This is a genomic window from Geomonas propionica, assembly GCF_016458235.1.
GTDB lineage: Bacteria > Desulfobacterota > Desulfuromonadia > Geobacterales > Geobacteraceae > Geomonas > Geomonas propionica.
The window spans coordinates 288,358-346,028 of the sequence record NZ_JAEMHK010000003.1 but is presented as its reverse complement, the minus strand read 5'-3'; the positions used below and the strand labels follow the sequence as shown (position 1 = coordinate 346,028).

At 57.4% G+C, this 57,671-nt stretch carries 52 protein-coding genes and 1 tRNA gene (1 of these 53 running past the window's edge); 26 read left to right on the top strand and 27 right to left on the bottom strand.

Annotated features, from left to right (window positions below; translation table 11 throughout):
* Positions 1-53 precede the first annotated feature (53 nt).
* The 7 genes from JFN90_RS06215 (at position 54) to JFN90_RS06185 (ending at position 6,688) form a co-directional block, all read left to right on the top strand.
* Positions 54-824: a DNA/RNA non-specific endonuclease gene (locus tag JFN90_RS06215; protein ID WP_199394231.1), complete on the top strand. Its 771-nt coding sequence runs from the start codon at positions 54-56 to the stop codon at positions 822-824.
* Positions 825-966: 142 nt separating this feature from the next.
* Positions 967-1,221 carry a hypothetical protein gene (locus tag JFN90_RS06210; protein ID WP_199394230.1) on the top strand — a complete coding sequence of 85 codons (255 nt, stop codon included), beginning with the start codon at positions 967-969 and terminating at the stop codon, positions 1,219-1,221.
* Between the two features lie 28 nt (positions 1,222-1,249).
* On the top strand, positions 1,250-1,486 hold the full coding sequence (locus JFN90_RS06205; protein ID WP_199394229.1) for a YheU family protein: 237 nt from the start codon (positions 1,250-1,252) through the stop codon (positions 1,484-1,486).
* A 40-nt stretch (positions 1,487-1,526) separates the two neighbouring features.
* Positions 1,527-2,087, top strand: coding sequence for a cysteine hydrolase family protein (locus JFN90_RS06200; protein WP_199394228.1), 561 nt, complete (start codon positions 1,527-1,529; stop codon positions 2,085-2,087).
* A gap of 149 nt (positions 2,088-2,236) precedes the next feature.
* On the top strand, positions 2,237-3,874 hold the full coding sequence (locus tag JFN90_RS06195) for an ADP-ribosylglycohydrolase family protein (protein ID WP_199394227.1): 1,638 nt from the start codon (positions 2,237-2,239) through the stop codon (positions 3,872-3,874).
* Between the two features lie 162 nt (positions 3,875-4,036).
* Complete coding sequence (locus JFN90_RS06190; RefSeq protein ID WP_199394226.1) at positions 4,037-5,725, top strand: AIPR family protein; 1,689 nt, start codon at positions 4,037-4,039, stop codon at positions 5,723-5,725.
* A 243-nt stretch (positions 5,726-5,968) separates the two neighbouring features.
* Positions 5,969-6,688: a hypothetical protein gene (locus JFN90_RS06185; RefSeq protein ID WP_199394225.1), complete on the top strand. Its 720-nt coding sequence runs from the start codon at positions 5,969-5,971 to the stop codon at positions 6,686-6,688.
* On the opposite strand, the gene JFN90_RS06180 is transcribed toward JFN90_RS06185, so the two are convergent.
* Complete coding sequence (locus JFN90_RS06180; protein ID WP_199394224.1) at positions 6,678-8,534, bottom strand: ATP-binding protein; 1,857 nt, start codon at positions 8,532-8,534, stop codon at positions 6,678-6,680. The genes JFN90_RS06185 and JFN90_RS06180 overlap by 11 nt on opposite strands.
* 121 nt (positions 8,535-8,655) lie before the next feature.
* Here JFN90_RS06180 and JFN90_RS06175 point away from each other — a divergent pair, with 121 nt between their 5' ends.
* On the top strand, positions 8,656-9,009 hold the full coding sequence (locus JFN90_RS06175) for a hypothetical protein (RefSeq protein ID WP_199394223.1): 354 nt from the start codon (positions 8,656-8,658) through the stop codon (positions 9,007-9,009).
* A gap of 104 nt (positions 9,010-9,113) precedes the next feature.
* Here the strand turns inward: JFN90_RS06175 and JFN90_RS06170 are convergent, their stop codons facing one another.
* Entirely contained in the window at positions 9,114-10,685 is a 1,572-nt protein-coding gene (locus tag JFN90_RS06170) for a recombinase family protein (protein WP_199394222.1), read from the bottom strand.
* 386 nt (positions 10,686-11,071) lie between these two features.
* Between JFN90_RS06170 and JFN90_RS06165 the strand changes: the two genes are divergently transcribed.
* On the top strand, positions 11,072-11,740 hold the full coding sequence (locus JFN90_RS06165; RefSeq protein ID WP_199394221.1) for a response regulator transcription factor: 669 nt from the start codon (positions 11,072-11,074) through the stop codon (positions 11,738-11,740).
* A 100-nt stretch (positions 11,741-11,840) separates the two neighbouring features.
* Here the strand turns inward: JFN90_RS06165 and JFN90_RS06160 are convergent, their stop codons facing one another.
* Complete coding sequence (locus JFN90_RS06160) at positions 11,841-13,361, bottom strand: DUF2779 domain-containing protein (RefSeq protein ID WP_199394220.1); 1,521 nt, start codon at positions 13,359-13,361, stop codon at positions 11,841-11,843.
* Between the two features lie 48 nt (positions 13,362-13,409).
* Positions 13,410-14,288 carry a hypothetical protein gene (locus tag JFN90_RS06155; RefSeq protein ID WP_199394219.1) on the bottom strand — a complete coding sequence of 293 codons (879 nt, stop codon included), beginning with the start codon at positions 14,286-14,288 and terminating at the stop codon, positions 13,410-13,412.
* A 195-nt stretch (positions 14,289-14,483) separates the two neighbouring features.
* On the opposite strand from JFN90_RS06155, the gene JFN90_RS06150 reads away from it, so the two are divergent.
* Positions 14,484-15,497, top strand: a complete 1,014-nt coding sequence (locus tag JFN90_RS06150) for a helix-turn-helix transcriptional regulator (RefSeq protein WP_199394218.1) — start codon at positions 14,484-14,486, stop codon at positions 15,495-15,497.
* 183 nt (positions 15,498-15,680) lie between these two features.
* A complete protein-coding gene (locus JFN90_RS06145) occupies positions 15,681-16,178 on the top strand; it encodes a hypothetical protein (protein WP_199394217.1) in 498 nt (165 codons plus the stop codon).
* A gap of 233 nt (positions 16,179-16,411) precedes the next feature.
* Here JFN90_RS06145 and JFN90_RS06140 read toward each other — a convergent pair whose 3' ends face one another.
* The 3 genes from JFN90_RS06140 to JFN90_RS06130 form a co-directional block, all read right to left on the bottom strand.
* Positions 16,412-16,921: a hypothetical protein gene (locus JFN90_RS06140; protein WP_199394216.1), complete on the bottom strand. Its 510-nt coding sequence runs from the start codon at positions 16,919-16,921 to the stop codon at positions 16,412-16,414.
* A 283-nt stretch (positions 16,922-17,204) separates the two neighbouring features.
* The gene (locus JFN90_RS06135) at positions 17,205-17,768 is read right to left on the bottom strand and encodes a hypothetical protein (RefSeq protein ID WP_199394215.1); all 564 of its coding nucleotides are present in this window, start codon (positions 17,766-17,768) and stop codon (positions 17,205-17,207) included.
* Between the two features lie 462 nt (positions 17,769-18,230).
* A complete protein-coding gene (locus JFN90_RS06130; protein WP_199394214.1) occupies positions 18,231-20,153 on the bottom strand; it encodes a hybrid sensor histidine kinase/response regulator in 1,923 nt (640 codons plus the stop codon).
* Between the two features lie 642 nt (positions 20,154-20,795).
* On the opposite strand from JFN90_RS06130, the gene JFN90_RS06125 reads away from it, so the two are divergent.
* Entirely contained in the window at positions 20,796-22,145 is a 1,350-nt protein-coding gene (locus JFN90_RS06125; RefSeq protein WP_199394213.1) for a tyrosine-type recombinase/integrase, read from the top strand.
* 44 nt (positions 22,146-22,189) lie between these two features.
* On the opposite strand, the gene JFN90_RS06120 is transcribed toward JFN90_RS06125, so the two are convergent.
* Together JFN90_RS06120 and JFN90_RS06115 are read right to left on the bottom strand one after the other, a co-directional pair.
* A complete protein-coding gene (locus JFN90_RS06120) occupies positions 22,190-22,438 on the bottom strand; it encodes a helix-turn-helix domain-containing protein (protein ID WP_199394212.1) in 249 nt (82 codons plus the stop codon).
* Positions 22,439-22,597: 159 nt separating this feature from the next.
* Positions 22,598-24,049 (bottom strand): Fic family protein, encoded by a 1,452-nt coding sequence (locus tag JFN90_RS06115; RefSeq protein ID WP_328755378.1) that lies wholly within the window; start codon positions 24,047-24,049, stop codon positions 22,598-22,600.
* A 946-nt stretch (positions 24,050-24,995) separates the two neighbouring features.
* Between JFN90_RS06115 and JFN90_RS06110 the strand changes: the two genes are divergently transcribed.
* The 9 genes from JFN90_RS06110 (at position 24,996) to JFN90_RS06070 (ending at position 32,503) form a co-directional block, all read left to right on the top strand.
* Complete coding sequence (locus tag JFN90_RS06110) at positions 24,996-25,577, top strand: TetR/AcrR family transcriptional regulator (RefSeq protein WP_199394210.1); 582 nt, start codon at positions 24,996-24,998, stop codon at positions 25,575-25,577.
* 228 nt (positions 25,578-25,805) lie between these two features.
* Complete coding sequence (locus tag JFN90_RS06105) at positions 25,806-26,258, top strand: CGGC domain-containing protein (protein WP_199394209.1); 453 nt, start codon at positions 25,806-25,808, stop codon at positions 26,256-26,258.
* Between the two features lie 128 nt (positions 26,259-26,386).
* Positions 26,387-27,439 carry an NADH:flavin oxidoreductase gene (locus JFN90_RS06100; RefSeq protein ID WP_199394208.1) on the top strand — a complete coding sequence of 351 codons (1,053 nt, stop codon included), beginning with the start codon at positions 26,387-26,389 and terminating at the stop codon, positions 27,437-27,439.
* Between the two features lie 110 nt (positions 27,440-27,549).
* The gene (locus JFN90_RS06095; protein WP_199394207.1) at positions 27,550-28,575 is read left to right on the top strand and encodes an MBL fold metallo-hydrolase; all 1,026 of its coding nucleotides are present in this window, start codon (positions 27,550-27,552) and stop codon (positions 28,573-28,575) included.
* Positions 28,576-28,583: 8 nt separating this feature from the next.
* A complete protein-coding gene (locus JFN90_RS06090) occupies positions 28,584-29,477 on the top strand; it encodes an alpha/beta hydrolase (RefSeq protein ID WP_199394206.1) in 894 nt (297 codons plus the stop codon).
* A 48-nt stretch (positions 29,478-29,525) separates the two neighbouring features.
* Positions 29,526-29,936, top strand: coding sequence for a hypothetical protein (locus tag JFN90_RS06085; RefSeq protein ID WP_199394205.1), 411 nt, complete (start codon positions 29,526-29,528; stop codon positions 29,934-29,936).
* 212 nt (positions 29,937-30,148) lie between these two features.
* Positions 30,149-30,673: a hypothetical protein gene (locus tag JFN90_RS06080; RefSeq protein WP_199394204.1), complete on the top strand. Its 525-nt coding sequence runs from the start codon at positions 30,149-30,151 to the stop codon at positions 30,671-30,673.
* Between the two features lie 65 nt (positions 30,674-30,738).
* Positions 30,739-31,152, top strand: coding sequence for a tautomerase family protein (locus JFN90_RS06075; RefSeq protein ID WP_199394203.1), 414 nt, complete (start codon positions 30,739-30,741; stop codon positions 31,150-31,152).
* A gap of 979 nt (positions 31,153-32,131) precedes the next feature.
* Positions 32,132-32,503 carry a TraK family protein gene (locus JFN90_RS06070; protein WP_199394202.1) on the top strand — a complete coding sequence of 124 codons (372 nt, stop codon included), beginning with the start codon at positions 32,132-32,134 and terminating at the stop codon, positions 32,501-32,503.
* A gap of 145 nt (positions 32,504-32,648) precedes the next feature.
* On the opposite strand, the gene JFN90_RS06065 is transcribed toward JFN90_RS06070, so the two are convergent.
* From JFN90_RS06065 to miaB, 8 genes are all read right to left on the bottom strand, one after another.
* A tRNA-Gly gene (locus tag JFN90_RS06065) sits at positions 32,649-32,723 on the bottom strand.
* A gap of 72 nt (positions 32,724-32,795) precedes the next feature.
* Positions 32,796-33,089 (bottom strand): flagellar biosynthesis anti-sigma factor FlgM, encoded by a 294-nt coding sequence (gene flgM, locus JFN90_RS06060; RefSeq protein WP_199394201.1) that lies wholly within the window; start codon positions 33,087-33,089, stop codon positions 32,796-32,798.
* Between the two features lie 78 nt (positions 33,090-33,167).
* The gene (locus JFN90_RS06055; protein ID WP_199394200.1) at positions 33,168-33,830 is read right to left on the bottom strand and encodes an HAD family hydrolase; all 663 of its coding nucleotides are present in this window, start codon (positions 33,828-33,830) and stop codon (positions 33,168-33,170) included.
* A gap of 212 nt (positions 33,831-34,042) precedes the next feature.
* Complete coding sequence (gene guaA, locus JFN90_RS06050) at positions 34,043-35,593, bottom strand: glutamine-hydrolyzing GMP synthase (RefSeq protein WP_199394199.1); 1,551 nt, start codon at positions 35,591-35,593, stop codon at positions 34,043-34,045.
* 118 nt (positions 35,594-35,711) lie between these two features.
* Positions 35,712-37,181: an IMP dehydrogenase gene (guaB, locus tag JFN90_RS06045; RefSeq protein ID WP_199394198.1), complete on the bottom strand. Its 1,470-nt coding sequence runs from the start codon at positions 37,179-37,181 to the stop codon at positions 35,712-35,714.
* Positions 37,182-37,377: 196 nt separating this feature from the next.
* Positions 37,378-38,448, bottom strand: a complete 1,071-nt coding sequence (locus JFN90_RS06040) for a M42 family metallopeptidase (protein WP_199394197.1) — start codon at positions 38,446-38,448, stop codon at positions 37,378-37,380.
* A 190-nt stretch (positions 38,449-38,638) separates the two neighbouring features.
* Positions 38,639-39,178 carry a bifunctional nuclease family protein gene (locus JFN90_RS06035; protein ID WP_199394196.1) on the bottom strand — a complete coding sequence of 180 codons (540 nt, stop codon included), beginning with the start codon at positions 39,176-39,178 and terminating at the stop codon, positions 38,639-38,641.
* The gene (gene miaB / locus JFN90_RS06030) at positions 39,171-40,496 is read right to left on the bottom strand and encodes a tRNA (N6-isopentenyl adenosine(37)-C2)-methylthiotransferase MiaB (RefSeq protein WP_199394195.1); all 1,326 of its coding nucleotides are present in this window, start codon (positions 40,494-40,496) and stop codon (positions 39,171-39,173) included. The genes JFN90_RS06035 and miaB overlap by 8 nt, the downstream gene beginning before the upstream one ends.
* Before the next feature lie 454 nt (positions 40,497-40,950).
* On the opposite strand from miaB, the gene JFN90_RS06025 reads away from it, so the two are divergent.
* The 4 genes from JFN90_RS06025 to JFN90_RS06010 all read left to right on the top strand — a co-directional run bounded on the left by JFN90_RS06025 (position 40,951) and on the right by JFN90_RS06010 (position 46,341).
* Entirely contained in the window at positions 40,951-42,690 is a 1,740-nt protein-coding gene (locus JFN90_RS06025) for a DUF3373 domain-containing protein (protein WP_199394194.1), read from the top strand.
* Between the two features lie 77 nt (positions 42,691-42,767).
* A complete protein-coding gene (locus tag JFN90_RS06020) occupies positions 42,768-43,097 on the top strand; it encodes a hypothetical protein (protein WP_199394193.1) in 330 nt (109 codons plus the stop codon).
* A 144-nt stretch (positions 43,098-43,241) separates the two neighbouring features.
* Positions 43,242-44,696 (top strand): tetrathionate reductase family octaheme c-type cytochrome, encoded by a 1,455-nt coding sequence (locus tag JFN90_RS06015; protein WP_199394192.1) that lies wholly within the window; start codon positions 43,242-43,244, stop codon positions 44,694-44,696.
* 253 nt (positions 44,697-44,949) lie between these two features.
* Positions 44,950-46,341, top strand: coding sequence for a cytochrome C (locus JFN90_RS06010; protein ID WP_199394191.1), 1,392 nt, complete (start codon positions 44,950-44,952; stop codon positions 46,339-46,341).
* A gap of 263 nt (positions 46,342-46,604) precedes the next feature.
* Here JFN90_RS06010 and JFN90_RS06005 read toward each other — a convergent pair whose 3' ends face one another.
* The gene (locus JFN90_RS06005) at positions 46,605-47,234 is read right to left on the bottom strand and encodes a class I SAM-dependent DNA methyltransferase (protein WP_199394190.1); all 630 of its coding nucleotides are present in this window, start codon (positions 47,232-47,234) and stop codon (positions 46,605-46,607) included.
* Between the two features lie 316 nt (positions 47,235-47,550).
* On the opposite strand from JFN90_RS06005, the gene rpsT reads away from it, so the two are divergent.
* A complete protein-coding gene (gene rpsT, locus JFN90_RS06000) occupies positions 47,551-47,814 on the top strand; it encodes a 30S ribosomal protein S20 (protein WP_199394189.1) in 264 nt (87 codons plus the stop codon).
* Between the two features lie 116 nt (positions 47,815-47,930).
* Here the strand turns inward: rpsT and holA are convergent, their stop codons facing one another.
* From holA to JFN90_RS05955, 9 genes are all read right to left on the bottom strand, one after another.
* Positions 47,931-48,920, bottom strand: a complete 990-nt coding sequence (gene holA / locus JFN90_RS05995) for a DNA polymerase III subunit delta (protein ID WP_199394188.1) — start codon at positions 48,918-48,920, stop codon at positions 47,931-47,933.
* Between the two features lie 79 nt (positions 48,921-48,999).
* On the bottom strand, positions 49,000-49,524 hold the full coding sequence (lptE, locus tag JFN90_RS05990; protein WP_199394187.1) for an LPS assembly lipoprotein LptE: 525 nt from the start codon (positions 49,522-49,524) through the stop codon (positions 49,000-49,002).
* Between the two features lie 18 nt (positions 49,525-49,542).
* Entirely contained in the window at positions 49,543-52,017 is a 2,475-nt protein-coding gene (gene leuS, locus JFN90_RS05985; RefSeq protein WP_199394186.1) for a leucine--tRNA ligase, read from the bottom strand.
* A 272-nt stretch (positions 52,018-52,289) separates the two neighbouring features.
* On the bottom strand, positions 52,290-52,667 hold the full coding sequence (locus JFN90_RS05980; protein WP_199394185.1) for a response regulator: 378 nt from the start codon (positions 52,665-52,667) through the stop codon (positions 52,290-52,292).
* A gap of 28 nt (positions 52,668-52,695) precedes the next feature.
* Positions 52,696-53,514: a GAF domain-containing protein gene (locus tag JFN90_RS05975; RefSeq protein ID WP_199394184.1), complete on the bottom strand. Its 819-nt coding sequence runs from the start codon at positions 53,512-53,514 to the stop codon at positions 52,696-52,698.
* Positions 53,515-53,541: 27 nt separating this feature from the next.
* Positions 53,542-54,609, bottom strand: a complete 1,068-nt coding sequence (locus JFN90_RS05970; protein WP_199394183.1) for a protein-glutamate methylesterase/protein-glutamine glutaminase — start codon at positions 54,607-54,609, stop codon at positions 53,542-53,544.
* Positions 54,606-55,475 carry a CheR family methyltransferase gene (locus JFN90_RS05965; protein ID WP_199394182.1) on the bottom strand — a complete coding sequence of 290 codons (870 nt, stop codon included), beginning with the start codon at positions 55,473-55,475 and terminating at the stop codon, positions 54,606-54,608. The genes JFN90_RS05970 and JFN90_RS05965 overlap by 4 nt, the downstream gene beginning before the upstream one ends.
* Positions 55,475-57,463, bottom strand: coding sequence for a HEAT repeat domain-containing protein (locus tag JFN90_RS05960; protein WP_328755388.1), 1,989 nt, complete (start codon positions 57,461-57,463; stop codon positions 55,475-55,477). The genes JFN90_RS05965 and JFN90_RS05960 overlap by 1 nt, the downstream gene beginning before the upstream one ends.
* A 31-nt stretch (positions 57,464-57,494) precedes the next feature.
* A protein-coding gene (locus JFN90_RS05955) for a response regulator (protein ID WP_199394180.1) crosses the window boundary here: on the bottom strand, positions 57,495-57,671 show its 3' portion. 951 nt of this gene lie beyond the right edge of the window; only the last 177 of its 1,128 coding nucleotides appear in the window; its start codon lies beyond the right edge, outside the window — the gene reads right to left on this strand; it ends in the stop codon at positions 57,495-57,497.

Here is a 57,671-nt window from a genome sequence, read left to right as displayed (position 1 = left end):
TAAAGTCAAATTCCAGTAAATTCGGTGCACCGAACTATCAGGAATTGAGGCATATGAAATCATTCGTTGCTATTGTCGTAGGGACCTTTATTGCTGCTCAAACATGGGCAGCTGACACCGCCTGTCCTGAGCATTTTGCTGCGGGCCGTCCCCCTCTCGTAATCAACGCAAAGCTGGCTGCTAAGACCAAGGAACTCTGCAACAGCGGCTATGGGGCCCTCCATTCCGGGATTACGAAGACCCCCCTCTACTCGGCTGAGCACCTCACGCAAGAACGGTTGGTTCAGGGGAAGGGGCTGCGGAGGCAGAGCGAGTTCCATCCCGACGACCGGCTCCCGAGTTCCGACCGAGCGGAGCTACGCGACTATGCAAGGAGCGGATACGACCGCGGCCACGTGGCTCCCTCCGGGGATATGTTCGACCTCACGTCTCAGGAGGAGTCCTTCAGCCTGGCGAACATGATCCCCCAGGAACCGTCGGTGAACCGGGGAGTGTGGGAGAGGATCGAGAGTGGAGTTAGGCGAATGGCACGGGGGCGGGGTGAGCTCTACATCGTGACGGGACCGATCTTCCAGGGGGAAAAGCTGCAACGGATCGGGGGGAGGGTTATAGTCCCCACAGCCGTCTTCAAAGCTATCTATGATCCCGGGAGGCAGGAGGCCGGAGCATACATAGTTGACAACGAGCCCGGCGCTTCCGCCAAAGTGATCAGCGTTACTGAGCTGAAGGGTGTCACCGGCCTCGACGTTTTTCCTGGGGTTAATCCCCGCATTAAAGACAAGGCCATGCGGCTCCCCATGCCGAAACCACGGAAACAGCGCTAGAATTGAGATGCTGCGCCTGATCGCGTCGCTCTGATTGCGTTATGCCGGGAGCGCTTCCGTCGTCGCACTACGTGCGCCTCCGTTGGCGCCCCCGGCATCCTTACCAGTTCGTCGCGCCCGGCGCAGCCTCACTGGAGGAACCTTGAAGAAAGCAGCATTTCACCCCTTCGCTAACGAGTCGGAGAGCCTCCAGATCGGAGAGTTCACCATCGAAAACCGCCAGGATCGGGTGAGCCTGTACGGCTCGATCGACCTCTGGCGGGATAAGGGCGGCCTCCGGGCGGCTCAAGAGCTAAAAACGCTCCTCGACTCTATCGTGGAGGTATTGGAGCAGGAAAGCCTGCCGGACAAGGTGGAGCTGGTCAAAGGCGACACCGTTTCCAACCCCTTCGAGTGATGGCCCGCGCGAGAAGGAGGCTATTCGGATGAAGGATATGGACGAGTCCACCGGGATGGTAGAGGTGCCCTGGGATCGCCTCAATCCCGATACCCTGCGTAATGTTGTCTCTGAGTTCGTTACGCGGGATTGGGAGGAGATCGGCCTATGTAGCTATACCCTAGACGAGAAGATCGAGCAGGTCCTCACCCAATTGAAGACCCGAAGAGCTGCTCTGGTCTACGACCCGCTGTCCAACACCTGTAACATTATCCCCACGGTATAGTGGGGTTCATCAACACCTTCCAGCCACACAGGACGAAACCATGAAGACGGCTCTGCTCATCATCGATATCCAGAATGACTACTTTCCCGGCGGAAAAATGGAGCTGGTCGGCAGCGTTGAAGCTGCTGCAGCGACCACCCGGCTCCTGGCCGCCTTCCGAAAGGAAGGGTGGCCAGTTTTCCACGTGCAGCACCTCTCCACCAATCCCGGCGCCACGTTCTTTCTGCCGGAAACCCAGGGCTGTGAGATTTACCCCGGCGTTGCTCCCCTGCCAGGAGAGCCGGTGGTCACGAAGCACTTCCCGAGCAGCTTCCGGGACACGACCTTGGAGCAAGATCTCCGTGCCGCCGAGGTAGGCACTCTCCTGGTCTGCGGCATGATGAGCCATATGTGCGTGGACACCACAGTCCGCGCTGCTTTCGACCTCGGATTCTCCTGTATCGTCACCCATGACGCCTGCGCCACCAGGGAGTTGGCCTTCAACGGGGTGACCGTCCCCGCGGCCCAGGTCCATGCTTCCTATATGGCGGCACTCGGCTCCATCTTCGCCAAAGTCCTCGGTGTGGACCAAATTATGGAGAATATGGCAGCGACAACTTAGCGAGGGAATCCCCTTCTTCAGGTCCCACCGCACCCCACCTCCTGTTCTCCCGATTACTCAAAGCCCTCCGACAGGGGCTAACAGTTGACATTTTCTGTCGCTGCGAGATGTTATCCTGTGCGGGTTAGTATCCCTCCCGGAGGATCAATATGATCAAGACCAGCGAATCTCACCCTCTCCAGATAGGCACTCTCCAACTACCGTACACCGATGCAAAGATAGGTTTGACATTTTGTCCCGGCAAGAAGGGCCCCGGCCTGAACTCAGTTCGGTGGGAGCGCAGCCTGGAGAAGGACTTATCAACCATCATCAGTTGGGGGGCCACAGCTCTCGTCACCTTGGTTGAAGACCACGAGTTCGGCGAGCTTCAAGTACCGGAATTCAAAGAATTCATTGCAGCTTCAGGTCTTGAGTGGTTTCACATCCCCATTGTGGACGGCAGTATCCCTGACCATCGGTTCCACAGTGCCATGCAGGAGTGTCACTGCCGCATTCTGGAGTTGCTGTGCGAAGGGGCACGTATCGTGATCCACTGTCGTGGGGGGCTGGGAAGGACCGGGCTGTTCGCGGCCATGCTGTTGATAGACTTTGGCATTGAGCCTGAGAAGGCCATCGCCCAGGTAAGAGCTGCGCGTCCCGGCGCGATTGAAACATCAGCACAAGAGCGCTACGTCCATACCTACTTCAGCCACAACCATCGCAGAAATTTAAACCACTATTTAGGTTGCCTGCTCGGAGGTGCGGCAGGAGATGCGCTCGGAGCCGCAGTCGAATTCTCTTCATTTGCCGAAATCAGGCAGAAATACGGCGCAACGGGAATCCAATGCTACGATACGGCGTATGGCAGAACGGGGGCGATCACAGACGACACCCAGATGACGCTCTTCACGGCTGAGGGACTATTACGAGCATGTTGCCGGGCAAACGAGAAAGGAATCGGCCCCTCGTTCCCCTCTATGGTCCACCAAGCCTACCGGCGCTGGCTCAAGACACAGCAGAATCTGTATCACCCGGTCGATGGTAACGGTTGGCTGATCAACTGCAGCGAGCTCTATAGTCGCCGGGCTCCTGGCGGGACTTGTATTACAGCCTTGCTGGACGATCGGGTTCGGCTCCGCTCAGACGAAGTGCGGCACAACACGAGTAAGGGATGTGGGGCCGTGATGCGAGCCGCCCCCATAGGCTTATTTGTTCAATCCCCCTACCTTTGCCGCTTCTGGGGTGCGGAACAGCGAAACAAGGAGGCTTTTGAGATCGGGCAGTCTACCGGTTATTTGACCCACGGTCACCCGAGTGGATATTTGCCAGCGGGGTTCTTGGCATTGCTTATCGGGCGCATCATCGATGGGGACAACCTGGACACGGCGCTGGACGCTTGCTGCAAGGTCTTAGCAGGTGCCCCCGGGGCTGACGAGACGCTCGCAGCCGTGAGCCAAGCGAGGGAGCTGGCTATGGAGCCGGGGCATGTAACCGGCCCGGAAGCGGTAGAAACACTCGGGGACGGATGGGTAGGCGAAGAAGCATTAGCCATCTCAATATATTGTGCCCTCATCGCAAAAGAGGACTTTACCCATGGTATCCAGCTGGCTGTCAATCACGGTGGAGACAGTGACAGCACAGGGGCCATAACCGGCAATATCCTCGGAGCCCTCCTCGGAGTGAACCACATTTCTCAGCAGTGGCTGGATGAGTTGGAACTCAGAGAGGTCCTGAAAAAGGTAGCTAAAGACCTCTTCATCGGGTTCAGCCCCCGAAAGCAGTGGTGGGACTCCTATCCAGGGTTCTGACCCCCTTGTCGTATTTCCGCCCCCGTCCAAATAGTGGAAGATTAAAGATCGTGGAGAACTGGCCGATGAATATAGAGTTGCTCAGGCTTAGCTTGCCTTAGAAGACCCCATTCATCTGAAAAACCGAGGTACGTAGTTAAGCGCCTATACAGGAGGAGCACTATGCCATTTCCGCAGATCTTCGAGGACTGGATTGCCTACCGGGTAGATGACGGTTGTACCAGGATATTCAGGGCAGATTCTGGAGACGTTGCACCTCACCGCATCACCCTGGAGGGGGGCTACTTACGCCTTTACGTCTGGGCCCCTGAGGCTTACTTGCCCCTTGACACCCTTGGCGAACTCAATAGTTTTATCACGGCGATTGTTGACTGCGATAAGGGGGGAGGAGCGCTGGTGAAGTCGGTCCTTGGGGCTTTAGATGCAGAGGTAAGGGAGCCTACAGATCCGGACGACGAGATTCAGGAGGGGGATGAAAGGCCGAGGATTACCCTGGAAATTGTTTCTCCTCTTCAGCTGGATCGAAAAAAGAGAGCAGCCATGGAGGACGGGATACAAGAGCAACTGACCCTCCTCGCTGGCAAGAACCTTGTGACCGTAGTGAACTATCATTGGGTTGATGCCGTTCAGGAAGATTTCAAACCCATCAGATGCAAAGTGCATTCTCCAGAGGTATACACCACCAGCGAATCCGAGGTTACCTGTTCGCTGAAGTTTGTAGTTGTTAAATTCGGGGATCTGTACCACGACCTGACCAGAAGAGCCGGAGAGGCGCTTTACGCATCGAATGTGCGCGGCTTCCTTGGCAGTTCCATTACCAATAAGAGGTTACGATCTGCCTATCAAAAGATTATCGAGGGTGGAGAGTCCTCCCAAGACTTTGAGCTTTTCCCGTTCAAAAACAATGGTATCACTATAAGTTGCACGGGCATCGGAGTTCAGAACAACCAAATTTTGGTTAAATGCCCTCAGGTAGTTAATGGGCAACAGACCATCAGGACATGGGAAAAGGTTTATAATCAACACACCGAATACAACAAGCCCCTCTTGGAAAAAATACCAGTAGTGGTTAAATTTGTGCAGCTACCTAATGAATCATTGGTCCGCCAAGTGGCTTTTGCTAACAATCGCCAGAACCCAGTTTCAGCTGATATTTTAAGGTCCAATGAACCAGTTTTAGTCAGAATCGAATTTAGGTGGAATGATTGCATTGCCAGCACAGGGCTGCCTCGTTTTTTTAGAAAAGCTGACGGTGGCAACAAGTTTGTTACCCCAAAAAAGTTATTTCAAATCAATTACTATATGAGGCATGGTAAGCGCGTGTCGCAGAGGGAGATAGATAATTTTTTTGATGACGATATAACCTTCCAAACTTTTTTCTCTAAAATAGAGGCTAAAATTCTTGGGCAGGCTGGTTACGTCATAAAGCTGGCTCAACTCATAGAGTTCTACAACTTTATTACCGTAAACAATAAAAACACAAATCCGGAAAGAAAAGTGGTCATCAACACAGCATTTGGTTTAGATGGACGCGAGAAAACAGTTAAACATCCATTTTTTGCAGTAGGGAAACCCGGTTGGAACCTTTGTGTTAGCCTGTTCCTGCAAACTATTTTCAAAGAAATCACGCTTGAAGAGGACCTGCAAGGGCATGCCGAGCGAGCAAAGCAAAGATTAAATGGGCTGGCGAACCAAATCAGAGAAGAATTAATTAGTTTTTCTGAAGCCCCCGAGTTTAGCGAGGAATACGATAAGCCCCAGGATAAACATCCCGATATTTGGGATGAATGGTTTAACCGAGGCGATCGGTACAGACAATATCTGGGGCATCAACCAAAGGGGATCATTTAGGCCCTCAAGCCCTTCTAGCGGAGGTGCACCCAAACCAATCAGACGAGAACCGGCTCCCCCCTTTGAGTGCCGGTTCTCGTCCCTTGGAGAGGGTTGGCATGCAGGCCCGCCCCACGTTGATCCTTTAACTCACACATCAATGCCTAATCCCTCCTCCCTCACCTTGCCAGGCGTCAACTTCTGACGCCTACGTGGTGTAAGTATCATCACAGCTTAGCCCCCAACACACCCTTTGGAGGGACTATGAAAGGGAAAACGTGCCCTAACCGTCACCCCCGTGTCTCCTTTCCTGTCGTCGTGCCAGACAGGCTCGACCTGATGCCGGACCGAACCCAATTTCTGATAAGCAGATCACTACTAGCCAGCAAATGGCGCTCCCTGGAAGAGGCCACCAATGCTTTCATCCCGCCGGGGTGTGGCATCACCCACACTCCGGTCTTCTCGCTGAACCCGCTCATAGAGAGCTTCGAGGGGGTATCCGTCCTCCCGTCTCTGGAGATTACCGCTTCCTTTGTCGGAGGCCTGCTCGACGGGCACCTCAGGTTTCGTACCGTGGTCGAAGGGAAAGAGGAGGACATGCTCAGCGCCCTCCAGGTTACCCCCACGATGGCAGGCTTTATCGAGGCAATCTACCTGACCTACCACCTTCGGACCAAATGCGCCTTCTGGCACGGATTTTACGGCCGTAACTACACCCTGCTGCCTAACTATTTCCTGCTGCGCCGTCTCCAAAGCCCTTCTTACGACCCGCAGGAGTTTGGGCTGCAATACTTCAAGGGCAAGGTAGACCGGCCGGTCGGCATCCGGGTAGCTAAGCGCCAAGGGAAGTATTATGTCAGCTGCATGGCAATCTACGCCTTCGGCAACATCGTGGACATGACGGTCCGGGTGGCCGACGAACGCATCACAGCGCTATGGCCCCCCGAAACCATCTATAATTCCGGGGCTCGGGTCATGTACTGAGGCCGCGCTGGGCCGCAAACCCTATCCGTCCAGCGGTGCCGGCACGCTTCATCCTGGCGGCAAGCTCCTCCCTAGCCAGCAGAGTCAGAGTACCAACATCTATGCTGGCATCACCACGGTATGCCAGAAGCCGCACAGCACGCTCCACCACCAAGCGAATCTCCCCTCCGGTCAATCCCAGATCCGCCAACTGGTCAAGATCGACATCGTGAGCTAGGCGGTCCAGCGGCAGGTGCTCCTTCCATAGGGCCATGCGTAGAGAGCGGTCCGGGGCGGGAAGTTCCAGCTTATAGGTGAACCGACGGCTAAAGGCTTCGTCCAATAGGTCGCGCCGGTTCGTGGTTGCCACGAGAATGCCAGTAAATCGCTCTAGCCCCTCCAGGAAGAGATTCTGCATATTGTTGTTCATGCGATCCACCGCGCTGGTACCGGCACCGCGGCCTCCCAAGAGCTGGTCGGCTTCGTTAAAGAGGAGGACCGGGGCGCTCCCAAACTCCCGCTGCAGCATGGCGTAGTCATCAAATATCCGGCGCACCTGCTGCTCGCTCTCCCCGACCCAACAGCTGAGCACACGGGAGGCATCCACCTTCAACAACGGGCGTTCCAAGCGGCTCGCCAGGTACTGAGCCGTCAGCGTCTTGCCTGTTCCCGGAGGCCCGTACAGGAGCAGCGTGCTGCCGGTCGGGGCGCCCCATGCTGTTGGCAGGGAGGCCTGCCACGCTTTCCTGACCTCCAGCCCTTTCGGCGATTCGCCGAACACAACAGACTGCAGGGCTTCCAATACGGGGCCCGGCAGATACAGAGCCTCTTGCCGTATCTTGGGCTCCTCCAAGTCGAAGAAGGTTCCCTGCTTTACGCGTCGCCTCAGGTTCTGCAGGTTTTTCTTTCCTGTGTGCCGGCCAAGAAGGGCCGTGGCCCCCGCCTGGGTCAACTGCACCGTTTCGCCAAAGGTCCCCTGCGTCGACTCCACCAGCCGTTGGGTAAGCAAGGGGCTCTTCTCCCCGAACAGGTGTTTACGAACCCGCTGGCGGCACACCCTGCCGCGGGCAAACAGGCGTGCCACTTGATAGGTGTCATTGAAGTCGTAGCTTAGGTCCCCCTCCCTCTGCCCCAATAGCCCCATCAGGGTTAAGTGTTGTAATGGGCTCAGACGGAGTTTGGGTCCCGCTTTGGCTGCCGGGAGTTGGCAAGAAGAAACCTCAACTCTTTGAACGCAACGACGGTACCACCCGACTGGTTGATATGTCTCCAGGTTGACATCGGGATCGTTGATCACCAGATGCTCACTGTTTCCCCCATCGAAACCCTTCAGGTAGGAGAAGATGGCGTCCAGGTAGGCGTCATTAGAGGAGAACCCGGCGACCGTGGTTTCCGCATTGCCCATCTCCCGATGGAAGGTATCCCCGAAGTCAACGTTGGCTTGCAACCAACAAAAGGGAGGACTGTCAGTAAAGGAACCGCCAGTATTCCTGAGCCTCACCCAGCCCAATTCCTGCAATTCCTCCAGCGCCTTGAGATAAACCACCGTGAGTTCCGGGTCGTAAACCAGCCGGTCTACGATCTCGTACCCCTCGACGTACGGGTCCTTAGCCACCTTCGCTTTGAAAAGATAGGCGAGTGCCCCGATGGCAGGGTAAGAGGCACGCTTGAGGCAGGCAGGCCGCCCACGGAGCGAGCCGATCACCCCCTTGAGCAGGGCAGTTTCGTCATCATAGGTGAGCACGAGCGCGCGCCTGCCCCTACCAGACCTGGCGCGCGCTCTGATTTCCCTCTGTTCATCATCATGCTCTTCCTTAGCTTGCTGGTGACGAGTGGCGACACACATTAAATAGTTGCCGAGTTCCATGGGCTTCCCTCCTTCGCCTCCGGTGATGTTGTAGTCATGATTGTAGAGGCGGATCGCGTCAAAAAATGACGCACATCCGCGATACCTTCTATTCATCCATCACACTCACAGGAGGTACGATATGGCACGAACAGCTGATGAAATGGCAGGCATTCTGCAGCGTCTCTACAGGAAGGAGTTCGAAGGAGATTACAGGGCAGCGTTCCAGCTCACATGGGATCAGTTCCGCGGGATGGCGGGGGCTGCCAAATTGGAGGTCGATTACCTGAATGAGGTCAACGAGGTCTTACTGGGGAAGGGATTCGCCCTGCTCACCTTCAACAACAGCTTTATCGTTGCTAAGGACGGAGACTTCGACAGTACCAGGCAGCTGCCAGCCCGCCTGGCCGAGCGCTACCGGGGAGAGGATGAGGATGCAGACATCGGAGTACCTGACGATGATGAGGATGAAGTTGACTTCGAGACCGAGGAATAGCTAAAGGCTGTCCGCCCCCTATCCCGGATTAAGGGATAGGGGCCCTCCTCCCACACCCAGTTTGCAGAACGCTTTCGGGCTGAGCTAACATACCGTTTTAGCTGTTATATACTGATTGAGGTGTCGGATATGTATTCGTAACCTGAAACATATTTATCATATTCGATTGAAAGGCTTGGCCCCATCTTGAATTTAACGTTTATCAAATTGTGCGAAATAATGATAGTATCGCACATTGATCTGAGTAACTTATTGATAACCTCCCGATTTATGTAGTCTACAGAAATGTGTTCCGTGAAGTCGTGTATGTAGGCCTTCATTTGTTTAAGTGCTTGATCACTGTGCAGTGAATTTAAACGCACCAGTTCCTTATGGCAATTATCAATAGTGGTCTCAAGTGCCTGCAAATCCATATTTAAACTCATTGTACTCTGATAACTTTCTAACTCTAATCCATTTTTTAAGCTGTTAAGCAGTTTGTTTTGTCGCACCGTGGCGCGTCTAAGCTTTTCTTTAAGATGTGAGACGCTAAGTCTGGTTTTATTGATCACCGGATTGATAAACGGGAATTCCAATATTGCATTTGCGAATTCTGACACAAATACGGTTTCTAGCCGGCCATAGGGAATATTATTAGTGGTGCAACCTTGTTGGTATTGTGCATTGGTGCAGATGATATAATCCCAACGTGGACCCTTTTTGAGGTACATCATCCGCCCATTGCATTGAGGACATCTTCCAACCATTGAAAAGATATTTTTCAATGCTGCGGAGTTGCAGTATCTTGTTTTGTATTGGCGCCGCCTGGCTTGCACCTTTTCATAGAGTTCTTCGGATATAACAGGGGGGTAATAGTTTTTGATGCCTTCCAGTGGAACCCGTTGACTCTTACCATTACCATGGCCCATTACATGTGGAGTCAAAGTACCAATTACTGCGGCATTTCCCAATATCCTACTGACGTAATGTTCTCGCCAGATCGATTTCTCGCCTTTCTTGAACGTCCAGGTACGTACCTTGTCTTCGCGTAACATGCGTGCAATGGTCAAATACCCCTTCCCGCTCAGGTACTCGTTATATATTCTATTCACTATGGCAGCCCGTTCTGGTATTGCCTCAAACTGTTGAGTTTTCTTGTTATACTTTAACCAACCTGGACCTACTGTTGTCAATGTTTGTGTTGATGCATTATTTCGTTTATTTTCCCACATTGACTTAAGTCGTTTGGATTTCATTTCTGATTCTTCATTTGCTCTGATCAAAATAACAATCGCTTCAATCAATAAAAAAGGTGATTTATTTACAGACTCAGCAGAATAAACTCTTCTATCAGCCAGTGTTACAATAGTTACGCCTTCTAATATTATCTGTGTAAAAATGTTCTGAGCTGGCAAAATGACATCTCGGCTTATTCTGTCCAGAGATTCGACTAAGAGGTAGCTACCACTTTCGACCTCCTTGCGTCTTATCGCTTCCATAAACTGGCCAAGTTTACCAATTTCTACATTTGCGCCTCTGAACGCTGATACGCCAAAATCACTGTAAGTTAGCTTGTCGTCAAGTTCCAACCCATGCGTTGCTGCATATTCTTCAGCCTGCTGGGACTGCCTGCGTTTGCTGTCCCCTTTTGCCTGATCAGGAGTGCTAAACCTCATATAACTATAGGCTTTTGGCATAAGTACCTCCGCGAGTGGGATACATAATGGGCAGGGTAAGGTTAGAGGCAGCAGATTTTAGCTGATTGACCAGTATATCACGTCCGGAATATCCTGATTTTGCCGTAAATCGAACCTGAAATTTGCCCCCGTATCGGCGTCGAAAGTTGACGCCACGAGACAAGTACGAGACGTCCTCCGCCTTGTCTGGGCCTACAGCCAGAGCCGGGCTTCCGTATCAAAGTGCTGCGGCGCCAGCAAGACCACAGTCACCGACACCGTCAGGCGCGCGAACTCCGTGTGGTCAGAAAAAAAATGGCCTACAGGCGTCATTAACATTGACAAATCTTTGCACAGGGGTGTATGTTTTGCATTAATTTTATCAAATTGTCCACACGGGAGGTAAGTTGAAAACATTACTTATCAGCGGAGATACAAAATTACAAAAAATTGTCGAAAACCACTTTGCGGAGGTCCATCATGTGAAGGACAAGGAAGCGGGGATCAGGGCAATCGAAAAATGTAAATTTGACATGGTACTATTGGACTTGGCCGTATCGAGGCAATCCTGCTTGGACCTCATGAACATCATACGGGGCCATGACCAGTCTTTACCGATCATGGCATTAACAGAAGATGACTCGGTTCAAGAAATAATCAATATTCTTAATTCAGGAGCCGACAATTGCGTATCGAGACCATTTGAACCTAAGGTTTTGGTGGCTAAAATAAAGGCAATGCTGCGCAGGGCTCAAACAGTAAGAGGGGCGGATTTGATGTATGGGCCTATTCGTATCGATCCTGTCAAACACAAAGCATGGCGTGATAATAAAAAAATCGATCTAACACAAATAGAATACAAGTTATTGCTATTTTTTGTTGAAAATGCAGAAAATATTGTCTCTAGAGCTCACATATCTAGCAGTGTTTGGGAACATGAACTAGATAGCTTTACAAACATTATTGATGTTTATGTTAACTATCTAAGGAAAAAAATTGATAAAGGTGCGGACAAAAAATTAATACACACCTTGAGAGGTGTTGGCTATATCTTTAGTTTGAGTGAACCACAATAATATCAGAGGGTGATGAGTCTGGACACACTTTATAATAACGTAATCAAGTTGCTACACCCCAGTGGATGGGGAACCGGGACTGAAGTTTCCCCTGGCCGGGTCAGGAGGCAAGCTGGTATAGCTTGTCGAGAATCCGCACCATGGCAAGGGTGTCGAGCTTGCAGTATTCCAGGAGGGCTCCCCGAACGGCTGCAAGCTCCTCCGGTTTGTCCTTTACAGCACACATCACATGGTATGCCTCCATGGCCGCTCCCCCGTTGGCTATCTCCAGGCCCGAATAGGATAGGTCGGGGACCAGCGCGGGAAGCACGTTCTTGATCGAATAACCTCCCTTCATCTCCCACTTGTAGCAAGCCCGTGTTCTGAATGGAACCATCAGGTCCTGCATGTTCGCAACAATCCTGTTCACCCGCGCCCGATGCCCCTTGTAACGCCCAGCCAGATCCTTCAGCACCCGGGTTTCGAAAGCACTATTGTAAGCCAGGACGCAGGAGCCGTCGGGAATGGCCGCCAAGAGACTTTTCAGGAGCGCTTTGCGTGGGTCCTCGCCAGGCACGGCCAGAAACTCGACATGGTGAATCTTTCCTCCCCTCCTCTTCTGGTAGTGCAGCGAATACTGGAAAGGGATCTGCTGGTACGGACTAGTGCCGTCAAAGGGAGGAACCGCACTCATGAAGGTTTCGAAGTCGAGGAAGTACAATGGGTAGCTGAGCTGATTGAGAAACGCCCTGATCGCCTTCCTGTCGACGTGATCCTCTTGGCGCAGAGTCGCCTGCACCTGCTGTTTTTGCTTTCCTTTGAGCAGATCGAGCGGGATGTCGGCCTGGCTGACAATCCCCTGGTAGTACAGCGCGAACTGGTCCACCCCTTTCCCCCTCAAGTCGAATACGGAGTCTTCGGGGATATGGCCCCAGCAGTGCCCCTGGAAGTCGCACTCGTACGGGTCGAAGCAGTGGGGGCCGATATCTATTGATGGCGCCTTTTTCTGAGCCAAGGCAGCCCGCATCTTCTCTGTAGAGCTCCGGACCTCTGCCTGCAGGCCCTTCACTTCCTTGGTGACGTTTTGGCAAGTCAAAAGGCTTCCCAGGTCGACATCGCCCTCGCGCACGTACTCGGTATTGACATGAACAACATAGGCCTTGCCGAGGGGGACGCCCGCGCCAGCCAGAACGAAGTACTGGAGCGCCGAGTCCAGGATATAAACGTCTTTGACGGAAGTTCCGGCCTTGACCTCGTAGAGCTCCCACCCCTTTACCCTCTTACGCAGCAGGTCCACCTTGACGAAAATGCCATCGTGCTGGAAAGCCGCCTCGTAGATGACCTTCGCCCCCCCTTCCATCGCCTCTTTAGTGCGCCGGAGTTGGTCCTCCAGCGGCACCCTCTCCCCGTCCTCCTCGAAGGGGATCAGAAGCCCACCGGGAAACAGGTCGCGGGCCAGTTCGCCGATCATGTTGCCACCGGCAAACCTCGCTGTGGTCTCGGGGGACTCCTCATCCTTCAACTCGGGCTTGAACTTATGCAGCCACAGAGACTTATGACACTGACAGCCTCTGACAAAAAGAGTCTTGCTAAGAGCCACCGTGTGCGATCCCCTCTGCCCTGCTTCTTTCTTCTTTGCCATTTCCTCTCCCCTTCCCCCGCTACCGGCCCCTGTTGCTCACGATAAACCTTAAAGCGCCGCTCTGCTCCCCAATTCTTCCTCAATCCACTCCTGCATAACCATGTAGGGGTCTTGGTCGTCCATAAAAGAATTCATGCTCGCTACGATGAGAAGTTCCCTCAGTTGTTCGACGGTGAACCCGCGCTTGAGGTGGATGTAGTAAAAAAGCGTGCTCCGGAACCGGGGCAGTTCATACAAGAGACCCTCGAACCCTTTCAAGTCATACCAGAGAAGCGCCGCTTCCCGCTGGAGCCAGAGGTCATCCCCTGCAAAGGATGGAACTCCGAAAGGGCTGCTTTCCGCAATTGATCGGAGCAGGGGGGCTTCTGCAGGAAACCTGCTGACAAGCAGGAGACTGAAGTTCAATGCCCTGAGCAAAACGTCAAAGCGATCGCGTTCCGACCTGGTTATATCCTCGATAGGGTCCAGGACTCCCGTCTTCTCAAACCGATCGTGGAGGTCGTTTTTTTCCAGGGCGTTTCCCAGCAGCCACCAATTTCTATACTGCTCCAGCAGGGTGCGGCAGGCTGGCAGCAAGGAAGGCTTCTGCAACTGCCGCGCCTGCCCGGCATCAAGGTAGGTCTCGGGAAGGTACAGGAACTCAAAGCATTCCCATCCTGTCCCCCGCGCATCCTGGAGATACCGCCCCCGTATGCGTTCGCTACAGACCGCTTGAACAATACTCCTTACCTGCTTTCGACGCAGCAGTTCCTGGTACAAGGGAGAGTCACCCCCCTCGCACACCAGAATCTCCTGAAGACGCATCACTCCATACTCGGGCGGGCATTCGGCAAACAGATCGATCCCTCTCCGCCTGGCGCTGCGCGTAACCTTCAGGAGGCCTTGCGAGAAGTCGCTCACCTCTCGTAGATAGAACATTCTGCCCAATGAATCCTCGCCGACTCTGGCAGGATAACGACCGTTCCTAGACTTGGCTAGGATTTCCAGGGGAATGTTTTCAAGACACCAACCACACATAGCACCTCCAGAAAGTATATTCATTGTGTGGTATTGTTTCGCATGGTTGCGTCAGTTCCTGACGCAACCTGTATTTAAGGTGTCGACAGCACAAGGGAGGGAGTTATGAAGACCATGTACCGCCGCATGCAGATCCTCAGTATGATCCCCCGCAGCGGCACCATAACTACCCAGCAGATCGAAGAGAGGCTGGGTGCCCGAGGGGTGGAAGGGATCTCCCGGCGGATGATTCAGAGAGACCTGGAGGCAATCCATAGTTCGGGATATTTCCCCATCCGATACGAGGAGGATGGCCAGGCTTATTACTGGAGCTGGGTCGATGGAGCCCAGATTCTGAAGGTCGGCGCCATGGAGCCGCACACGGCGCTCACCTACTGCCTCGTAAATGAGCGCATGCCCAACATCCTCCCAAGTTCCTCCCACAGGTACCTGGACCCGTACTTCAGAAGCGCCCAAGCGCTCCTGGACGACCAATCGGAACTTCCCGTCTCCCGCTGGCGCGAAAAGGTGCGGACCATTCCCCGAAGCCTCCAGATGACGCCCCCCCGGATGGATGACCATGTGACTGATACGGTGTACGAGGCGGTTCTTAGGGAACGGCGGATATCGCTTAGCTACCGCCCCAGGGGGGAGAACACCCCGAAGGAATACCCCTGGATAAACCCACTGGGGTTAGTGTTTGTCGAGAGCCTGGTCTACCTGGTGGCCACCATCAAGGAATACGCAAACCCCGTTCAATTTCTGCTGCACCGGGTCGACACCGCTACCTTGCGGGATGAAGCTGCCCTGGTGCCTGAAGGGTTTTCTCTCCAGGCCTACATCGAAAGCGGGGAGTTTAGCTACCCGGTCGGCGACACCATCATTAACCTTCGGGCTCTCTTTGAGCGCAGGGCTGCCGCCTACCTCTTCGACACTCCACTACCAGGCACCAAGCGCCTTGAAGACTTCGACGAAAAGCGGGTCTTGTTGGAAGCGGAGGTGCTTGATAGCCTCCAGCTGAGGTGGTGGCTCAGGGGATTCGGGGATGACGTGGAAGTTCTAGAACCTGCTGGATTACGGGAGGAGTTTCAAACGACAGCTAATCGCCTAAGCCGTATGTACAATCGGCCCTCCCGCTAGGGTGACCAAGACTTGATGGAGTACTCTGACCATCCAGATTTCAGCGAATACGACGATCCCAAAGACAGGCACACTGATGTGTGGGAGGAATGGCTTTCCGAGAATGACCGTTATGGCCAATACCTAAACCTGCTCGGGTATCGTATAACGGGCATCATTTAAGGGGAGTCAGCGAGGAGGGAGATGTATCAACTTGAGGTGAAACGCTGGCTTGTTACTCACCGGTTCCACCCCCGGGACGGGTGGCAGGTCCACGTCGATATCGATGCCATGGAGCGAGCCAAAGGAGGCCAGCACAAAAGCGACAAGGCCGAGATTGCCGCCGAGGCTGAAGCGGAGTTACGGGCCATCGGCGCCGTTATTGGAGCCCACCCCGTGTATGGCCGTGCAGATGTGGTGGCTACTCACCCCGCGTTCGGGACCTTTGTGATTGAGGTAGAGGGGGACTCAACCCGGCAAAAGGAACAGGCCGTTTACTCCGCGCTTGGGCAGTTGGTCTTGCAAGCTGACGGCAAGCCCCATCAGCTCATGCTGGCGATTCCTGACGAGCCGGCCTGGGAAGGGCAGATCCAGAAGATCCCCCCTTATGTCCGCAAGCTACTCCAGCTATCCTGCGTCCTAGTATCAGAGGATGCGGTCAGGGAAGATAACCTCCAGCTAAGCCAAGGCCCCGAGGCCTGACTGTTTCTAACCAGCCTCCCCCGATGAGTAGACATCTATGTTCCGGCGGCCCTGGGGATCATAGAAAACCCCAGGACCGCGTCAACGATCAGTAAAGGGCTGGCATCATGTGCCTGTAGGGCTGGGGGCGGGACCAGTCTACAGGGAGAGACAAGCCGGGGTCGGTTCGAGGTAAGGCATAAAAAAACGCACACCTAGACTGCATGGGTCAGACTCAAGAGCCTGCCCAATGGTCACTTGCGCAATAACGCTGCTAGGACCTGTTCTTTGGCAGCCCGGGGTAGCTTCCTGATGATCGTCACCGCTTTTTCGGTAGCCTTCTCTTCAGTTGTGAACTGACTCTCTGAAAGCTTTGACAAATGCAAAGTCGGAACCTCATGGATAGTTAGTCCATTTCCTCGAATCCGGATATTAAACTGATAGTCGCCCTGCTTCGTCAGGCAGAGGCTTTTCTTGTTTTGGATCAGGGGTGAGAGAGCACCACTATAAACGTCGATTCGGCTCCCATACCTTTTGGCAACAATCAAAACACCATTACCGCTCTGGCCTTCCTCAGCCTTGATCATCTTAGAAGGTATCCCGTGCCAATCGTCATACCCTCCGAAAACCCAAAAGGTCCGGCCGGTCTGGTCCCGCAGGTACTTTCTGTAATTTCCGACCGGCATCAACTTCACTTTGTAGCAACGTTCCACCTCTGCTATCACATTTCTACGGTCGGCTTCGTCAAATTTTAAAGTAGCCATACGCCCTCCGAGTTAATGCAGGGAATGTAATCGTTTAGATCTCTTATCAGTCTTTACGTAAGTGGTGATGATGGTGTCATCCTCGCTAACGATAACCGCCCTCCCGGCCAATTTATTCAGGCTTTGGATAAGCCTTTTCAAGTCCTTGTCTAGCAACTGGTACTCTGTCGCGTTTCCGGGTCTGGCTACCGGTGTTCCAAATGCGACAATTAATGGGAGATACTCCAGAGGTAGCCCTCTTTGGCGAGATCTGGCTTCGGCATGGGTTGATAATCTCATGGCATCATATCCCTTCTGGGTCTATGTTCGCCCCGGTTGCTATCTCCGCCTCGATTTCGTTAACCAGGTTTATAAGCACCACCACGACTTTGCTATACCGCTCAAGAATTGGGTCACCGTCGGCCAAAAGCTCGAATAATTCCTTTTCAAGCGTTCCCATTGTCGCCCACAGGTCGTTAAGCCTACCGAGTGCTTCTTTATGTTTTGCGATCCTGCCATCCTTGTCCTTTATTAAGAGGAGGGCAAGGAATCTTATCGTGCTTTCTATGAGAAGGTCGCGCGAAAGTCCATTAGACTTGGATATCTCATTCAAGGACTTCAGGTCCTTCTTGCCGATGACTACGCTCTTGCGAGTTTGCCTCTGCTCGGGCGTATCCCCGATCGTCTTGGCAAAATCAAGAACTGCGTCCAAAAGAGAAGGCTGCTCAAAAATACTCGAAAAAATCCGTTTCTGGGTAAGCCCAAACTCGCTCGTGAGGCAGGCCAGGGAGTCCCCTCCCTCTTTGGTGAGTGTGCAGGTGGTTCGAGCATCAGGCTCTTTACTCTTGATCAGCTTCGAAACTTCCACGCCCCCTCCTTCGCAACCAGTGATGACTAAAAGATAATATAATACTTTATGCGTGTCAACAGTATTTTAGTAATATTTTTGGCACTCCTGTTTCGAAGCGTTCTACCTCACTGGTTGGGGCACTGCGCTGGACGTGCTTCACGAGGCTCGCAGCATCGATGATGAAGGGATCGGCGCAATCCTGGTCACCCTAAGCAGGGGGCACCCTTGGGCGCTGAATTCGAAGCTGATCAACAAACGTTAAAGTGATCATGAGTAGCGGGTTCGGTGAGTTGGATGTTACGCAGAAGTTTGTTGGGAATGGATTGTCTGGATTTAAGAAGCCGAACAAATTAGCGGCATTGCGCGAGAGCATCCTTGGCTTGGATCTCGATCGCAAAAGCGATTAGATCGCCAGCACTAGGCGTCCGTGAAATCAAGAAATGATAGGTAAGGGGCACCTTTCCGAAGCGGGAAGCCGGCTCAATCCAAAGAACTTGCCTGGGTAAGCTCGGCCAGCACTTCCTCAAGGTCAGCAGGACTATAGGGTTTAGGTAATACTGCGCTGAAACCGAACCTGGCGTAATCAGCAAGAATGGGATCGTTGGAATACCCACTCGATACTACAAGGACAGCCGCCGGATCGAGTTCCAGGATGCGCCTGGCAGCCTCCCCTCCCCCCATGCCTCCCGGGATAGTAAGGTCCATGACAACAACCGCGAAGGAGGCTTCAGCAGTCATTGCCGCATGATAGAGCGCTATCGCCTGCTCACCACTGCTGCAGGCCTGCACCTCGTATCCGAGTTTTCGCAAGGTCTCCGTTGCCAGATTTCTGATGATTTCTTCGTCATCGACCACCAGGATCGGGCCGTCGAGGCGTTTTGCAGGCGTTGTTCGCGGCACCAGGCCATGTTCAGTGTGGCCTTTACAACTGCTCGCGGGCAACAAGACAGTGCAGGTCGTGCCAACCCCTTCTTCGGAATCGACACCTATATGACCATCATGCTTGCAAACGATTGAATAAGCTGAGGCTAAACCTAGCCCGCTCCCTGTGGCCTTGGTTGTATAGTACGGGTCGAAGACTCTTCTGAGGCTATCTTTTGAGATACCGCATCCGGTATCAGCAAAGCTGAACCTCACATAAGGGCCAGGCGGCAGAGATTGCTCATTGTTCTTTTCGAGGACCACATTATCTAAGGCTATCGAGATGACTCCCTCTCCAAGCATGGCCTGAGAAGCATTAATCATTATATTGCACAGGACTTGAACCATAAGTCCTTCATCGGCCTCCAGGTCCCACACCTCATCGTCACAATTTATCACGCTCCTGGTTCTGGCCCCCTTCAACGCCAGCGAAATTGCCGACTCGACAAGTTCTTTGGGTGTCACCATTTTCTTTACCGGTCGGTTACCTTTTGCAAAAGTCAGAAGCTGATTGGATAAGTTTGTAGCACGCAGGCAGGCGCCTTCCGCTTGAGCCAAAAGGGCGGACAACCGCTCGTGGCTGTCCAGGGACATTCGTGCTAGGGCTATACTCCCCATGATCCCTGTCATGATGTTGTTGAAGTCATGCGCTATTCCGCCGGCCAAGACACCCAGTGATTCCAGTTTCTGGTTTTTTACCTGTTCGTTCAGCAACCGCCGCTGAATTGTGACATCACGGGCAATTGAATTGATCTGCTTCAGCTTATCGTCTTCGTAGCAGAGGTTTACGGTCCAGAGCATGTCGTAGACCTCACCGGTCCTGCTTAGCTGCCTGTTCTCGAAAGTCACCGACTCCGTACCCGAGCTGACCCACTCCTGGAATGCTGACGACGTCTTTTGGCGGTCATCCGGGTGCACAAAGTCGAAAGCAAACTTTCCGACACACTCAGCAGGCGACCATCCGAAATATTTTTCAGCATTGCGGTTAACAAAGAGGAAGCGTCCCGTCGCATCCACCTGGGTCACGAGATCGCTAGTGCCCTCCACAAAATCCCGATATAGCGCGACAGTCTTCAACAGGGCTGCTTCAGTCCGTTTCTTCTCAGTTACATCAAGCAGGATCCCTTCTAAGACACCCTCATCCCTAAATACGGTTACTGACGCGAGGCAATCGCGGACCTCACCGTTTTTATGGATGAATTGGACTTCGGCATCGACAATGCGCCCTTCTTCATTCACCGTACAGAGAATCGAGCTGCGCTGTGTCGGGTCTGCATAGTGTGCCAGGAACGGCTTACCTATAACTTCCTCCCGAGTAAGCCCGAAAAGCTCGAGAAACTTTTCGTTCGCATTTATGATTTCAGATCCATTGAGTTTAGATCTGAACATTGCAAACGGACTGTAATCAAAAAAATGGCAGGTAGCAATTTGACCCTGATTTAGCGAGGGTTCAGTACGCCTTTGATCAGTGATATCAACCATGTCACCTCTCCCCTCAGCCATGACTTAAATTTCAGAACAATGTAGGCCGAGTTAATATACAATACCAGGCTTTTGCAGCCCTATCATTTCCTCTTACCTTGTATCAGATATATTAAATGAAGACACGGGGACAACTGGCCACAACACAGAAAAAAAAGAGACAGGGGTGGTCGCCTCAGAGAGACACAGTGTTTCGGCTTGCCCTTACCTCTTCCTGCTGGGGGGGCTAAGTATTTGATTGTAACTCATCGGTAGCGTAAGACCAGAGTCTCTACAACAGGGGGCGCAAATGGAGAGAGCACAGCGGCACCAGGGGAAAAAGGCGGAGGTGAGGACGCCCCCCAGGAAAACCGAAAGAGGCCACGCGAGAGGCCACGCGCAAATAAAAAGGGCTTAGCCGTATTTGGCTAAGCCCTTGATTTCTTTGGAGCGGGAAACGGGATTCGAACCCGCGACCTTCAGCTTGGGAAGCGCCAAAATATGCATTTCTGCCCTTTTCAGGGCGTTTCAATTCGTTGCACAAATCAGATCTATGGTATTGATTTTTCTCAACTTTAGCGATAAAGTCGTTTCATATCGTCCCACCATTTTTCAGCCCTAGCCGGATACCAAACGGATACAAAACGGATACACGAGGCGAAAATGAGCAAACAGTTCACCGATAAGACCATCGCGTCGGCGAAACCGCGGGAGGCACGTTATTACCTTCGCGAGGGGCGAGGCTTTGCCCTGCGGGTCATGCCGTCCGGCCTCAAGACCTTCGTCTACATCTACGAGCTGAACAAGCGGAAAGGATACCTGCCTCTCGGCCACTACCCAGGCTGCTCTCTGGCTGAAGCACGCATCGCCTTCAACGATGCCTTCAACCTGGTGAAAAGAGGGATCGACCCGCTCAACCGGAAGAAAACCATGGCAGAGGAGCGGGAAAAGGTGGAAAGGGAAGCAGCCCTCGAGGCGGAAGCCCGAGCCACCGCGGCAGACCACCTTGAGCGGCATACCTTTGAAAGCTTGCTGAAAGATGGGATCCCGGAGGACTTCACCCCCCAAACAGTTGAACAGCTCGCCGCAGTCTGGATGGTCCGGTACTCAAGGCCGAACCACACGACGCGCTGGCAGGAGAGTGAACTATGCTCTCTCAGGCTGCATGTCCTTCCTGCTCTGGGAAAGAGTGAATTGTCGGCGGTACGGCGCAAACACGCCATCACGTTTATAGAACGCCTCGCCGCAAAGGCCCCTGGCGCTGCCCGAAATGCCATGAAGCTGTGCCGGCAGATGTTCAAATACGCCTATCGCATGGAATGGGCGGAGATACAGCCGTTCAACGAGATCACAGAATCTGTGCCAAAGATCGCCCCCAAAGCAGATGAGCGCCACCTGGACGACGCCGAAATCGTAAAGGCTTGGAACGAGATTACCAACTCGGCGAGCTCCCTCCAGGTCAAGCGGGCGATCAAGCTGGTGCTGGTCACCGCGCAGCGGCCTGGGGAGGTAACCCAGATGCACCGCGACCAGATCAAGGGACGATGGTGGACCATCCCGGCAGAAATCGCCAAGAACCGGCGGGAGCACCGCGTATACCTGACCGATACAGCACTAGAGCTGATCGGCGATGATACAGGCTACATCTTTCCCTCCGAAGGGAAGAACCCACATATCTCCCCTACCGTTCTCTCACGGGCAATCAACCGCAGCTACGAGGAGGGGGGAACCAGGAACGTGGGCAAGGAGGCTTTCAACGCCAGCAAGAAACCGTACTTCGGCATGAAGCCTTGGTCTCCCCAGGACCTGCGCCGCACCGCCCGCACCAACATGGCACGGGTCGGGGTGATCGAGGAGGTTGCCGAGGAGGTGGTGAACCACAAGAAGTCGGGCATCGTCGGGGTCTACAACAAGTACCGTTACGACAAGGAGAAGGAGATCGCGTTGACCAAGTGGGAGGATCTGCTGCTTCGGATACTTCGTGACGAAGCGGAAGAGGAGGGGGCGGGGTAGCCTGCCCCACCGCAGGCGCCTTGGCGCCTACGTCATCAGGAAGTCTATTCTGCTTCCCACCGCTCCCTCAACTCGTCAAGGGTGGGGGGAGGTCCAGCCTTGCGAACTTGCAGTTCAAGCCCCAGGTAGTCGAGTACCCGTATCACCTTTCTGATCCCGATCTCCTGCACTGTACCCGCCTCCAGTTGGCTGATGGTAGCTCGGCTCATACCGAGTTCACGTGCGATCTGCTCTTGCGTGACCTTCCGGAGCTTGCGGACTTTGCGGATCTCTTGGCCGAGTTCGAATAACATGTCACGTATAATATGCAATATATAACCGCGCTGCAATGCTTAAATGTATTATATACAGAACATTCAGGTACTTCAGAGAAGGATCAGCAAAGGATCTTGTATCCTTCCCTACAAATTTTTGTTCGTATTGGTACAAATGATTGTACTTCGCTGTATACCTCAGTGCGAAGCTCCAGCCTCCATGCAACTGCGTATGAAAGCCGCCAATGGAGCGATATCGCCGTGCGAACTTGCCGCATCAAGCGCATCCAGGTACTCACCGCGCCGCTCCACCCGGATTACCGTCCAGGGATACCCTCCGGACCCGAGCATGGCGTTCATCAAGAACCTTCCCAGCCTGCCGTTGCCGTCCATGTAAGGATGGATGTAGACGAACAGGAAATGTCCAAGAACCGCGCGCACCGCTGCGCTCTCCTCCGCTTGCAGCAAGGAGCAGAGTTCAGGCATCATTTCCCGAACTGCCTCTTTCGAGGGGGGGACATGGGCCGCGTTCTTGATGAAGACGGGGTGACTGCGGTAGCCGGCGAGATCAACCGGCCTCAGGATTCCAGCGGCAACACAAGGCTCCCAAAGGTTCTGGTACCAACTCGCATGGTCGCTACGAAAGGCGGCCCCGGGGTTCGCGCCTGAGAATACCTTGACCATCGTCTCCTTCACCTTGTTGTGGGCCAGCCAGTACCCCCGCGCAGCCAGAGCGTTCTTCGCCTCCAGGTCAGCCGGAGCTGTATCGGGGCTCCATCCCCCTCCGGCCACCCGGCGGATCAAATCGTCTGATACCCGGTACCCCTCGATGGAAAGGGAGTGATAGGCATCACTCGCATAGACTTCCTCGACGCTGTCCATGAATCCGGCCACGTCCGCAGGGGGGCCCGGTTCGCCAGGAAAGGCCTCCAGCACTGCCCCCCTCATCTCCTGCCACATGAGCCGCATGCGAAGCACGTAAGGCGACTTCGCCTCCCCGAGGTGGAATTCTGATAGGGGAACAGTGAAAGGGTTTGTCTCGGTAACGGCATATCCCACCGCGCGCATAGTGGAAAGGATTTCATCGGCCACCTGTCCCCGCCCCACGGCCCGGAGCGCTCCGGCCAGCCTGCCAGCGATAGCGGAGTGCCCTCCTTCCACCAGATCCCTGAGCAAATCGGACGGGTCAACCTGGTGCAGCGCGATGCGTGCGTCCCGGACCGAACTGCGGAAGAAGACCTCTGGCACCTTGATCAGAGCAAGGGACAGGGGCATCACCCGCACCCCCGACACAAGTTCCACCCGCCCCGGATCGATGTCCCTGCGGTAGTCAAGCAAGGAGAAGGTATCGGGAAGCGGTAGGATACGGTTGCTTGCTTTTGGCGACCAGACCACAATCTGCCGCGGGGGAACCGTCGCTCCCACATGGAGCGCCACCGAGTATTCAGGCGATGCGTGCCACAGCTCGTCAAAGCGGTCGTCGCAGTACTCCCGGACGAAAGTCTTCAGCGCCGCATGCCATGGGGTCGTGTCCCCCGGGGCGTCGTCGGGGCGTGACGGCATATACCACCCCCTGACGACCTGACGCAGGAAGCCATTCTTGACCAAGACCTCCCGCTGCTGCCGAGAGAGCTCTTCCGACTTCAACACCGTCCTTCCTGCATCCTGTAGCACCTTAAGCGCCTGCAGAGCATCCGAAAAAAGCCTCTGCCCCGGACTCACTTTCACTTGAGACTCCTCCCCCTGCGCTGTTCTCGCGGTACGAACTCTTCGCAGTAGCTTTTCGCATCGGTCAGCGGCAACACACCGCCCACAAGCCCTTTGGGATAGGCAAAGGCACCTACCAAGGTGCCTTGGTCAGGTTGAAGAAACTCACCGCACTCCTCCTTCCCCCTACGCCTACCCGCCCTACGCATATGACTTGCTGCTCGTAAACCCATATGACTTAACGGCTAACAAACTATATGAGTTAATGTTGTAAGATGTGTATGAGTTATTGTCAAGCGTCACTTTAAAAAAGATAGAACATGCCGTCCTGACCGGAGCTTTTCTCCGGCAAGCAGGCTTCTTTTCCACCCCGCGCCAACTTCAGTGGATGGCATGAGGCCGGTAAAGCGGCCGGTACGAAAGTGCCGGCGGCTTTGGTCCAAGCTGTCCTGTTTTTCTACCGGGGGCGTTGCGGGGGAAGCCCCCGTAGCCGACTGCCGTTGGTCCGCTTTGGAGGGGCGGGAGATCCCGTTTCCCGGGGGCACGGGGCACTCCCCGTTGTATGGCTATAGGCCGGTTGACAGGCAGCCTGCCAACGGGCCGGACCGGTAAAGCGGCCGGTACGGAAGTGCCGGCGGCTTTGGTCCAATTTGTCCGCCCTTTCAACCGGGGGCATTGCGGGGGAGAGTCCCCCGCAGAGGGGGGCGCGGAGAACGCCGCGCGGTCTCAGCGAGGGGGAGTCTTCCCCCTAAAGCGTTCTACGCCCTGTTTATGGAAACACCCGAAGCCGGCGAGGCCGCCTCCCGGAAATCTGTCTGGTTTCGAGTTACAATTTGGTGCCATAAAAAAGTCCTTGACGCCTTAGACCGATCGGTCTAAGGTTGGTGACATGAAGCGCACACACAACAAAGACGACATCGTTCAGACCGGACTCGAAATCATCTTTTCCAGAGGATTCAACGGTACCGGGATAGAGACCATCCTGAAGCAGGCCAACGTGCCGAAGGGATCATTCTACAACTTCTTCTCCAGCAAGGAGGAATTCGGCCTCGCAGTCATTGACCTGTTCCTTTCGGACATGACTGCGCTGCTCAAACCGATCAGTGAAGACCTCTCGTTGCCGCCCCTTGAGCGGATAAGGAGATCCTTCGAACTGCTCATCGCCAGGTTTGAAGAAAATAACTGCTCCAAGGGCTGCCTGCTCGCCAATCTTGGACTCGAGATGTCCGATCAGTGTGAGCCGTTCAGGCAACGCCTGGAGGATGCGCTGCAGAGGTGGATCGACTCAGTCGCGGAGATGCTCGAGGAAGCCCGTGAGACCGGGGCTGTCCGCATCGAGGTCGCCCCCTCCGTTCTCGCAGAGAGTATGGTCGCTTCTTTCGAAGGCGCTCTGCTGCGGGCAAAAGTGAAGAAGTCCGTCGAGCCACTGAAGAACTTTATCCATCTCTATTTCAACGTCTTTCTGGCGTAGAGGGGTAGCTGCGACCCTTTTCGAGGAGCTTCGCAGCACCCTTATTTTTATACCCGCCATCAAGTAGACCGGTCTAAATTCATGTTGCCAACATGAGGTGGAACGATGTCAACACGTGAACGAGGTGGCGAGGGAAAGATGCAACTTTTTCAGGAAACGGCCATTGGCGGGATGTCGATCGCCAGACGCAGACAGACCACAGCACGGTAACCAAAAGGAGAAACCAAGATGGTGAGAATCGGAATTATCACATGCGGCAACATGACGAATGACCTGGCCTGCAGCTCTGTAGGTTGCCTTGAGGACAGCTATGCAAGCAAGGGGAAATTTTCTCGCTATGCAGTGCGTGGGGGAGCCCAGGTAGCGGGAATCATCAGCTGTTCGGGCTGTCCTACCCTAAGGGCGCCGGAGAAAATCCTGAAACGGGTCAGAACACTTGCGGTGAGCGGTGTAGAGGCTATTCACTTTGCCTACTGCCTTGAGCACAATTGCCCGTTCAAAAGCAAGTACCGGAGCATTTTGCAATCCGAATTTCCGAACATCGAGTTTATTAGCGGGACCCACGAGGTCCCCGACGAAAAGCAAGCTGCTGATCTTGATGCATTTGTAAAGAACGCTCTCTGTCAACAGAGCACCTCAATGGCGGATCTCATTGAAAGCCTCAACGGCGGATCTCGTTGAACTTCTCACGAAGCAGTCAAGAGCTTTGCTGGCCAGGCAACAAGATACTAAAGAAACGCTCTCTATGCCTTGAGCAAAACAAGTAAGCCAAAGTTATCGATAATCCATAAAAAAATAGAGGAATAAAAATGAAAGCATTTGAGGGAATGAAAGTATTTGAAAAGATGAAATTTAAAAATCTAACGATTAAAAACAGAATTGTGAGATCAGCGACACACAGCCATTTAGGGAACCTTGATGGTACGATTAGCGATGAAGAACTGGATATGTTTGAAGAACTGGCGAGCAATGACATCGGACTAATCATCGCCGGACAATTTTTCGTATCCAAAAAAGGGATTGTAAGACCCGGCTCCAATGAACTTGCCGAAGATTATCAAATCGAACGAGCAAGTAAAATCATTGCAAGAGTTCGACCATACGGGACTAAAGTGATTGCACAACTCAATCATGCAGGCGCCAAAGCCTATCCCGAGGATAATAAAGTTGGGCCATCGGTTATTGAACTTGAGAAAGATAAACCAGCCCGAGAGATGAGTGTGGATGAAATTGGGTCCGTGATCGAAGATTTCATAGATGCTGCTTATCGTGCAAAATCATCTGGGATGGATGGTGTTGAAATTCATTGTGCCCACGACTACCTTCTATGTGAGTTTTTAACACCATCATTCAATAAGAGAACCGATAAGTATGGTGAAACCTATGAAGGCAGATTTTTAATTGTCAAAGAGATAATCCAAGGGATCAAAATCAAGTGTGGATCTGATTATCCGGTTTTCGTCAAGGTGAATTCAAATGCCGCTGATGAAAATGAACAATATACGAGTGACTTGAAGAAAATGATACCTGAGTTTAAGAGATTGGGTGTCGAAGCTGTTGAATTTAGCGGGTCCAATTTCATACATATGAAATACTCGGATCACAATTATTTTGTTGAAAGCGCAATGAATATCAAAGGGAATACTGACATCCCTGTAGTAGTAGTTGGCGGTATACGAAATTTTGCGGATATGGAGGCAGTGTTGGAGGCTGGCGTCGACATGATCTCTATAAGCAGACCACTTATACGCGAACCCGATCTGATTACCCGGCTAAAAAACGGTCAGGAAAAAGCAAAATGTACAAGTTGCAACAAGTGCTTTGTTGTTGGGAAAAAGAGATGCGTTTTTAACAAAGATTAAAGCGAGGACCGAATTGAACGTGCCTGTGGCTTTCATCACGGGTTACGGCGGCAATTTCGGAAAGGCGTTCCGCTAAACATCATTAGTTCACAAAAAATGGAGGAAGAAGAATGAAAGCATTTCAGGAAATGAAAGTATGGCCAGGAAACACTATGAAGTTCTCCACCATCATTGCGCGTGCCGTGCTCGGGCTATCGTTAGCATGTGCCGGCACCTTCGCTGCTGTAGCACCGGCCCAAGCTGCAGCGCCGATGCAGCACAAGCAGGTTCCGGGCTTCTATCGCACGATGATTGGCGACTATGAAGTCACCGCGCTCTATGACGGCGGCGGCAGCATTGACTCCAATCTCCTGCATGGCGATCCAGCGCTCATCCAGTCCCTCCTGGCGCGCTCGTTCCAAGACGATCCCAAGCATGTCTCGGCCACCGTCCAAGGATTCCTCGTCAATACCGGCTCCAAGCTCGTCCTCATCGATACTGGTGCAGGCGGTCACTGGGGCGGCCCCACGCTGGGTAAGCTTGTGCAGAACTTGAAGGTCTCCGGCTACAAGCCGGAGCAGATTGATCTAGTGCTGCTGACCCATCTTCACGGTGACCATGCTGGCGGAATCTACGAAAACGGCAAGCGCGTCTTTCCGAATGCGACCGTGATTATGAAGAAGGCCGACGCCGACTTCTGGCTGTCGAAGGAAATCATGGCCCAGGCCCCGGAAGATGCAAAGATCTTCTTCAAAATCGCACAAGATGGCGCCGCGCCTTACCTGGCTGCGGGCCAATGGAAGCCGTTCGAAGGCATGGACGAAATCGTCCCCGGCGTCGCGCCGTATGCCATTCCCGGCCATACGCCCGGTCACACTGGCTACATGATTTCCTCTAAGGGTCAGTCGCTACTGGTCTGGGGCGACGTAGCTCATGTTGGGGCAGTCCAGATGCCACACCCGGAAGTCGGCATCGTCTTCGACTCGGACAGCGCATCGGCTGTCAAAACACGTGAAGCCCTTTTGGTGAAACTCGCTGCGGACAAGACGATGATTGCCGCCGCCCACATGCCGTTCCCTGGCCTGGGCCGTATTCGCAAGGCCGACACCGGCGTTGGCTACGACTGGGTACCGGCGACCTTCGTCGACCTGAAGTGAGGTGAGCCATGACCTACGATTCAACTTCCATCCGCAAGCTCCGCGATGCGATGTTCGCCTTCGACTTCGCGCACCCCGTACGCACCATCGAGACGCTCCGCGTCGGCATGGAGGCAATTTCACAAGCAAACCCGCCGGCGGCTGACCTAACGGTCGAGCCGACCGAGCTCGGTGGCGTGGCCGCGGTGGCGATTACGGCTCCCGGCGCGTCCAGAGACCGAGTCATCTACCATCTCCACGGTGGTGGCTGGGTGGCTGGCTCTCCTGCCTCGCATCTGGGCATGCTCGGAGAGCTATCTCGAGCGGCAAAGTCCCAGGTCATCGTCCTGGACCACTCCAGGGCACCCGAGCACCCATTCCCGGCGTCCTACGACGAGTCCATCCGCGGCTACGAAGCAGTGCGTGCGCTTGGCAAGCCGTTCGCCGTGACAGGAGACTCCAGTGGCGGTGGCATGGTTCTCAACGTTCTTGCCTACGCATCCTCGAAGGGCCACAAGGACGCGCAAGCAGGAATACTAATCAGCCCATGGGCAGACTTGACGTTGACGCTCCCCTCGTTAACGCAGTTGGCCGACCGCGACCCAATGGTCAACGCGAGCGCGATGCGGGAGATGGTCGAGGCTTACGCTGGCAACCACGACTTGAAGGATCCCCGCATCTCGCCCCTGTTCGCCGACATGCACGGTTTTCCTCCACTGCTCATCCATGTCGGAAGCGACGAAGTACTTCTCGACGATGCGCTTGAAATTGACCGAAAAGTGCGCGCAGCCGGCGGCGAGTCGCACCTTGAGGTCTGGCCGGAGATGCTGCACGTCTGGCACATCCAGACAGGCTCTTTGCCTCAGGCCCACGACGCGCTGCAGAGAGCCGGCGAGTTTCTCATCGGGCACCTTGAAAAATAGCATGCGCGCACACTCTGCGAAGACGCAGACACTCGATAGGAGGTTGTAATGACCACTGACACCAACCAGCCGGGAACGGCATGGATGCAAATCGTCGTGAAGAAAGGAACGAGCGACTTCGCGACGTCGTTCACCGCTGACGCCACCCTTCAGACCTCAGCCCTCAGCAAGGCCGTGGTCGGCCCGACACTCATCGGGGCGTTCTTTGCCGCGACGAGTACGATGTACGAACACTTTGTGTTCACTGCGGAGACGGTTGACGGTGCGAAGACTTACCTTGAGTGGGAGGGGATCCACGGTGGCAAGCCGGTCGCCGGCGCCACCATAATCACCAGGAATGAGTCCGGCCTCATCAACAACATCAAGCTCTTCCAAAGTCCGCTTCCCGTCGTTCGGGAATTCTCGTCCGGCCTCAAGGAGCGACTCGAAGGGACTCTCGGTCAGGACTTATTTAGCTAAGCAGGGAAAACAGCAAACTTCATCGCCTCATTGAAACAAGTAAGAAAGACGAAGCCGCCCTGTTCTCGAAACGGGGCAGCGAAATTGACTTGAAACGGATGTCTCGTTCGTTTCACAGACGTGGGGTCATCTGGCTCCGATCCGAGACCCATCTCTGGACAAACAGTATTCAACCACTTGCACTTTGCAAGTGCTCTAGAGGGAGAAACACCATGAAATTCTCCACTATCATTTCGCGTACCGTGTTCGCGGTATCGTTAGCATGCGCCAGCGCCTTCGTTGCTGTAGCACCAGCTCAAGCTGCAGCGCCGATGCAGCACAAGGAGGTTGCGGGCGTCGCCAACCCGCCGGGAACGGCATGGATGCAAATCGTCATGAAGAAAGGAACGAGCGACTTCGCGAAGTCGTTCACTCCTGACGCCACCCTTCAGGCCTCAGCCCTCAGCAAGGCCGTGGTCGGCCCGACACTCATCGGGGCGTTCTTTGCCGCGACGAGCAAGATGTACGAACATTTCGTGTTCACTGCGGAGACGATTGACGGTGCGAAGACTTACCTTGAGTGGGAGGGGATCCACGGTGGCAAGCCGGTCGCCGGCGCCACCATAATCACTCGGAATGAGTCTGGCCTCATCAACAACATCAAGCTCTTCCAAAGCCCGTTTCCCGTCGTTCGTGAATTCTCGTCCGGCCTCAAGGAGCGACTCGAAGGAACACTCAGTCAGGACTTCTTTAACTAAGCCAGGGGAAGACAGCCAGCGTCATCGCATCATGTAACCTGAACAACACAACGGAGGAAACACTCATGCCAATATTTCACGCCCATATCCCGGCTCAAAAGTTCTCTAGCGAAGAGAAGCGGGCTCTGGCAGATGCCTTAAATCTCGCTCTTCATGAAGCCATGGATACGCCTATGGATGACCGTTTCATCATCATCAGTGAGCACAAGGACGATGAATTCTTCATCCATCCGACCTTTCCCGACATGAAGAGATCCGACAAGCGCATGCTCGTAACGGTGACGTCCGGCACGAGCAGGACGGTGGAGCAAAAACGCAAACTCGCGGAGTTGGTCACCCGATACGCAGTGGAAAAGGTTGGCGTCAGCCAGGACGATGTCTCCCTGTTGATCTATGCCATTCCCTTGGAGAACATGAGCTTCGGCGGTGGAAAGCTGGTCTCTGACCTCGACCTTTCCATGCCTTGGGTAAACAAGTAAAAAGGACGAAGCTGCGCCATCGACGGCAAGACGGGCCGGCGCATCACCGGCGAGGATGCGCCCGGCCCACTGCACATGGTCAGCGCCTTTGCCACCGGCCTGAGCCTGGTGCCCGCTGCAAAGTTTTAGGCCGGTTGACAGGCAGCCGGTGCAACCGGCAGCCTGCCAACGGGCCGGGACCGGTAAAGCGGCCGGTACGCGAGTGCCGGCGGCTTTGGTCCAAGCGCTTCGCCTTTTCGACCGGGGGCGTTGCGGGGGAAGCCCCCGCAGAGGGGGTAGCGGAGAACGCCCCGCGGTCGCAGCGAGGGGGAAACTTCCCCCTTAAGCGTCCTACCCTCTACCGAGATAAACTTCGGAAGGCGAAGAGACTACCTCCCGAACATCGGCCACTTGCCGTTGAGATACCAGGCCCTCCGCCCGGCGCCCCGGGGTCCTTGGCCCAGGGAGCGCTCCACCCTTCCCCTCGTTTTCAGGCACTCTTCCACCTCCGCCAGATGCACCCGACAGCCCCCCTCCCCACCCTGATCCTTTGTGGGAAATGCCCCGATGGCGGCCTCTTCTTCGGGGAGCACGAGAACCCCTAGCTGGAACGCTTTTCGTTTCGGCCGTTTTTCTTGCTTCGTCTCCTGCAAGGGACGAATGATGGCCGGCGGCATCCGTCGGGCCCCGCAGGGCAGGATACCCGTTGAGCGCGCAGCGCGAATAAGGGATGGTGAAGGGGGACGACCGGCTTGCCGGGTGGCCACCTTCACCTATCCTGCCCGGATTTGAACGGCTATTTTTCCGCTACTGATTTTGATCAGATCGCTATATTGCCGCCGATTTACCCACAGTTGCCGGCCCATTCGAAAAAATATCGATAGAGGCGATGAATCGGCAGCAAAATATCGATAAGGAAACGATAGAGCAGTAAAATAACGGTAAAATATCGCTGAAACGGCGACAGAGGAAGGCAACCTAAAAGCGCATGGAGAACGCCATGGGAAAGAGTCTTTCTGAACGCATAGCGGCTAAGGCCCTAAAGAAAAAGTTGCCTTTGTCCCACGGCGACCAGAACCAAAACCGCGCTGTATTTCTTCTTTTGCGTCAGGAAATCAAGCAAGCGCTCGACGACGGATGGCCCATGAGAAGCATTTGGGAAATACTGCACGAGGAGGGGAAGGTGACCTTCGGTTACGATTCATTCCGCCGCTACACGAAGCATTTGATCCTGCTGCCGCCCAGCAAAAACCAGAAACAACTGGAACACCCTGTGACCCCGACCAGGACGGTAAAATCCAAAACGGACGAGACACCCCAAATACCCGGCTTTACCTTCAACCCTTCACCGAAAAAAGAAGATCTGATCTAGCGGGCATCGTTGGTGAAAAATAACCGCGCAGACAGCCGACAAAAAGGGGGGGATAGCAACCGCCAAACGGATACAAAAACGGATACACAAAGCTGAAAACAACGAAAAAGGGGTTAGCCTTGGCTGGCTAACCCCTTGAATTTCTTGGAGCGGGAAACGGGATTCGAACCCGCGACCTTCAGCTTGGGAAGCTGACACTCTACCACTGAGTTATTCCCGCTTGGTGGAAGAAAACTTTTACCGCATTTGGCGGGAGCTGTCAATGGTTTTGTTGGTTTAGACGGTGCCCTGTCTACTTCACCACGAGCTTGGACAGCATCTTCTCGGCAAGATCTTTGCTGGATACTTCATAGTTGCCACTCTTCATCTGCGTCCGTAACTCCTCGACCCGATCCACCCGGATGTCGTCCCGCCTCTGCTTGGCGGTGGGCACCACGGGCATGTAGCTGGACAGCTCGACTTTGTCGGCGGCTGTCTGCTGCTTGGCCGCCACATCCGCGTGCGCATCGCCCGCATCGGGCTTGTCGTTGCGCACTACTGCAAGATGGGAAACGGCCGGATTGGAATTGAGCTCTTCTAGTTTCATCAGTTTCGCCCCCAGTAAGGTAGGTTTCAGGTTTTAATCCGTTTCGACACGTCTACAGATAACTTTAGCTTTTTTTCATCACACGTCGATTTTTCTTACAAACGGGAGCTGAAGCAACGACGGGAAGCTGCTGACCCGGTAATTTGCCGCCTCCAACTCGCTCTCATCGCCGTAGCCATAGCTGCAGCCGACGGTCCAGACGCCGGCTCCACCGCCGGCGGCGATGTCGTTGACGCTGTCGCCTACCATGACGCATTGCGCGGCCGTTATGCCGAATAGCTTCAAGACGGCCAGGACCGGCTCGGGAGAGGGTTTCCGGCTGGGAAAGGAGTCGGCACCGAAGACGTCGGTGAAATACCCGGCAAGCCCCAGTTTCACAAGCACCTCGCGGCACAGGGCAACGTTCTTGTTGGAAAGGACCACCATCGGGAGGCCGAGGCCGGCCAGCTCCTTCAGGGTTTCGGGGACACCGGGATAGGGACGGGTCTTGTCCGCTATGTGCGCCAGGTTGTAGGCCAGAAACTCTTCCAGCGCCCGCTCCACCTCAGGTTCGGCCACGCCGGGAAGCGCCCGCTCCACCAGGGAACGCGCCCCCTGCCCCACCAGCTTGCGCACGTCGCTGATCCCGATGCGCGGCAGACCGTTGCGCTCGCGGATCAGGTTGGTGGCGTCGGTCAGGTCGGGCAGGGAATCGATCAGCGTGCCGTCCAGGTCGAAGATAAGCAGCCGGATGGGGTCCATGTTCTCTCCAGTAGAGGGTAAAAGGGGACCGGCACCTGCGGAGCCAGTCCCCCTCGGGCACTCCCCCCTGATACGCGGTAAAAGGGGACAGGCACCTGCGGAGCCAGTCCCCTTGGGTCCCCTGATACGAAAGAACCGCGGCAACCGGCTTGTAGGCCGACCACCGCGGTGTGTTGTGCAATAAACGAACCTCTAGAATCAACGGGCGGGAGTTACTCCCACTCGATGGTCGCGGGCGGCTTCTGGCTGATGTCGTACACCACGCGGTTGACACCCTTGACTTCGTTGATAATCCGCGAGGATATGCTCCCCAGAAGCTCGTAGGGAAGCTTGACCCAGTCGGCGGTCATGCCGTCGAGAGAGTTCACCGCGCGCAGGGCCACGGTCCACTCGTAGGTGCGGGCGTCCCCCATGACCCCGACGGTTTTCACCGGCAGCAGCACGGCAAAGGACTGCCAGATCTCGCGATATAACCCAGCTTTGCGGATTTCCTCGATGACGATGGCGTCCGCCTCGCGCAGGATGTCGAGCTTCTCCATGGAGAGCTCGCCTATGCAGCGGATGGCGAGACCCGGGCCCGGGAACGGCTGGCGGTAGACCACCTCGTCGGGCATGCCGAGTTCCTTGCCCAGGAGCCGGACCTCGTCCTTGAAGAGCTCGCGCACCGGTTCGAGGAGCTTCAGGTTCATCTTCTCGGGGAGGCCGCCCACGTTGTGGTGGCTCTTGATGACGGCGGAGGGGCCCTTGGTGGAGACGGACTCGATCACGTCGGGGTAAAGGGTCCCCTGCGCCAGGTAGTCGACCTGGCCCAGTTTCTTGGCCTCCTCCTCGAAGAGGTAGATGAACTCGTTGCCGATGATCTTGCGCTTCTGCTCGGGGTCGGAAACGCCGTCGAGCATGTTGAGGAAGCGATCGGTGGCGTCGACGTAGTCGAGGTTGATCTTGAAGTGCTTGGTGAAGAGGTTCACCACCTTCTCGGCCTCGCCCTTACGAAGCAGGCCGTTGTTCACGAAGACGCACTGGAGCTGGTCGCCGATCGCCTTGTGGATCAGGACCGCAACGACGGAGGAGTCAACCCCGCCGGAGAGGGCGCACAGAACCTTGCCGGTGCCGACCTTCTTGCGGATATCCTCGATCTCGGTCTCGATGAAGTTGGCCATGGTCCAGGTCGGCTTGGAGCCGCAGACGTTGAACAGGAAGTTGCCGATCATCTCGTCGCCGCGCGGGGTGTGCACCACCTCGGGGTGGAACTGCACGCCGTAGAAGTTCTTCTTCTCGTCCTTCATGGCGGCTACCGGGCAGCCGGTGGTGTGGGCCATGAGCTGGAAGCCGGCCGGCATCTGCTCGATGCGGTCGCCGTGGGACATCCAGACTTCGGCGCCCCCCTCGAAGCCGGCGAAGATCTCGCTGGCGCCGTCCAGGACCAGGGTGGCGCGGCCGAACTCGCGCTTGTCGCAGCGCTCGACGCGCCCGCCCAGCTGCTGGGTCATGAGCTGCATGCCGTAGCAGATTCCCAGGACCGGGATGCCGAGGTCGTAGATGCCGAGGTCGGAGTGCGGCGCGTCCTTGTCGTACACGCTGGAGGGGCCGCCGGAGAGGATGATCCCTTTCGGCGCGAAGGCCTTGATCTTCTCGAGAGCCATGTTGTAGGGGTGGATCTCGCAGTAGACGCTCTGCTCCCTGACCCGGCGGGCGATGAGCTGGGTCACCTGGGAGCCGAAGTCGAGGATCAGCACCTTTTCTGAGTGGATATCTACGGTCATTGGGTTCTATTCCTTATTTTTGAAAATCAAGAAGGCTGTCACGCCAAGACGCGAAGGCGCAAAGAATACAAAACCAGGTCTTGCTTTCTTTGCGTCTTTGCGGCTCTGCGTGAGCGTTTTATTTTTCCACCCGGTAGTTCGGGGCTTCTTTGGTGATCATGACGTCGTGGACGTGGGATTCTTTCAGGCCCGCGCCGGTGATTCTGACGAAGCGGCCGTTTTGCTGCAGGTCGACGATGGTGCGGCTGCCGGTGTAGCCCATACCGGCCCGGAGGCCACCCATCAGCTGGTGCACGTTGGCGGAGAGCGGTCCCCTGAGCGGCACCATGCCCTCGATCCCTTCCGGGACCAGTTTCACGTCGGCGTCGACGTCGCTTTGGAAGTAGCGGTCCTTGCTCCCCTCTTTCATGGCGCCGATGGAGCCCATGCCGCGGTAGCTCTTGTAGGCGCGCCCCTGGTACAGGATGGTGTCGCCCGGGGATTCCTCGGTGCCGGCGAAGAGGGAGCCGATCATGATCACGTCGGCGCCGGCCGCGACGGCCTTGGTCAGGTCGCCGGAGTACTTGATGCCGCCGTCGGCGATGAGCGGGATGTTGTGCTTCTTGGCGACCCTGGAGCACTCGGCGATGGCGGTGATCTGCGGCACGCCGATACCGGCGACCACGCGGGTGGTGCAGATGGAGCCCGGTCCGATGCCGACCTTGATGGCGTCGACGCCGGCCTTGATGAGCGCCTCGGCGGCCGCGGCGGTGGCGATGTTGCCGGCCACGAGTTCGAGCCCCGGGTAGGTCTTCTTGATGCGGGCGATGGCGTCGATGACCCCCTGGGAGTGGCCATGGGCGGTGTCGATGACAACGACGTCCACGCCTGCCTTCATGAGCGCCTCGATACGATCATCGACGTCCGGGGTGGGGCCTACGGCCGCGCCGACCCGCAGGCGCCCGAGGGAGTCCTTGCAGGCGTTGGGATACTTCTTGATCTTCTCGATGTCCTTGATGGTGATGAGGCCTTTGAGGTTCTTCTCCTCGTCCACCACCAAAAGCTTCTCGACCCTGGTGTGCTTCAGGTGTTCCTTGGCCTGCTCCAGGGTGGTCCCCACCGGCACGGTGACCAGGTTACGCTTGGTCATGCGGTCGGCGATGGGGAGGTCGAGGTCGGTCTCGAAACGGAGGTCCCTGTTGGTCAGAATGCCGACCAGCTTCCCGTTGGCCTTGGTGATCGGCACCCCGGAGATGCGGTACTTCGCCATCATCTCCAGCGCTTCCCTGATGCGCTGGTTCGGGCGCATGGTGATCGGGTCGACGATCATCCCGGACTCGCTCTTCTTCACCTTGTCCACTTCCATGGCCTGCTCGGCGATGGTGAGGTTCTTGTGGATGAAGCCGATGCCCCCTTCACGCGCCATGCAGATAGCGGCCCTCGACTCGGTGACCGTGTCCATGGCGGCACTCACCAGCGGGATATTCAACACGATGTTGTTGGTCAGTCGGGTGGTCAGATCGGTATCGCGGGGGAGGATGAGTGAATGGGCAGGGAGAAGCAGGACGTCGTCAAACGTAAGACCTTCGGGAAGGCTGCTTTCTAACATTAGGGAAACTCCTTTTGTTGTTTCGAGGCAGGTTTTAACCGGAAAACTTATTACAAGGGGAAAGGCAAGTCAACTAAAATTAGGCTAATGACAGAGATAAAACCTATACGATTTCCCATCCTTAGCGTCTACACTACTTCGGCTAATGGGATGAAAAAATCGCCCCCTCCGGGCAGGGCGGGAGGGGGCGATTCTTTTACATCGGGATGAAGGCGTCCTTGCTCCCCATGCGGCCCAGCGAGGCGACGATCAGCTCGACGGCGTGGTCCAGGTCGGAGAGGGACATGGTCTCCACCGGGGTGTGCATGTAGCGCAGCGGCAGCTTGACCAGCGCCGTGGCGACGCCGCCGCGGGAGATCTGCATCACGTTGGCGTCGGTACCGGTAGCGCGGGCGATGCCGGTGTACTGGACCGCTATGTTATTGGTGGTCGCCGTGTCGGAGAGGAGATCGAAGAGCACCGGGTTGATGTTGGGGCCGCGCGGCAGGATCGGGCCTTTGCCCAGCCCCACTTCGCCGTTGTGTTTCTTATCCACATCGGGCTGATCGGTGGCGAAGTCGACCTCGACGCAGATACCGACGTCCGGGTTTACCGAGTAGGAACTGGTGGAGCCGCCCCGCAGTCCCACTTCCTCCTGGACCGAGGAGACGCCGTAAAGATCCACCGGGAGCTTGGTCGGCAGTTCGGAGACCCGCCTGAGCACCTCGGCCACCACGAAGCTGCCGGCCTTGTCGTCCAGGCCGCGCGAGCTGACCCGGTCTCCGAAGAGGCACTCGAGGTTGCTGGCGAAGGTGATGGGGTCCCCCACGCGCACCCACTCCTGCGCCTCCTTCTTACTGGCGGCGCCGATGTCGATGTACTGGGCGTCCAGTTTGATGACGGTGTCGCGCTCCTTGGGCTCGATCAGGTGGATGGGGCGCTTGCCGATGACGCCGTTTAGGCTGCCGCGGGAGGTGTGCACGTGCACCCGCATGCCGGGGGTGATGTGCGGATCGACGCCGCCGATGGCGGAGAAATAGATGAAGCCGTTGTCGTCCAGGTAGCGCACCTGGAGGCCGATCTCGTCGGAGTGCCCGACCACCATGACGCGGGGGCGGGTCTTGCCTTCCCCCTGGATCATCCCGAAGACGTTGCCCATGACGTCGGTGGCCACCTGGCAGAAGGGTTCTATATAGGAGCGGAATACCCGCTGGGCCGGCTGCTCGTACCCCGAGGGGCTGGGCGCGGCCAGAAGCTGTTGCAGAAACTCAAAGGATTGATCGCGCATGTGAAACCTCGTAAAGGCAGATTGAGATTAAGATTAACAAGGCGCGGGGCCTGTTCTCACGGTACGCCCACCGACGCTTTTTTTCAACGGCTCACAAAGGCAGATTCAGATCAAGAATAAGATCGAGTGGCCTCAGGGGAGTGTTCACAGCCTGAACCTTTGTCTTGATCTCAATCTTAATCTGCAGTCCCTACATCGGGTACTTGCCCATGGCGGAGGGGTCCATATGGTCGAGGAAGTCGACGAAGCGGCGGGCGTTGTTCTCCTGGGCGAAGCCTTCTTCGTTCATGTCGAGGCTGGAGGCGCGGGTCAGCACCTCGTTGTTCACCTGCACCGGGAGATGGTACTTCAAGGACATGAGCATGGCCTCGGCCACGTGGACCTCGAGCCGGAGTTCTTCCCCTTCCCCTGTCCCTGGCTGGAGGCGCACCGAGGCGGTGAAGACGCCGTCCTGCAGGCTCTCGACGTAGATTCCGGAGACGGTCATGTCGAGCCGCTCGATCAGGGTGGTGAAGACGTCCTTGCGGCTGTTGCGCGCGCCCATCTCGCGCCCGACGAATTGCGCCGCGAAGGAGACCGATTCGGAGGCGTTGATCCACACCGGGACCGCGTGCTTCTCCTCGGCGTCCTTCAATATGATCACCGGCATCTGCGCGATGGCGTCCAGGGCGAAGCCGAACACCTTCATCTCAACGTACATGGTCGCCTCGTCCCTCCCGTTGTCAGACATCGAGAACCTCCCCCTTGAGGAGAGTCTGCAGCCCTTGCGTGATCCTAACCTCGACCAGGCGCCCGGCCAGGGCGGGATCGCCGTTCATGACGGTGGCGCGGTTGCCGCCGGTCCTGCCGAAGAGCGCGTCTCCGGTGCTGCTGGGTCCTTCCACCAGCACCCGCTGCACGCTCCCGACGAAACTCTCGTTGCGGGCCAGGGTGATCTTTTTCTGCGCGGCCTGCAGGCGCTCCAGGCGCGCCTGTTTCTCGGCACGCCGCACCTCGTCCGGGAACTCCGCCGCCTTGGTGCCGGGACGGGCCGAGTAGATGAAGGAGAAGAGGTCGGCGTACCGGACCTCCTCGATCAGTTCCATGGTCTGCTCGAAACAGGCCTCGTCCTCGCCGGGGAAGCCGACGATCATGTCGCCGGTGAACTGGATCTCCGGGCAGGCCTCCCTGAGCGCGCGCACCTTGTCGAGGTACTGGGCACGGGTGTATCCGCGGTTCATCTGCTTCAGGACGGCATCGCTTCCGGACTGGGCCGGGAGGTGGATGTGCGGCGCCAGTTTGCCGATCTCCGCGAAGCAGGCGATGAGCCTCGGGGAGATGTCCTTCGGGTGCGAGGTGGTGAAGCGGAGCCTCTCGATCCCCTCCACCCGCGCCACCATGCGCAACAGGTCGGCGAAATCGGGGGCGCCGGGATCATTGAAGCCGTAGGAGTTGACGTTCTGCCCCAGGAGGGTTACCTCGGTGACGCCGGCGGACGCCAGGGCCCCGACCTCCTCGAGCACCTTGTCCGCACTCCTACTGATCTCCCGGCCGCGCACGTGCGGCACGATGCAGTAGGCGCAGAAGTTGTCGCACCCCTGCATGACGGTGACGAAGCGGGAGACGCCCCCTTCGCTTTCGGCGTGCGGGAACAGGTCGAAACGCTTCTCGTCGTCGAGAAAATCGGTGGCGATGCTCTGCTTTCCCTGCTCGGCGCCGGAAACCATCTTCTGCAACAGGTGCAGGTTGTGGGTGCCGAAGACGAGGTTCACGAAGGGGGCCTTCTTTAAGAGCCGCTCCCCTTCCTGCTGCGCCACGCAGCCGCCCACGCCGATGATCAGCCCCGGCTTGTGCTTCTTCATGGATTTGAACTTCCCCAGGTGTCCGTAGACCCGCTGCTCGGCGGTCGCCCGGATGCTGCAGGTGTTCAAAAGGACTAGGTCCGCTTCCACCGGATCGGCGGTCTGCTGGTAGCCTATCCCTTTCATCAGCGTCACTATCTTTTCGGAATCGCTCACGTTCATCTGACAGCCGAACGTTTCGAGGTAAAGCTTTTTTGCCTTATTCACGTCTATATCCTGATGGTTAAATGCATGGATAGTACGAAACTTGGCGCCACGCCGTCAACACCTAATAGCTGCCTTGGAAAAGCAGCCCTTTGCGCACACATTAGAACATTAATACAAATAAATCATTACCCTAACGATATATGCAATAAGAAATATATTGACATATGGCGCGTCGAAGATCTATAAGGTTGTTTAGCGTGACCGCCCCAAGACCGCTTCACGTTTCTGCTCCTTCACATCACATCCCCAAGCTATAAGTTGCTAATGATATAAGCATCTCATTTCGATTATAAATTTCCAAGCTGTCACATTTCCTCTAAATCTACCGGTGAATAGGCCGATTAAAACAGTATCGCCCAGAATTTAATGAGTTATACCCGGGCCCCATGGCGCCACTGAAATATCCTTCGACCACCTGTTGGTGCAAAACCAGCGAAACAAAAAGGAGAAGTGAATGAAAAAACTGGAGAAGCTGTTGATCGGCGCAGCCGTTTGTGCCTTGGCTGCCCCTGGCATGGCGCAGGCCGACGACCAGGAGATGCAGAAGAAAATCGAAGATCTGACCAAGAAGGTGCAGAAGCTCGAGGAGCAGCAGAAGGGCTCCGACCAGAAGAAGATCGAGGACCTGACCCGCAAGGTCGACAAGATCGAAGAGAAGTCGCTGGGTAGGTGGCTTACCATCGGCGGCGACTACCGCTTCCGTTTCGACAACCTCAACGGCCGCACCGTCGGGTACACCGATGCCAACGGGACCTTTACTAACGCGGCCAACCAGCTCCAGGCCGCCTTCTTCGCGGATCCGACCGGGATCGCTCCGAACGGATTCACCAACGGCCAGAATCTCAGCGGCCTGATGAATTTCTCCAACGCGATGTCCGGCATCAGGACCTACAGCCAGGCAGGCCAGTTCCTCCAGAACCCGGCAACCCAGGGCATGCTGGCGGGTCTTGGCAATTTCGCAGCCCAAGTTCCGGCGTACAAGCCCAACAATGACACCCTCTACACCAACCGCTTGGGCCTCAACATGCACGCCAAGGCCACCAAGGATGTCACCGTCAACGTCCGCCTGCTCGCCTATAAGGTCTTCGGCTCCCAGGACGACAACGCCGTCACCAACTACGGCGGCAGCCCGTTCTTCGCCGACCGCGTCGGCACCTTCGACGGCACCTTGGGCCACGTCCCCTCCAGCAGCCTGTTGAACGTCGACCGCGCCTACGCCACCTGGAGCAACATCGCCGATCAGCCGATCTGGTTCTCCGTGGGTCGCCGTCCCTCCACCGAGGGGGCTCCCAGCAACCTGCGCCTGAACAACGAGCGTCCGGGCAACGGCGGCACCCCGGCCCTCCTGGTCGACTACGCCTTTGACGGCATGACCATCGGCTGGGCCCCCGACATCGACGGGCTCCCCGGCGCGTACGCCAAGATCTGCTACGGCCGCGGCTTCGAGGGCGGGTTCGAGACCACCACCAACAACCTCAAAGACACCGACATGCTGGGTCTGGCCATCATCCCGATCGATACCGACCCGCTGCGCATCTGGCTGCAGTACAACCGCGGCTTCAACATCTTCGACTTCCCGGCCATGAAGGACACCGCCTTCGGCAACACCTACCCGTCCACCGATCTCGGTTCCATTGACTGGTACGGCGCCGGCGCCATGAGCACCATCAAGAAGGTCGGCCCGGGCAACCTGAACGTCTTCGGCGATGTCGGCTTGAGCGTCACCCACCCGAACGACAACGTTTCGGCACAGGCCGGCTTCCAGGGCCTGGGGACCGGCGGGTTCTTCAACCCGGAGGCCCCGACCAGCAAGACCGGCTGGGCCGCATATGTCGGCGCTCGCTACGACTACACACCGACCAAGACCAAGATCGGCGTCGAGTACAACCACGGCTCCAAGGACTGGATCACCTTCGCCCCGGCTGCGGACGACATGTGGACCACCAAACTCGGGACCCGCGGCAACGTGTACGAGGGCTACCTGATTCAGGAACTCGACTCCAAGCCGGTATCCTCCTACCTCTCCAAGGCGTTTTTCAGGGTCGGCTTCCAATGGTATGATTTCGACTACACCGGGAGCAACAACTGGGTTGGCGCACCGGTCAAGATCTCCGAAGTTAACAACCGCATGATGATGCTGACCCCGGTGAAATCGGCGCGCGACATCTACGCAACCTTCGAGGTCAAGTTCTAGAACGTGCTGCAGACGCGGCACAGCGAAACCCGGGGTGGCGGCACAGCCGCCACCCCACCCCTAAAAGGAGAAAGAAGATGAAAAAAGCAGTTTCGGTAATGGTCCTGGTAGCAGTCGCAGCGCTCGCTATTCTCTGCTTCGGCAGCGTCGCCAGCGCGGGAGAAGAGATCAAGATGGTGGGCGTGATCACCAAGATCGAGATCGCCGGCAAAGACGCCAAGACCGCCACCGCCACCTTGAAGGACAACAAGACCGAGCAGTCGGTGGTGATCACGGTGGAAGACGACCTCACCCTGGACAAGTTCAAGGATCACAGGATCGTCGAGGGCGATGAGATCCGCTGCAAGTACGAGGTGATCGACGGCAAGAACGTCTCCAAACTGTTCAGGAAAACCGCCGGCTGCTAAGCCGGAATCGTTCCTCGCAGGTGGCGCTGTAGTTTTCACGATTGCAGCGCTTCTTTTTGCCCCATAATATTCTAATTTTAGTATATATGAAGGCCCAGATATAGCTGTGGCGGCGCAAGCCGATTTACTACTGGAGGTTGTTGAATGAAAGCAATGTTGGGAATTTTGGCGGGGATCGCACTGTTGGCGACGGCCGCGCAGGGAATGGCGGCGGTGGACCATGCCGAATTCGTCAAAGGGCCGTTCAAGAGCGGCATCGAGGTGACCAAGGTCTGTCTCGAGTGCCACGATCAGCAGGCGGCGGACTTCATGAAGACTACCCACTGGACCTGGGCCGGCACGCCCAACATGGTCAAGGGGATGGAGAAGAGCACCAAGAAGTACGGCAAGTCCAACATGATCAACTCCTTCTGCACCTCGATCCAGGGGGGCAAGGATGGCGTGGTGCACGAGTCCTGCGGCAAATGCCACGCCGGGTACGGCTGGACCCGCACCGACTTCGACTTCACCGACAAGGGCAAGGTTGACTGCCTGATCTGCCACGCCCAGAAAGGGAACTACACCAGGGCCACGGTGGGCTGCGATATCGACAAGAAAAGCATCGACAAGAAGGCCATGGACCTAAACGTCGCCGCCCAGAGCGTCGGCCTTCCCACCCGTAAGAACTGCGGCGCCTGCCACTTCTTCGGCGGCGGTGGCGATGCGGTCAAGAACGCGGGCCTCGACTCCACCCTGGAGAAGACCAAGAAGTCCCAGGACGTGCACATGGGGAGCAAGGAAAGCGGCGGCCAGGACATGGCCTGCCAGAGCTGCCACGTCACCAAGAACCACAAGATCGGCGGCGCGTCGAGCATGATGGCCCACTACGACACCCGCGTGAACTGCGAGCAGTGCCACTCCGGCGCCAAGGCTCCGCACCAGAAGGCGAAAAACGGCGCACTGATCAACCGGCACCTCGCCACCGTCGCCTGCCAGACCTGCCACATCCCCTTCTTCGCCAAGGGGCAGGCCACCAAGATGGCGTGGAAGTGGTCCGATGTGGGCAAGAACATCACGGCCGAGGAGCAGTTCGACAAGGAAACCTACGCCAAGCACAAGGGGACCTTCGTCTGGGGCATGAACGTGAAGCCGGTCTACGCCTGGAACAACGGCCTGGTCGAGCGCTACATGGTGGGCGACAAGGTGAAGGATCCCACCAAGGAGGTCGTGATGATGCGCCCGGTAGGCGACATCAAGGACCAGAAGTCGAAGATTTACCCCTACAAGCTCTACAAGGGCGACCAGCCGATGGACGCCAAGTACAAGAACCTGATCATTTTCCAGCAGTACAAATCGCTGTGGGTCGACTACGACTGGGATAAGGCGTGCCGCCTGGGCGCCGAAGGGACAGGCCTTCCCTACAGCGGCAAGTACCAGTTCGTGAACACGGTGGCGTACATCGCCGCCCAGCACGAGGTGGCACCCAAGGAAGAAGCGCTGCAGTGCGGCGAGTGCCACATGGGTGGCAGCCGCCTGGACTGGAAAGCGTTGGGCTACAAGGGCGACCCGATGCAAAAGGGTGGCAGGTTTGGCAAAGCGCAGAAGGTGGCCAAGAAGTAAGAGCGATGGCATCAAGAGAGGGGCGGATAATTCCGTCCCTCTTTCCTTTTGAGCTGGGCAGGGCACGGCAACAACAGCGAGCAGCTCTGGATGCCACCGTTATCCCGGCAGGAGGCGCATTAGCACAAGCCGCGCCGGAAAATATACCATCCACAGACTCGACATACATCGGTGAAAAAGTAAACTATCAAGGCATTGTGCCGATACTATGAATGAGTGAAGAGCAGCCAGCAATGACAACAGGAGGGTTTCAATGAGTAAATTTCGCGTGACAATGACAGTGCTCGGCCTCGCCTTGGCGGCTACGACCGCCTGGGGCGCAGGCGTGCACCCCGGCAAGGAATCGATCGAGAAGAGCGGCTACAAGGGGCCTGAAACCTGCGAGGAGTGCCACCCCGGCAGCGCCAAGGGATTCCTGGACACGGTGCACTGGAAGCACGCTTCCAAGGTGACCAACGTGGAAGGGCTCAATCCCAAGGAAGAGTACGGGATGAAGAATCGCATCTACGTCATGTGCAACGGCAACGACATCGTCAACAACCTGAAGGAGATCCCGAAGAGCCCGGTGACCGGAAAGAGCAAGTTCTCGGGCTGCAACACCTGCCACCCCGGCAACCACCTCTCCGACGTCGGCAGCACCGGCGCGGCCGCCGAGGCCGCGGTCGACTGCCTGGTCTGCCACTCAACCGATTACGACTTTCGCCAGAGAAAGCCCTTCAAGAACGAGAAAGGCGAGGTGGTCATGGGGCAGGACCGCAGCGTGAAGGCAGCACTCGCCATCGGCAAGCCGACGGTCAAGAACTGCATGGTCTGTCATGAGGCGGCCGGCGGCGGGGTCATCGTCAAGCGCGGGTTCACCTTCACCAAGGAGACCGATGCCCACGCCGCCAAAGGGCTGGTCTGCGTCGACTGCCATAAGGCGAAGAACCACAAGATGCCGACGGGCCACGATCCCAACAACTGGGCCAACGACGGCGTTTTCGTCTCGTGCTCCGATGCCTCCTGCCACGGGGTTAAGCCGCACAAGGACGCCGACCTGAACCGCCACTGTGCCAAGATCGCCTGCCAGACCTGTCACATCACGCGCACCGGCGGCGCCTTCGCCAAGGACTTCACAGTCTGGGAGCAGACTCCGGACAAGTTCTACGAGCCGACCACGCTGAAGAAGGAGGCCAACGAGACCACGCCGGTGTACGCCTGGTACAACGGCACCGTGAAGAACGCGCCGCACTTCATCGGCCCCAAGGGGAGCAAGAAAGACGGCAAGAGCAAGATCACGCCGTTCAAGATCTTCCAGGGGAAGGCCTACTACAACAAGCGGACCGGTGAGCTCCTCTCCATGGATTTCGCCCAGCCGATGTCCAACGGCGACACCCGCGCCGGCGTCCTCTCTGCGGCGAAGACGCTGGGGCTCAAGAACCCGGAAAAGATCGCCAAGGAGGCGGTGCCGGGGTGGCAGACGATTTATTTCGGCAGCAACCACTTGGTCACCAAGACCAAGGCGCTCTACTGTGCCAACTGCCACGCGCCCAACGGGGTGCTGAACTTTAAGGATTTGGGATACACCGACAAGGAGATCCTGAAGCTGACCTCTCCGGAGCTTTTCATGGAGAAGCTGGCGCAGAAGCAGAAGGAAGATTGGTAGTAGCCACAGCTGCTTGTACTACATGCTGATACAGGAAAGCCCCCCTCTCGCGAGGGGGGCTTTTTTTGTGGGCATTGCTAACGGCAAATCCCCCTTGTTCCCCCTTCGCAAAGGGGGAGACGCGGGGTCGAGGGCGGCGCTACGAGGAGACAGTACTCTTAGTTCCCTGGGATATCTTCGGAAGCTTCACAATGAGAGGTGCGGCTCCAAGTGCGGTGCTTCGTGGGAGATCTGTTCGGTGTTTCCCTTGGTTGTACGCCGGATTACTTGTGGCCGACGCAGAGGAGGACCGGATAGCGGCGGGGATTGCCGTCTGCGCCTTGTTTTTCGACTGAGGCCGCGGTGACCACTGCGACATCGGTAAGTCCGTTTTTGGCAAACTCGCCGGTAAGGAATTCGCGGGAGAAGCCGTGGTGCAGAACGCCGGTGGGGTCGTCGTGGAAACGGCCGTCTTCGCTCTCGAGGTCGGCAAGGGCGAGCCAGCCGCCAGGCTTCAACGCCTTGGACAGGGTGGCGATGAGGGCTGGGATGTCCTGGACGTGATGCAGGGTCATGCTGCTCACGATGAGGTCGAAGCTTCCCTCCAGACGCTGCAGTTCCAGGTCGAGCGGAAGGGTGAGAACATTGGCCAGGCTTTGCGACTGGATCTTGCGGTTGAGAACTTCCAGCATGCCGGCGGAACTGTCTGCGCCGGCGATGCGGCCGACAAAGGGATGCAGGCCGAGGGTGACAAGGCCGCTGCCGCAACCGTAGTCCAGGGCCTCCATGTCGCGGTTCAAGGGGAGGGCTTGGCGCATGGCAGCCACGACATCCTGCGCCAGCTTAAGACGGCGCGGCTCCTGATCCCATTGGTCGGCTACGGCGTTGAAGTCACGCTTGTTTTGAGTTGGCATTGGTTTTTCCTCCTAGTGTCGGGGCAAGCCTTGGTGTGGGGCAGCATAATATTCAGATACTAGAATGTCAAGCTGGTGATGAGGTGGTAGCAGGTAATGCGCTTGGGCTGGGGGGGGGGACTTGTAGGCTCAGGGATGGCCGGCTGGTTTTTTGCTGGCTTTGCCGGCCAAAGAATGGTATGGTCACCTGTTCGCGTGGCGGGAAATATTTTCGGCTACGGGCGGTTTTATGCTTGACTCTGCGCCGCCCGGGTGTTATATAATCCCTCTTTCAAAAAAACCTTAAAAGCTACATTTAAAATACCGGAGGTGCAGTTTGGCAAATCATAAATCGGCAATCAAGAGGATCAAGCAGACCGCAAAGAGGACCGAGCGCAACAAGCACGAGCGTTCTACCCTGCGCACTTTCATCAAACGCGTCCGCGAAGCGGTTGCCACCAAGGATCAGGAAGCTGCAAAGGCCGCTCTGGCTGTTGCCATCCCGGTCATCGACGGTGCTGCTACCAAGGGGATCATCCACTCCTCCAACGCTTCCAGGAACGTTTCCCGCCTCACCAAACTGGTCAACACCCTGGCCTAGTCCGGTAGCGGATTACATGAAAGCAAAAAGGGAATTCCCACCGGGAGTTCCCTTTTCTAGCTTGTACTGTTCCCCCTCCCTAACCCTCCCCCTCCGGGGGAGGGAGCCGAAAGCGCCTAGCGCCGGCACGCCTCCATCACGAAACGCTCGAAGAGAGGCCCTTCCAACCCGCCCGACTTGAAGGCCAGGTCCAGCTCCACCATCCGCTCGAAAACCCGCTTCAGCTCCCCTGCCGTATAGTTCCGCGCCTGCACCGTTACCTTGTTCAGAAAATACGGGTTGATCCCGGACGCCTTGGCGAGTTCGGACTGGGGCACCTTGCGATCCAGCAGTTCGCGCACCTGCCAGAGCTGGCGGAAGTGCCGTGCTACGGCCCCCAGCATGCGCAAGGGGACTTCGCCGTCCTGCAGCAGCGCGGTGAGCATCTTCAAGGCGCGCGAAAGATCCTTGCTCCCCAGGGCATCGGTGAATTCGAACACGCTCTCGACTTTGGTGTCAGAAACGATGGCCTTGACGTCGGCGACCGCCACGATTTCCTTCTTGCCGCAGTAGACGCACAGCTTCTCGATCTGGGAGACCAGTTCCTGCAGGTTGTTCCCCACCAGGTAAGCGAGGAGGTCGGCCGCAGCGGGCTCTATCTTCTTGCCGGCGGCGCGCACCTCGTCGCGCACGTAAGGCCCGAGCTGGTTCTCGTAGGGACGCTTGAACTCGACGGCTTCTCCGCGCTTCTTGAAGTCGGCGTAGAACTTCTTGCGGCCATCCACCTTCTCGGCCTGCAGGATGAGACAGGTGCCGGGAGACGGGTCATGAAGGTACGGAAGCAGCACCTCCATGGCATGCGCGGAAAGGTCCCCTCCCTTCTTCACCAGCACGACGCGGCGGTCGGCGAACATGGGCAGGGTCTGGGCGGCGCCGAAGACCTCTTCTCCCTTGCATTCGTTGCCGTAGAAAACATCCAGGTTGAAGTCGCGAAATCCCGGATCCACGGCCCGGTCCAGCAGCTTCTTGACCGCGCGCTCCACGAGGTACGGCTCATCCCCGTACAAAAGGTACAGCGCTGCCAGCTCTCCCTTTTCCACAGCCTTGTTGAATTCTTCCGGTTTCATTGCTGACCTCACCTTAAAAAAACCGCCCACCCAGCCTGATGCTGAATGGGCGGCGTCGATCTTCGCTGCTGTCGTCGGCCTAGAAGCGCTCGCCGAGCTTTTGCCAGATCCGCTCGGAGATGCGCCGGCTGATTTTCTCGATGGCTGCTTCCTCGGCGTCCTGCTGTAGGGCGATGCTCGCGTTCACCGGATAGACCTGCTGTTCGGTGACATCCCCCTTCCAGAGCACCCTGTGTGACTTCTGGTCACGCAGGGTTGCCTGGATGGCGAGGATGGCGTTGTACTCCCTGATGACGTCGGCCGCGGTGTAGGAAACCGGCACGCTGTTGTAGGAGAGAACGACGCCGGAGAGCTCCAGTTCCGCCCGGTCCGGCGGGAGGACCTTGCCACCGGTCCGGAAGGCGAACTCGTCGATCATCTCCCGGGCGAGGATCGCTTCCACCCCGGCGCGGTAGCTCTTGTTGGCGAAGAGAGCCACGTTGACGCCGTTGGCCCCGGCCAGGGGGCCGTGCTGGATGACCGGGCTGTAGCTGCAGCCGCTGCCCAAAAGCGCGGCGGCAAGGGCAAGCAAGCGGAGCGTTGTGCAGAGCCTTTTGGCTGTCATGGGCATTTTCCTCACGGCCTAGGCGACGACGATGCTGACCAGTTTGCCGGGGACGTAGACGACCTTCTTGACGGTCTTCCCTTCCAGATAGGGAAGGATCTTGTCGTCGGCCAGCGCGGCGGCGCGGACATCGTCTTCCTTGGCGTCCGGGGCGACGGTCAGCTTGCTTCTCAGCTTGCCGTTCACCTGGATCACCACGGTGATCTCCTCGTCCACCACGGCGTCGGCGTCATAACCGGGCCAGCCGGCCTGCTCGAGAGCAACCTCGTGACCGAGTTCCGCCCAGAGTTCCTCGGCGAAGTGCGGCACGAAGGGGGCCAGGAGGCGCACCACCGACTCGACCGCCTCGCGCACCACGGCCACGTTCTCCGGGGCGTCCTTGGCGGCGAAGCCGTGGATGGCGTTGACCAGCTCCATTACCGCGGCGATGGCGGTGTTGAAGTGGAAGCGGTCCTCGACGTCCTCGGAAACCTTCTTGATGGTCTTGTGCACCGCGCGGCGCAGCTTCTTCCCATCCGCGGAGAGCTGGTCCACCTGGACGCTACCGGCCTGCTTGATCGCCGGAAGCACGTCGTACACCAGGCGCCAGACGCGGTTCAGGAAGCGGTAGCTCCCGTCCACCCCCTGGTCGCTCCAGTCGAGGTCCTTCTCCGGAGGCGCTGCGAACAGCGAGAACAGCCGGGCGGTATCGGCGCCATAGCGCTCGATGAGGGCGTTGGGATCGACCACGTTCCCCTTGGACTTGGACATCTTGGCGCCGTCCTTGATCACCATCCCCTGGGTGAGCAGGTTGGAGAAGGGCTCGTCCACGTTGCAGTAGCCGAGGTCCCTGAGCACCTTGGTGAAGAAACGGGCGTAGAGCAGGTGCAAGACGGCGTGCTCGATGCCGCCGATATACTGGTCCACCGGCATCCAGTGCTCGACCTCCTCGCGGTCCAGCGGCCCGGAGGTGAACTTCGGGGAGCAGTAGCGCAGGAAGTACCAGGAGGACTGCACGAAGGTGTCCATGGTGTCGGTCTCGCGGCGCGCGGCCTCGCCGCACTGCGGACAGGTGCAGGTGGTGAAGCTTTCCACGCGCGCCAGCGGGTTGCCCCCCTCGCCGGTGAACTCGGCGTCCATGGGGAGCACGACCGGGAGGTCCGTTTCGGGAACCGGAACCACCCCACAGAGGTCGCAGTTGATCACCGGGATCGGGTTGCCCCAGTAGCGCTGGCGGGAGATGCCCCAGTCGCGCAGGCGGAAGTTGACGGTCTTCTTGCCGATTCCTTCTTTCTCCAGGAAGTCGGCAATGGCTTCCTTGGCGTCGGCGTTGCCCATGCCGTCGAAGCGGCCGGAGTTGACCATGGTCCCCTCGGCGGTGTAGGCCTCGGTCATGGCGGCCGCTTCGAGGGTCTCCCCTTCGGGCTGGATCACCACCTTGAGCGGCAGGTCGTACTTTTTGGCGAACTCGAAGTCGCGCTGGTCGTGGGTCGGAACGGCCATGACCGCGCCGGTGCCGTAGTCCATGAGGACGAAGTTGGCGAGATAGATCGGCATCTTCACGTTGGTGACCGGGTTGACGCAGTAAGAGCCGGTGAAGACGCCTTCCTTTTCCTGGTCGTCGGAGGAGCGCTTGATGCGATCGGTCTTCTTCACCTTGTCGATGAAGGCCTCGACGGCGGCGCGCTGCCCGGTGCTGGCTAAGTCCAGCGCCAGCGGGTGCTCGGCGGCCAGCGACATGAAGGTGGCGCCGAACACGGTATCCTGCCTGGTGGTGAACACCTTGATCTTGCCCAGGCCGCTCTCAAGCGGGAAGTCGATCTCGCAGCCGACCGAGCGGCCGATCCAGTTGCGCTGCATAGTGAGCACGCGCTCGGGCCAACCGGTGAGCTTGTAGGTATCGTCCAGGAGTTCCTGGGCATAGTTGGTGATGCGGAAGGACCACTGCTCGAGCTCTTTCTGCTGGACCATGGAGTCGCAGCGCCAGCAGCAGCCGTCTTCGACCTGCTCATTGGCGAGCACCGTCTCGCACTTGGGGCACCAGTTGACGGCGGAGGATTTCTTGTAGGCCAGCCCCTTCTTGTACATCTCGAGGAAAATCTTCTGCTCCCACTTATAGTAGTCGACGTCGCAGGTGGCGAGTTCGCGCTCCCAGTCGTAGGAGAGGCCCAGGCGCTTCAGCTGACCGCGCATGTAGGCGATGTTCTCGTAGGTCCACTTGGCGGGGTGGCTCTTGTGCTGGATGGCGGCGTTCTCGGCCGGCATGCCGAAGGCGTCCCAGCCCATCGGGTGCAGCACGTTGTACCCCTGCATCCTCTTGAAGCGGGCGATGACGTCGCCGATGGAGTAGTTCCTGACGTGCCCCATGTGGATCTTGCCGGAGGGATAGGGGAACATCTCCAGGAGGTAGTACTTCTTCCGGGTGGCGTCTTCGGTTGCCTTGAAGCTTTTGTGGGTATCCCAGAACTGCTGCCATTTGCCCTCGACTGCTGAGGGAACGTATTTTTCTTCCATTAAACCCCGCCTTCCAGCGCCCCAAACGGGACGCGCAATATTTTAATGTCGGCAACGCTGCGGTTGCGCAATAGTGTGTGTGACGGCACCACCTGCGGAGCTGGTGGACCTGTTGAGCTGGTGGACCTGGTGGCTTGGCGGCTTGGTAAAGCCGGGGGACGCGGGGACACGTGGGCCATGGCCGGCGGCGACGGTGGACGAAGCCGGTGTACGCCCCCTCCCGGCCTCCCCCCTCCAGGGGAGGAGTGGAACAGCCGGGACGGTGGAACCGGTCAGACGATCCGGAGCAGGTTCTTGGCTACGTCCAGAATCTTGGTCGGCTGGATCGGCTTGGTGATGTAGTCGTTGGCGCCCAGGGCGAGGGCACGCTCACGGTCTTCCTGGGCCCCTTCCGTGGTGATGACCACGATGGGTATCGATTTGTAGTTGGCGTCGTTGCGCACTAGGCTCACCAACTTCAAACCGTCCATGATCGGCATGTTGATGTCGGTCAGGATCAGGTCGAAACGCTCCGAAGAAAGCTTCTTCAGCCCGTCGACACCATCGTTGGCCTCGACTATCCGCACTCCCCGGATCCGCTTCAGCGCAAAGGCGATGAGCTGCCTCATGGTGGGTGAATCTTCAACTATCAATACGTTGTAATCTGACATCTGAACTGTATCCCCCATTGCACTGCTGCTATTTCGTCAATAGATCGATAAACCCTTGGATGGTCGACAGCTTACGCTCCGAATCGCTGTAGAGCCGCGAACTGAAGATGGCGGTGGCGGCATGACCGGCCAGCAGGGTGAAAAGCTCGTAGTCGACGGCCGCGAATTCCTTCTTCTGCATCAACAGCTTGTAGATCGCCAGCACGCCGATGACATGCTCCTTGATCTTGAGCGGGATGCAGACCATGGGCGCGCTGAAATCGCGCTCGTAGCTTTCGAAGTCGCTGGCGAAGTGGCTCTCGCCCGACTCCGCTACCGTCCCGATGGTCCCCTTGCCGAGACGGAAAGAGGGGATCTCGCTGCGTTCGATACCTTCCGTGGACACCGCCTGCAGCTCGTCGCTCTTCTCGTCGAGCAGCATGATGGCGAACTCCTCGGCGCCGATCAGGTTGATGATGATCTCCGTGATGATCTGGAGCACTTCCTTGAAATCGAGCGTGGAGTGGAGCTGGTAGCTGGCGATGTAGAGGTTGGCGAGGTTGTTGTTCTCGTCCTCGATCTCCAGGTAGCGCGCGGCGAAATCCTGATTTTCCTCCTCGACGTGCCGGATGCGGTCCAGGATCTCCTGCTTCTCCTGCTCCAGGTCGGCGATCCGCTCGCTGAGCTTCTTAAGCTCGGCCTCCGGCATCGCCTCGCCCGGCCCCTGGGACTTCTCCAGTTCCAAAAGACGGAACCTGAGACGCTCGTTCTCCCTCAAAAGTTCCTGGGTGAACTCCGCTCCCTTCTTGAAAACCTGCAGGAACTCCTCGCCCCTGCTATGAACCAGTCGTTCATCGTCTTTTTGCATGCGCACCCCGATATTACGTCTAGTTGATCAACCGAATCGCGGCAAGAGGCCGCAACGAAGCACAATCTCACGCACCATGCCGTCCATGGGTACCACCCGGTCCACCACGCCCGTGGCGATCGCCTCGCGCGGCATGCCGAAGACCACGGCGGACTCCTCGGACTCTGCCAGCACCTGGGCTCCCACCTTCTTTGCCTCGCGCACGCCGAGTGCCCCGTCGTTCCCCATGCCGGTCAGCACCACGGCCAGCATCCGGCTGCGGTAGATCTCGGCGCAGGACCGGAACATGACGTCCACCGACGGGATGTAGCGGTCCTTGGGGCCGGGAGGGGCGATGCGCGCCACCACCTTGTCGCCCAGCCTGGCGAAAACCAGGTTGTTGCCGCCGGGAGCGATGAGAGCCCGCCCCGGAATCACCTCGTCGCCGTCCTTCGCCTCGCGCACCTCGAAGCCGGTGCTGCGGTTCAGCCTCTCGGCGAAGGCGGTGGTGAACCCGGCGGGCATGTGCTGAGAAATCACCATGGCGAAGGGAGGCGCGTCCCTGAAGGAGGCGAAAATGCGTTGCAGGGCCGGCGGTCCGCCGGTCGAGGAGCCGATGGCGACGATGTCGATGCTGCTCGCCGCCCCGACGGGAGCCGAGGCAACGGCGACCTCGGCCGCCGGGGGAGCAGGCTCCGCCCTCTTCTGCACCCGCGCCATGTTCAGCTTGAACACCGCCTGGACTTTCTGGTGCAGGTCCTGCTGGATCTTCAACAGCTCGTCCGAAATCACGCTGGTCGGTTTCGCGATGAAATCGACCGCACCCAGTTCCAGCGCCTTGAACACCTTCTCGTCGCCGGAAGTGGAGCTGATCACGATCACCGGGACCGGCGTGGTCGCCATCAGGATGCGCAGCATGGTGAAGCCGTCCATGCGCGGCATCTCGAGGTCGAGCGTCACCAGGTCGGGGGTGAGATCGATCACCCGCCGGATCCCTTCCTCGCCGTTGGTGGCGTACCCGATCACCTGGACCCCGGGGAGCTCCTCCAGCATCTTGGTGATGGCGCGCCGATTATAGGCTGAATCGTCTACGACTACTACCCGTATCTTTTTCACTTGGGCACTCCGCCGCCGGTCGTATCGGTTTTCTGGTAGACCATGTCGTTTTTCAGGTGTCTCAGTGCAAATGCCGTGGACAGGTTCATCAGGGATTCCGAGTGCCCCAAGAGGAGGTAGCCTCCCCCGCGCAGCGTGTTGTGGAACGACTCGATCACACGCTTCTTGGAGGTCTGGTCGAAATAGATGATCACGTTGCGGCAAAAGATGACATCCATCTTGCCCAGAAGCGCAAGGCGGTTAGCGTCGAACAGGTTCATCTGGCTGATGGTGACCAGCTCCCGCACCTCGTCGCAGATGCGGTACCCTTCGTCGGTCTCGGTGAAGAACCGTTTCAGGTAGCGCTCGTCGGTGGCGCGGAAGGAGGCCTTGGTGTAGATCCCCTTGCGGGCGTGCTGCACCACGCGGTGGCTGATGTCGGAGCCGACGATCTCCACGCGCCAGCCGTGGAGGCACCCCATCTCCAGAAGGAGCATGGCTATGGTGTAGGGCTCCTCCCCGGTGGAGCACCCCGCACTCCAGATGCGCAGGGTCCGCTCGCGCTGCTTGACCTTCATCAACTCGGGCACGATCTCGTCCGTGAAGGCGCGCAGTTGGAACGCCTCGCGGAAGAAATAGGTCTCGTTGGTGGTGAGGAGATCCATGATGTCCGCGATCTCCTCGTCCCTCCTGCGGTCGTACTTCAGGAACTGGTAGTACTCGCGGAAGCCGGCCAGGTTGTGATGGGTCACCCGCTGCCCGAGCCGACGGTCCAGCAGGTACTTGCTGTCGTCGTCGAAAAAGAGACCGCAGTGGTTGTAGATCAGGTCCCTGATCAGGCGGAATTCCTCTTCCGTCAGTTGCAATTCAGGTTCGAAATATGGCATTAGCGCAGCCTGTCGAGCAGTTCAACAATCTCGCCCTTGACCAGCGGGTCCGACTCCCGGGCCAGCGCCTGATCCAATACCGACAACGACTCCGCTCCCTGCAATTGGGCCAGGGCGCGCACAAAAGAGCGACGCACCATCCAGTGCGGGTGCTCCAGCAGGGCCTGGCCGTGCTCGTCGATCCAGTCCGCGCCGTGAGCTGCGAGGATGCCGATGGCAGCCTCGACCACTTCCTCGTCACCGTGATAAAGCGCCTGCCGCACCGGGCCGAGCGCCTGCGCGCCCCCAAGGGCCGCGAGGGTCGACAGGGCGGCGATCAGGACCGGTCCCTGGGCCTGATCGAGAAGCGCGGTCACCCCCGGCAGTGCCTCCGGGTCACCAAGTGCGGCAAGCCCCTTGAGCGCGGCAGTCTGCACCCAGGGATCGGTGTCGCCCAGGGCCAGGCAAAGAGGTGCCAGCACTTCCTCCCCTCCCTTTTCGGCAAGGGCCTGCGCCGCAGCGGCGCGTACCTCGGGCTCCTCGTCCGACAGCGACAGGGTCAGGGCGCCCAGCGCCTGCGGCAGGTCCACGCGCGCCAGCGAGGCGACGGCGGCCCGGCGCACCGAGGCATCCTCGTCCTTCACCAGGCGGGCGAGCCTTTCGCCGTCACCCAGAGCGCCGAGAATAATGGCGGCATCCCGCCTCTTGCGCGCGTCCCGGCTGCGCAAGAGTTCGGAGCAGATCGCACCCACGCCTGCGGCATCCCGGGCGGCAAGATGCTGCAGCCCATCCAGTCCTCCCTCGCGCACCTGCGGCTCTTCGTCGTCCAGCAGGCGCGCCACCTTGGCCGCAGCACCTTCCGGAGCCATCCGCCCCAACGCGACTGCGGCGCAGCGCCTCACCTCGGCACCGTCGTCCTCGAGTGCGGCAAAGAGCAGCTCCTCGCTGCCGGGGCGTCCGGTTTCCGCGATCAGATGCACGATGGCGGCACGCTCGGCCGCGATGGCGAACGGGAAGTGTTCCAGAAGCAGCGGCATCACGGGCTCGCCGATGCGGCGTAGCGCGTCCAGACAGGGCGCTCTCAGGCGCTCGGCGCGTGCCACGCGCACCAGGGGAAGCGCGGCGCGCTCGTCCCCCATGATACCGCACAGCTGGGCCAGGGCCGAGATCATGACCGGCTCCTCGCCGTGCAGCGAGTCGATAAGTTTTTTTGCGGTCGCGCTGCCGGCCATTCCCCTCAACTGCCGGTCGACCAGCACTTCCTGTTCCTGCGGGGCAAGGCGCGCCCGCAGGCGCATGAGCGCAATGGTGGCCGCTTCGCGCGCGTTCTTCGCCTTGTCGTGCAGCCCCTCCAGCAGCAGGGGAAAGCTGTTGCGGTCACCCAGCACACCCAGGCAGTCGTAGGTGGCGCGGCGCAACAGCCCTTCCTGCAAAAGCGGTTCGAGCTTCTCGAGCGGCACGGCGGCGCCGATCGAGGAGAGGGCGTCCAACACGGTGAACTTGAGCCAGACCTCGCCGCCGTCCAGCACCTTGAGCAAATGGGGCAGCGCGCGGGTGTCGCCGATCTTGCCCAGGTTCTCGGCAGCGGCAACCCGTACGTTCATGTCCTCGTCGTCGAGCGCCTGCACCAGGAGGGGAAGACAGGTGGCGCAGCGGATGTTGCCCAGGATGTCGATGATGAATTTGCGGAAGTCGTGATCGGGATCGCCCAGGTGTGCGCAGAGCTGCTCCACCGCGGGCACGCCGATCCGTTCCAGGGACTCGACCGCGGAGTTGCGCAATCCCGCGTTGTCCGCGGAGCGCAGCAGCGCGATCAGGGCTTCGAGCGCCTCCGCCTGCAGCGGCTGCGCCTGCAGGACTACGCTGACCGCCTCCTTGCGCACCCGCCAACTCTCGTCCCCCATGGCACGGAACAGCAGTTCCATCACCTCGGGGAAGGGACGGCGACGCAGGGACATGACCGCGAGGCGCCGTTGCTCCTCGTCGGTATCGGCAAGTCTCTCCGAGATTTCAAGCAGATCGTTGGACAGGGTCTCTCTCCTAAAGGCTCAGTTCGGCTCGTTTCTTCGCGATTAGCTCGTCAAAGGCATCTTTCAGGAAGGAAGTGGTATCGCGCACCTGCTGGGACACCCTCTGCTGGTACAGATACTCTCCTTCGCGTATGTCGTCCGCCAGGAGTTCGTAGAAGCTCCCCTCGCGCACCCCCTGCTCTACTTT

What these genes read in the sequence shown, in the direction of transcription:
- JFN90_RS06215 (WP_199394231.1), top strand. Translation starts at nt 54, where the DNA reads ATGAAATCATTCGTTGCTATTGTCGTAGGGACCTTTATTGCTGCTCAA.
- JFN90_RS06205 (WP_199394229.1), top strand. Translation starts at nt 1,250, where the DNA reads ATGAAGGATATGGACGAGTCCACCGGGATGGTAGAGGTGCCCTGGGAT.
- JFN90_RS06200 (WP_199394228.1), top strand. Translation starts at nt 1,527, where the DNA reads ATGAAGACGGCTCTGCTCATCATCGATATCCAGAATGACTACTTTCCC.
- JFN90_RS06195 (WP_199394227.1), top strand. Translation starts at nt 2,237, where the DNA reads ATGATCAAGACCAGCGAATCTCACCCTCTCCAGATAGGCACTCTCCAA.
- JFN90_RS06190 (WP_199394226.1), top strand. Translation starts at nt 4,037, where the DNA reads ATGCCATTTCCGCAGATCTTCGAGGACTGGATTGCCTACCGGGTAGAT.
- JFN90_RS06185 (WP_199394225.1), top strand. Translation starts at nt 5,969, where the DNA reads ATGAAAGGGAAAACGTGCCCTAACCGTCACCCCCGTGTCTCCTTTCCT.
- JFN90_RS06180 (WP_199394224.1), bottom strand. Translation starts at nt 8,534, where the DNA reads ATGGAACTCGGCAACTATTTAATGTGTGTCGCCACTCGTCACCAGCAA.
- JFN90_RS06175 (WP_199394223.1), top strand. Translation starts at nt 8,656, where the DNA reads ATGGCACGAACAGCTGATGAAATGGCAGGCATTCTGCAGCGTCTCTAC.
- JFN90_RS06170 (WP_199394222.1), bottom strand. Translation starts at nt 10,685, where the DNA reads ATGCCAAAAGCCTATAGTTATATGAGGTTTAGCACTCCTGATCAGGCA.
- JFN90_RS06160 (WP_199394220.1), bottom strand. Translation starts at nt 13,361, where the DNA reads ATGGCAAAGAAGAAAGAAGCAGGGCAGAGGGGATCGCACACGGTGGCT.
- JFN90_RS06150 (WP_199394218.1), top strand. Translation starts at nt 14,484, where the DNA reads ATGAAGACCATGTACCGCCGCATGCAGATCCTCAGTATGATCCCCCGC.
- JFN90_RS06145 (WP_199394217.1), top strand. Translation starts at nt 15,681, where the DNA reads ATGTATCAACTTGAGGTGAAACGCTGGCTTGTTACTCACCGGTTCCAC.
- JFN90_RS06140 (WP_199394216.1), bottom strand. Translation starts at nt 16,921, where the DNA reads ATGGCTACTTTAAAATTTGACGAAGCCGACCGTAGAAATGTGATAGCA.
- JFN90_RS06130 (WP_199394214.1), bottom strand. Translation starts at nt 20,153, where the DNA reads ATGGTTGATATCACTGATCAAAGGCGTACTGAACCCTCGCTAAATCAG.
- JFN90_RS06125 (WP_199394213.1), top strand. Translation starts at nt 20,796, where the DNA reads ATGAGCAAACAGTTCACCGATAAGACCATCGCGTCGGCGAAACCGCGG.
- JFN90_RS06120 (WP_199394212.1), bottom strand. Translation starts at nt 22,438, where the DNA reads ATGTTATTCGAACTCGGCCAAGAGATCCGCAAAGTCCGCAAGCTCCGG.
- JFN90_RS06110 (WP_199394210.1), top strand. Translation starts at nt 24,996, where the DNA reads ATGAAGCGCACACACAACAAAGACGACATCGTTCAGACCGGACTCGAA.
- JFN90_RS06105 (WP_199394209.1), top strand. Translation starts at nt 25,806, where the DNA reads ATGGTGAGAATCGGAATTATCACATGCGGCAACATGACGAATGACCTG.
- JFN90_RS06100 (WP_199394208.1), top strand. Translation starts at nt 26,387, where the DNA reads ATGAAAGCATTTGAGGGAATGAAAGTATTTGAAAAGATGAAATTTAAA.
- JFN90_RS06095 (WP_199394207.1), top strand. Translation starts at nt 27,550, where the DNA reads ATGAAAGCATTTCAGGAAATGAAAGTATGGCCAGGAAACACTATGAAG.
- JFN90_RS06090 (WP_199394206.1), top strand. Translation starts at nt 28,584, where the DNA reads ATGACCTACGATTCAACTTCCATCCGCAAGCTCCGCGATGCGATGTTC.
- JFN90_RS06085 (WP_199394205.1), top strand. Translation starts at nt 29,526, where the DNA reads ATGACCACTGACACCAACCAGCCGGGAACGGCATGGATGCAAATCGTC.
- JFN90_RS06080 (WP_199394204.1), top strand. Translation starts at nt 30,149, where the DNA reads ATGAAATTCTCCACTATCATTTCGCGTACCGTGTTCGCGGTATCGTTA.
- JFN90_RS06075 (WP_199394203.1), top strand. Translation starts at nt 30,739, where the DNA reads ATGCCAATATTTCACGCCCATATCCCGGCTCAAAAGTTCTCTAGCGAA.
- JFN90_RS06070 (WP_199394202.1), top strand. Translation starts at nt 32,132, where the DNA reads ATGGGAAAGAGTCTTTCTGAACGCATAGCGGCTAAGGCCCTAAAGAAA.
- flgM (WP_199394201.1), bottom strand. Translation starts at nt 33,089, where the DNA reads ATGAAACTAGAAGAGCTCAATTCCAATCCGGCCGTTTCCCATCTTGCA.
- JFN90_RS06055 (WP_199394200.1), bottom strand. Translation starts at nt 33,830, where the DNA reads ATGGACCCCATCCGGCTGCTTATCTTCGACCTGGACGGCACGCTGATC.
- guaA (WP_199394199.1), bottom strand. Translation starts at nt 35,593, where the DNA reads ATGACCGTAGATATCCACTCAGAAAAGGTGCTGATCCTCGACTTCGGC.
- guaB (WP_199394198.1), bottom strand. Translation starts at nt 37,181, where the DNA reads ATGTTAGAAAGCAGCCTTCCCGAAGGTCTTACGTTTGACGACGTCCTG.
- JFN90_RS06040 (WP_199394197.1), bottom strand. Translation starts at nt 38,448, where the DNA reads ATGCGCGATCAATCCTTTGAGTTTCTGCAACAGCTTCTGGCCGCGCCC.
- JFN90_RS06035 (WP_199394196.1), bottom strand. Translation starts at nt 39,178, where the DNA reads ATGTCTGACAACGGGAGGGACGAGGCGACCATGTACGTTGAGATGAAG.
- JFN90_RS06025 (WP_199394194.1), top strand. Translation starts at nt 40,951, where the DNA reads ATGAAAAAACTGGAGAAGCTGTTGATCGGCGCAGCCGTTTGTGCCTTG.
- JFN90_RS06020 (WP_199394193.1), top strand. Translation starts at nt 42,768, where the DNA reads ATGAAAAAAGCAGTTTCGGTAATGGTCCTGGTAGCAGTCGCAGCGCTC.
- JFN90_RS06015 (WP_199394192.1), top strand. Translation starts at nt 43,242, where the DNA reads ATGAAAGCAATGTTGGGAATTTTGGCGGGGATCGCACTGTTGGCGACG.
- JFN90_RS06010 (WP_199394191.1), top strand. Translation starts at nt 44,950, where the DNA reads ATGAGTAAATTTCGCGTGACAATGACAGTGCTCGGCCTCGCCTTGGCG.
- JFN90_RS06005 (WP_199394190.1), bottom strand. Translation starts at nt 47,234, where the DNA reads ATGCCAACTCAAAACAAGCGTGACTTCAACGCCGTAGCCGACCAATGG.
- holA (WP_199394188.1), bottom strand. Translation starts at nt 48,920, where the DNA reads ATGAAACCGGAAGAATTCAACAAGGCTGTGGAAAAGGGAGAGCTGGCA.
- lptE (WP_199394187.1), bottom strand. Translation starts at nt 49,524, where the DNA reads ATGACAGCCAAAAGGCTCTGCACAACGCTCCGCTTGCTTGCCCTTGCC.
- leuS (WP_199394186.1), bottom strand. Translation starts at nt 52,017, where the DNA reads ATGGAAGAAAAATACGTTCCCTCAGCAGTCGAGGGCAAATGGCAGCAG.
- JFN90_RS05980 (WP_199394185.1), bottom strand. Translation starts at nt 52,667, where the DNA reads ATGTCAGATTACAACGTATTGATAGTTGAAGATTCACCCACCATGAGG.
- JFN90_RS05975 (WP_199394184.1), bottom strand. Translation starts at nt 53,514, where the DNA reads ATGCAAAAAGACGATGAACGACTGGTTCATAGCAGGGGCGAGGAGTTC.
- JFN90_RS05965 (WP_199394182.1), bottom strand. Translation starts at nt 55,475, where the DNA reads ATGCCATATTTCGAACCTGAATTGCAACTGACGGAAGAGGAATTCCGC.